We start from the raw sequence: 57,671 nt of genomic DNA, 5'->3' as shown, positions 1-57,671 counted from the left end.
GCTTCAATGGCGTAATCGCGATTCTGAACAGCGAGGCGCTGACCCACGCATCACTGTCCAACAGCGCCTATGTGAGCGCAGACGATCTGATCATTACCGCCGACCACCAGATGGGTAACTGGGCCGCGGCAGGTGCAGTGAACTGGACCTCTGGCGAGAGTGCCGTGGGTGTGGCAATCGCCGCGAATATCACCCAGGGCGACACCAAGGCGTTTATCGGCGACAACTCGAAAGAAGAAGAAAAAGTCAGCTTTAAAAATGGTTCGCAGCCGGACCCGTCTGCGCCCACCAATCCTTCCCAGCCAAGCTCGCCCGCGATCATTGCGCGCAACGTGGAAGTGCGTGGCAAGTCCAGCGGCTCTACCGGAAGCGTGGCCGTGGCCGGCGCACTGCTTACCGAGGACACGGGCGAACCCGGTATCGGGCAGAAATTTGAAAACTGGTACGGCTCCAAATTCGGTGGCTGGTCCGGGGATCTGGAAAGCAACACGGCCAGCTCCCAGAGTGAAGCCAACTCCGGTTCCAGCAGCAGTTCGGTGGACTCCGCCTCCCAGAGCGGCAGCAATGACAGCTCCAGTTCCAGCGATAATGGCACGGCCTCCGTGGATTCCAGCCAGACCAGTTTTGCCGGCGCTGGTAGCGTCAGCGTGAACGTGAATAATCTGGATGCGAAATCCATCATCGAAGGCGCGACCATCAAGGGCCACACCAGTGAAGAAGTGAACCTGGAGATTCAGGCGCTGGAGAAGATTGTTTCCGTGTCGGCGTCCGGCTCTGCGGCACTGAACCTGTCGAAATCGGCTTCCACGCCGACCTCCAGTGCCATGGCCGGTGCCATCGCCTATCAAATCACGTTTAACGACACCCTCGCATGGTTGATCGAGTCGGATGTTCGCAATCTCGATGACCTGTCGATCCAGGCACTGCACGGCGGCGAGCTCACCTCCGTCGGCCTGGCGCTGGCCATCGACAGCCCCAGTGCCGGTGGCAAATCCACCTCCGCCGGTTTGTCGGTGTCTGGCGCCCAGGTGCGCGACGGCACCTCTGCGCGCATGGAGGGCAGCACCGTCAGCGGCAGTGGCGACGGCGACAACGATTTCGAAGTAAGCGCTTACAACAATACCGATATCGGTGTCGGCGGCGGCACTCTGTACGGCGGCGGCAAAACCGGTTTCGGTCTCGCGATTACCTTTGCGGATATCGACGATCCGGGCAACCTGATCGGCGACTCCAATCCTGACGGCAACAACGTACTATCTTCCGCGTACGACGAAGACGTCTACAGCGGCAAGGCGGTGGAAGCGGTGGTTACCCACGCGGACGATGCTTTCTTTACCAACAGCAATATTTACAACTTCGACAATATTGCGATCAGCGCCCGGGGCCTGCAGCGCATTGGCATCGGTGCCGCTGGTGTCGGCTACAACAACAACGCCGAAAACTCTTTCGGCTTTATGGGCAGTTTTGCCATTGGTTCGATCAAGGGCGACACCAAGGCGCGGCTTGAGGACGTCACCATTACCGGTGCCGACACCGTTGCGGTGAATGTGGCGGGCACCAAAGTCGGCAGTCTCGATACCATCCTCGACTCACTCGGTTCCAGCTCGGTTAACGACGATTTCGATTTCACCGGCGCGGCGGCGTTCGATAACACCGAGATTCACACCAGTGACGATGGCACCGGTTCTGCTTACAGCTACGGCAGTGAAGGTGAGCGCATTATTGCGGTGGCCGGTGTACTGCAGGCGGGCGGTTCCAATCTCGGTCTTTCCTATGCCCACGCGGATGTGCAGACCGAAAAAACCGCGATCATCAAAAACGCCAACATCAACACCAGCAGTACCGCCGCCAGCAGCATCGACGTGTCTGCCCGCGATGAGGCGCTGCTGTATACCGTGGCCGCTGGTCTCGGCGTTGCCACCGGCAAGTACTCGGGTGTTGGTTCGGTGGCGGTCAACAGCCTGAACAATAATGTGCGCGCGGAACTGGGTGACTGGGACGGCTACAAAAACGGCACCGTGTACGCCGACGATGTATCGGTGATTGCGCAGAACGATATGGACCTGGTCAACGTGGCCGGCTCCGTGGCAATTTCTTCCGGTACCGGTTTTGCCGCCGGTCTCGCGGTCGCGCTGAACCTGATCGGTGACAGCGGCCACGAAACCCTCGCGCGCATCGGTAATGTGGACCTGGAAGCTTCCGGCGATGTTACCGTCAAGGCCGCCAGCGGCTCCGACGGCGACGCAAACCTGTCGGTGGGCAATGCCATCGGTATCGGCGCATCCACAGGCAGCTCCGGCCTGGCCTTTGCCGGTGCTCTCAGCGTTACCGATATGGACCAGACGGTGCAGGCTGCGATCAAGAATGTGGGTAGCAACTCACTGGGATCCGCGAGCAGCACCGGCGGCACTATTCGCGTGCAGTCCGCGGACTATACCGACAGTGTCTCCACTGCCTGGATGGGCGCGGGCTCTGCCAGCGGTTCCGCCGGCGGTATCGCCGCGGCGGTAAACCGTGTCGATAGTGATGTAACCAGTGAAATTCTCGGCGACGATAGTTCCGTTGGTAGCACCACGCTGAATGCCAAACACGTTTATGTGGAAGCGCTGCGCGACAACTGGCTGCTCACCATTGATGCCGGTGTAGCGGCCTCCAAGCAGGTTTCTGTTGCGCCATCCATTGGCACCGGTGTGGTCGATGGCAACGTCACCGCGCGCATTGCCCACAAGGCCAAAATCAATGCCTACGGTAACGTGGGAGTGGAAGCCCTGGCCAACACTGAAAACCTAGTGGGCAGTGGCGCCGTGGGCGTGGGCCTGAACGGTGGCGCCGGTGCTATCGCTATTTCCACCGCGGCGGAATACGGCAAGACCCAGGCTTATATCGAAGATGCGAACGTCAAGGCCCTGGGCCTAGCGGGTACCTTCAATATTCTCGACGGTGAGCTCTCTGGCATGACGGCATTGCCGGACCTTTCCGCCACGGATGAGGACAGCGATGGCAACTCCAGCGCGGTGGGTAACGGCGACGTTTCCATGGACGACCTCACTACCGCGTTTGGTTCGCAGAACCTGAAAGAAGGGACTGAGGCCATCACCGGCATTGGCGTCAATGCCACCAGCTTTGTGAAACAGCAGGCCATTACCGTGGGCGGTTCCGGTGGCAAGAACGTGGCGATCACCGCCAACGTGGCCACCAATGTGTTCGAGTCGAGCACCGATGCCTACATCAAGAATTCCACCATCAACAGCGGTGTTTCCAACCAGGACGGTGCCGATGTCACGGTGCGTGGCTCCAGCCATGACTATGGCCTAGGCGTTTCCGCCGGTATTGCCGTGTCGCTCGGTGGTTCCGGCGTGGGCGGCTTCTCCACCAACCTCATGGGCAAGTCCGCCAGCGCGGAGATTGACAATTCCACCATCAGTGCGGATGACCTGACCCTGGAAGCCAACTCCACCCAGCTGGCGCAGGCGGTGTCCGCCGGTGTCGCCGCGGGCGTCGGCGCTGAGGGCGGTATCGGTGGTACCGCGTCGGTCACCATCAACCTGATGAAAGGCGGTACCAAGGCGTGGCTGCACGACAGTACCGTTACCGCAGGCGACGTGGTGGTAAACGCGGAGCGCCGTCAGGATGTGAACTCCGCAGCCGGCTCTGCGGGTATCGGTACCAATGTGGGGGTGGGTATTGGCCTGGCGGTCAATATTCTCGGCGGCGACAGCACCGCACTGATCGGCAACGACCTGGACGATAACTCCGATGCCGACAGCACCCTGATCAAGGCCGACAACGTGACCCTGGACGCAGACCGCCTGGAGAGCGTCAACAGCTACTCCCTCGGCGCCGGTGTCAGTACCGGTGTCGGTGTGGCGGCGATGATCAACGTGACCGAAGTCAAAGGCGAGACCCGCGCGGCGGTGCACGGGCTGCTGCATGACAATGGCACAGCGTCCGACAGCACGGACGACTACTTCACCACCCAGATTGTCGGGCAGGACGGCAGCAGTGATGCCACCAGCGTGACCGTTAATGCGCAGGAAATTCTCGATGTCGACCAGGAGACCCTGGGTATCGGCGTCGGCAACAGCGTCGGGGTCGGCGCGGTGGCCAACGTGGTTCTCGGCCGCAGCCAGGTCTATTCGGAAGTGGTCGGTTCGGACATCGACACCGTGCTGCTGGATATGGACGCCACCGCCCAGCGCGAGGCGTGGATGATCTCCATCGCCGGTGGCGCGTCCACCAATGTGGGCGCAGCGTTGAGTATTGGTGTTGCACTGTTCGGCCAGGGCGACACCACCACCGAAGACGGCACCAATGCCGAGGACGAATTTGATCCCTCGCGCCAGTCCGCCAACAGCGTGATGGCGGAAGACACAGCGGCCTACAACCCGCACCTTTCCGCCGAAGATATCGCCGCGATCGAGGAAGAGAGCGGCTCCATCATCGAGAGCAGTTCTGCACCCAGTACCGCCACCAGCACCGAATCCGGCAACTCTCTGAAGCTGAGCGGCGAGAGCGTGGTGGCCGCGCGTATCTCCGGCGGCGACATCGATGCCGACACCCTGGATGTGGACGCGCAGACCCTGCTGCACACCTACCAGGGTCTGGGCGCGGCCTCCCTTGGCAGTATCGCCATTGGCGGTGCCGTAGGCGTCACCCGCCTTTACGACATGACCATTGCCACCGTGGACGCCGACCTCACCGCGAGTAACGTCACCGTGGACGCGCAGGTGATGGACGTTTCCGATGAAGATGCCGCGGGTGAAATGAAATCCTTCGTCATCAGCGGCGGCGGTACCGGCGTTGCAATCAGTTACAACGACATGCGCAGTGAATTGCGCACCGTGGCTGGCGTGACTTCAGCGGCGGGCGACGATACCGGAGACCTGTCGGTATCTGCGCGTGACACCACGGAATTACGTGTAGGCGACCTGGATGCGGGCAAGCCGGGTGATCCTACCGAGGGCTCGCTCAGCGTCAGCGTTGGCGCCGCGGCGATCGGTGTGTCAATTGGCTTTGCGGAAAAGAACAGCGACGTGGATGTCTGGCTCGGCGCAACCGGCCAGAGTGTCGACGGCTACAACAATATTGATCTCGACGCCTACAGTGCCGGTCTGGTGAAAACCAGTTCGTTCGCTCTGGCCGGCGGACTGCTCGCCGGCGTGCAGGGGGTCGTGACCGACGCCCGTGACGAATCCAACGTCAATGCCACGGTGTACGGCACCATTTCTGCCGGTAGTGGCGCGGTCAACATTGATGCCCAGGCGGTGCCGGAGGTCTACTCCCGCGCCTACGGTGTGACCGTGGCGGTGGGCGGCTCCATGGGCGGCTCCTTCTCCTATGCGATTGCTGACACCAAGGCAGAAGCTGAAGCGGCGGACGGTACCTATTTCACCGGTGAAGGTACTGTCACTATTCGTGCCGAGACCGGCGATGGCTCCGATGAAGATTATGTGAGTGCGGATGCCAATGCCTTTGCCGCATCCGGTGGCTTGCTTGCCGGTGTTGCCGGTAGTGAGGCGCTTGCGCGCAACAGCTCTCAGGCGGTAGCCACGGTGGGCGACGGTGTACGTATTCCCGACAATGACTTTGGCGTTTACGCGCGCAACACCGCGGTGCAGTACGCGGACGCGGATGGCTATTTCGTCGGTCTTTATGCGGGCGGCTTCAACTTCTCCACCGCGGAATCAAAAACCTCCGCGCGCGTGGAGTACGGCAGCAACCCGATTTCCAATGCGGTAACCCGCACCGGCGATTTCATTCTCGACGCCTACAACTACGACGAGAACCAGAGCTTCACCACCGCTGGTGGCGGCGGTTACTACGCCGGCTCCGCAGCGGTATCGAACGCCAACAGTTACAACAACTCCAGCGATAACAAGGCCGCCAGCGTTGAAATTGCCGACTGGGCTTCCGGCTACACCTCGGTTCCGCTGATGGGAGGCGAGGTGCGCCTGTCCGCCGCGCACGAGAGCCAGTTCTTTGCTGGCACCGACTCCACCACGGTATCCGTGGTAGGTGGTTCCGGCGCTGTGGCCAACTCGGATATCGACAACGATGCCGCGGTAAACCTCGGCCAGAACGTCAGCTTCGAAGCGCTGCAAATTGATATCGAGGCCGACAACACCGCGATGCAAATCCAGAGCCCGGCGGAATCCGGCTTTGAGACCAGCATCAACGCCGGTGCCGGTGGTGCCGCCAACGGTTCGGCGGCGATTTCCAACCAGGATCTCACCGGGATCGACGCCACCGTCTCCATTGGCCAGAACGCGGTGCTGGCCATCAGCGATCTGGCCTGGCTCGACAGCGAGTACGATCACGGCATCTTTATCGACGCCCATTCGCGCTTCAATGTGTACGACGCCTCGGTATTGAAAGTGGGCGGCGCCCTGCAGGGCGCGGGCTCCGAGTCCGATATTGACGCCTCCACCAGCAACACCGTGAACATCGGCAACAACGCGCTGATCTACAACCCGGTTGGCGAGATTGGCATCGGTACCTACACCACCGGCTCTGCCACAGCACAGGCCGAAACCACTGTGTGGGCGATCGCGGGCGTGGCCGGCGGCGTTTCCGATGTGGACGTTACCGTCACCAACAAAGTGGATATCGGCCAGGATGTCGTTATCAACGGCTACGGCGATATTGGTATCTACGCCGGGCGCGGCTCCAACTATCTGGCGGAAAACCAGCTGTCGGCCGACGCACGTACCAATGTGTACAACTGGACTGCGGTTCCCATTCCCGCGGGCAACTCCGCCAACGCGGATATCAATCTCACCAACGAGGTGATACTGGGTGACGATATTGATATCGGCAGTGACGGCTATGTGAATGTCGAGGCCAACGAAGGCTCACTGTACGCCAACGCCGAAGGCGTGGAGCGCAACCCCTACCTGGAGCTCTTCTCCACCGAGACCACTTTCGGCTCGAGCGACACCAGCGCCAATTCCACCCTGGTATTCGAGGGGTCCGGCAGCGTGATCGCAGGCCAGAACGCCTATCAGTGGGTGGATATCGACGACAGCGGCAATATCACTTCCCAGCTCGCCGGATACGGCGTGGCAGAGCAGCTTTCGGACAAATACTCCTCCCGCGCCAGCCTGCAGGCCTACATCGATGAGCTGCAGGCGCTGGTGGACGAATACGAGAACTGGACTGCCGACACCACCACCACCACCGGCACTGCCACCGACGGCACGGATGACAGCGGCACCGGCGGCAGCGGCAGCGTCGGCGGCACCAGTACCACCGGTGACAGCAGCGAAAATCCCTACCTGGATGAAATCAACGCGCTGAAGACCGAGATTGCCAACCTGAACGTGATCCTGAGCGATCTCTCCGAACAGGAAAACAATGTTATCTCGGTGACCGGTATCGCGGCGTCTGCGGGCAACGTGAGCCTGGTGGCGGATTCCATCGACCTGCAGGGTAGTTTTGGCAATACCCCCGTGATTACCGCCCGCGGCGATGCCTATATCGATATCAATAACCGCGACGACCAGCACCTGTTGGTGGGCAACCTGTATATCGCCAACCAGACCGGCGGCAATGTGTACGTCACTGGCGGTGCCAGCCTCGACAGCAGCTACATTACCGAGGAAAACAGCACGACCACCGGCGTCAGCTCCGGTATCCATATCACGCACAACCCGTCGGGTACGAATTACCTGAACTCCGATGTGATTGTCGATGGCAACATCACCAACCTGTTGTCGACAGTGGACATCACCCTGGAAGAGGGTGACCTGCTGCAGCAGGCGGCGGTTTCTGCCAATACCATCAATATCACCGTGGAGAACGGCTCGCTGGTGGTGAACGCCGGCAGCGCGGATATTTCCTATGGCCGCACTCCCAGTTCGCTGGTGAATTTCACCGACAAGTGGAAGCCCTCCACTGCCGACGACTTCGTGCATTACTGGATCAGCGACCGCTACGAAGCGGATATCGACGCAGTGGGCATCAACGAGTTCAACAACTGGTTCTATGCCTGTGCCACCGCCAACGAATGTCATATCGGTGGCACTGCCTACAACGACGAAATCAGCTATTTCAATAACCCTTCGGACGACAACGCCGACTACGACTGGATACACGTGTTCTTCAACTGGGGCTTTAGCGACTCCCAGGAATACGGCGGTAGTGATGCGGTGGATTTGAAGTTCAAGACCGACAGCTCCAGCCGCGGCGGACGCCACTGGAAATTCCAGCCGGTATACGACAAGACCGGCAACCTGGTCCGCAGTGCCAGCTATTCATCCGTGAAGAGCGATCTCGGTGCGCCGGGCGCCACGATTGTTGGCGAGAAAGTGGTGATCAACGCCAGGCGCGTGGATATCAACGGCACCATAGAAGTGGGCACCGAAAACAGCTGGTCGGTGTCCGTGGGCAGCGGCTTCGACTCGGCCATCGCCCAATACATCGCCGCTGCGGGCCTGTCCGACGGCGACCAGGTTTCACTGACCCCCGGCGGTCTGCTACGCGTGAACAACCCCGATTACATCAACAGCTTTATGACGCCGTTTGAAGCGCGTTATATCTACTTCGATCCACAGGTCAGCAAGATCAGCGGTGCCGAGGGCATCATGCTGACCTACGACGTGGCCAGCAAACAGCTGCTGGTAGACGATGTACCGGTATCAGGTGGCGGCTACCTGTCGATCAACGCCATGATTTCTTCCACCAGTGAAGATGGCAAAATCCTGGTACGCGATGGCCTAGGCCAGATCGATATCGACAACTACTCGAATACCGACCTGGTGATCAACAGCCTGGATGCGGGTGACGATGCCGTGGGTATCGTGCGTATCACCGACCACAACTTCACCAAAAACATGAACGACGGCGGTAGTACCCGCGACTACTACAGTCACTGGTATGTACACAGCCCCGGCGGCCAGATTCAGGAGTATGAAACCACTTCCTACGCCGCCAGTTGGGAAGATGGCACCTACCTGGGCGCCAGCGGTGGCGCCGGCACCACTTCCAGCACCACCTACAATCCGCTGGCCGGTCAGCTGCACTACATGCGCGAAGACGCGTCTGTCAGCCGCACGTACAACGACTTCCCCGATGGCTATCTGGCGAAATACCCCGACACCGTGGGCGACTGGCAGGGCACGGGCGCCAGCGGCGCGCTGGAGTGGAATCTGGGCGCCAGCTACTACACCAGCTGCGCGGCCAACCCGGGTGCCTGTACCAATGGCAGCGCCACAGGCTTTATCCAGCAGGAGCTGTCTGCCACCGGCATTAAAAAATACCAGTGGGGCATCGGTTACAGTTACTCGGATTACTACGGCTCCAACTGGACCAACACCGACCCGGGCACGTATATCCCGTACGAGCTCAGCATGTCCGCGCACACCTTCGTGAAGGGGGACAACACCATCGGTATCTCGTTTACCGGTGTGGGCACGGGCAGTATCGATATCGATTCCAATGCCGGCGTGATTATCAATGGCAACATCTACAACCCGCTTGGCACCACCGATATCAACACCAGCGCCAGCCTGACCACCGGCACCGGCGCCTCGTTCGATGCCGATATCCTGCGCCTGTATGCCGGGCAGGGTGATCTGGGTGCGCTGGAAGACCCGCTCAACATCAGCACCGATACCGTATCGCTGGACGCCAACGGCGGCTCCCTGTATTTCGATATCACCGGTAAATCCGGTCCGGTGAATCTGGAGCGTTTCGGTGCGCTGTACGACATCGTCGGTACTGTGGACAAAGGGTTGAACGGTGTCGGCAGCGGCATTCATATCCAGAGCGATACCCTGAACCTGGTGAGTTACTCCGGCAGCATTGGCAGCGTCGGCACCATCGGCGACAGTGCGACTTACGATTACATCAATGTGGATGTCAACGAAGTTACCCTGGAAGCCGCAGACGATATCGCGATTTATCAGGCCCAGGGCAACCTGGCGGTGAACACCATTTCTGCCAGTGAAGATGTGGTCATTGGCCTCGGTAATGGCGGCCTGTTGAACGGCATCGGCCAGAATGAGAAAACCAACGAGGAGCTGGCCTATCTGCAAACCGTGTGGGATCGCCTTGGCATCCAGGACGGCAGCGCGGGCGAAGTGGCGGTTACCGGTTACCAGAACCAGTTCACCGGGAACTACCACACTTACTGGTTGATCAAGCAGCGCCTGGACGACGACAGCGACGCCGGCTTTGCCATCAACGCGGCGTTTATGGAGAGCTTCAAAAATCGTTACGGTGTGTCCACCGATGCGGAAGCGACCGCCGCTGCGAAAGCGGAATTCTTCGGCCTCACGGACTGGTTTGACGATCAGGTCGCGGCACCGGATACCTATGCCGACGCCGCCGATGCTATCGGCGTGGAGCAGAAGGGCACGCTGGAGGGCTACAACTACGGCGACCTGTTTAGCGGCAGCTACGACAGCAGTTATGCGCTCGAGATTGACGATACCTCCAGCTGGTACGCCAATCTCACCGAGGGTTCCCAGTGGAGCCAGAGCCAGTTGGATATCAGCATCAACGCCGCAGCGCTGAATGCCGATGCCCAGGCCACACTGTCGAGCCGCGAGGCCAATATCGTGGCGCCAAACCTGCATATCGCGGTCAACGGCGGCAGTGTTGGCCAAGATCTCGCGGACCTGGTGTTCTCCATCGATCGCAGCAATCCGGTGATTACAGACGCGCAGAAGATCGCGCTGTTGGAAGCGGGCCCTGGCGATATCGAAACCACCGAAAACGGCGATCTGGTGACCTTCAGCGTGTCGCAGGTGGACCCGATCAAGATCGATACCACCGGCGAGCTGAATGTCAGTGCCACCGACGAAATTTATATTGAGTCTGCCAGCGGCCTTACCATTGGCAATATCACCTCCAGTACCAGTGATGTGCGCCTGGCGGTGAACGGTGCGATCAGCACAGCTTCTACCGGCATAAATATTGCTGCGCGGGATCTGTATATCGCCAATACCCAGGGCGATATCGGTGCGGGTAGCAGCAACCTCAAACTGCAACTTTCTGGTGTGTTGCGGCAGGCGGGCGCCGCCGATAGCCTCTACCTAACCCAGACCGGCGCCGATCTGGTTGTGGATGCGGTCAGTGCCGGTAATCGTGTGTGGATGGTCAGCAGTAACGATATTGTTGGTCTCGATAGCGAAAGCGTTATCTCTGGCAGTCTTCTCGGCCTATACACCGGCAACAACCTGGGCTCCTCTACGCAGGCCCTGAACCTGCGTATGACTGGCGGCGGCCAGTTGGGCTTTAATGCCGATAATGCCTGGCTGAATATTGCCGACACGTCGGAAGCGAAATTCAGCGGTGCTACTACGGGCGTAATGCATGTCGATGTCAGCGGTAATCTGGTGCTGGCCGGCGACGTGCGTGCAGATGCGCTTGACCTGTATGCCGCGGGCGACATTCTCGCTTCGGTTGCGGGCCTCGTTGAAGTCAATGGCCTAGCGAAACTCGAAGCGGACAACATCGAACTGGATACCCACGAGATCACCATCGGTAGCGGCGACTTTGACGCGACGGCCGGGGGCATGACGCTGGGTAACGTCACCACCACCGGCGATCTGGATCTGCTGACCACCGGCCACCTGCAATTCAACGGCGACGTGGATGTCGCCTACACCAATGCATCCATTGGTACTAACGCCCGTCTGCTGGCCGATGCTCAGAGTATGGCGATGGCAATGGGCACTGAACTGCGTTCCGAAACCGACATCACCCTGGTGGCTGTCGATAGCCTGGACCTGCAGACGCTGATTGCACGCGGTGATATCAACCTGAGCGCGTTGAATCTGATCGATGGAATCAGCGGCAGCATCAGCGCCGCGCAATTGACGGCCAGTAATGTGATGGCGGATGCCCAGGCGTCGCTGACACTGGACAGCGTCAATGCCGGCAATATCGATCTGGATGGCAATACCATTCTGGTTACCGGCAACCTGCTCGGCAGCGCGGTAACCCTCGATGCTGACAACGGGCTTGAAGTGCGGGGCGATATCGGTAGCACTGCCGCGCGCACTGCTTCCATTTCATTGAATGGTAGCAGTGGCAATGTGGCACTGGGAGGCAGCGCCTACAGCAGCGGCGCCTTCCTGGTGAGCAACGGCAACCTGTTTACTCTGGCCGATGGCAGTGTGGTAGACGCAAGCTCCATCAATGTGACCGCGGCAGGGTTGGCGGCAGATGCCAATAGCCAGCTGGTTTCCTCGAATGACGCAGGCTTTGATCTTGGTGCGAGCGGTACGGAATTCGGTGCGCTGAATATTACCGGCACCCTGCAGATCGATAGCGCAGGCGATGTAGTATTCCTCTCTGACGCCACCGTAGGTAGTGACCTTGCGCTGTATTCGGCCGGTGACGTGGCTGTATCTGATGCCGTGCTGGTGGATGTTGCTGGAAGCCTGCGCGGTATTGCCGGCGCCTCGGCCCAAGCCAACAGCTGGAGTATGGGCGCGGGCAGCCATCTGATGGTGGACGGCGATGTCGGGGTGGACACTCTGGCCGGCCAGGAATTTGCGGCGCTGACTGTCGGCGGCGCTATGACGCTCATCGCCGGGGACGATATTGCCTTTAACGACAGCGCGAATATCGGTGGCTTCCTCGATATTTCCGGTGCTGCCGATCTGGCGTTCAACGGCAACGTCGCTGTCGGTACCGCTGCGGCCAATTATCTGTCGATCGATGTGGATGGTGTGGTTTCCCAGGCTGCGGGCCAGCAACTCACCAGTTCCGATGTCGTGACGGTTCTGGCTGCCGGCTGGAATGCCGATACCACCAGCCTACTGCAAAGTGGTAGCTCGGCAGAGTTTACCCTGTCCGGCGACAGCAGCTTTGGCTTGCTGACCACCGCAGCGGATCTGACCTTGGATGCTGGTGCCGATCTCACCTTCCAGAACACCACAACCGTGGGCTCCGCGATGGCCGGGGCTGATATGTTGCTGGAAGCCGACGGCGCGGTGATGGTCGCCGACGACGTCCTGTTTGATCTTTACGGTGCGTTGCGTGGTATTGCGGGCACTACCGCAACCGTGGGCAGCTTCAATGCTGGCAGCGGTAGCCTGGTGCGCACGCGCGGCAAACTGCAAATGCAATCCGCCGACACCATCCGCTTCGCGCAGCTGACCGCCAGTGATGATGTCACGCTGAATGCTGGCGGTGACATGGCGTTCGATGAAGCCGGAACAATTGCCGGTGCGTTGCTGATCAGTGATGCCGGCGATGTTTCTTTCGTCGGGAATTTGACCGTTGGCAACGCGACCTCCCTTGGTGGTGTCGACCTGGCTGCCCGCGGAGCGGTCAACCAGTCCGCGGGGCAGTCTCTCGCAAGTTACGGTGACGTGATTGGCAGCGCCGGCAGCTGGACCATGGGTGCCGATGCTCTGCTGCAGTCCCTCTCGGGTTCCATACAGCTCGCCACTACCGGTGACATGACGTTGGAAAAAGTGGACGGCGTGACCGGGATTGCGCTCAACTCGGGTGGCGCCCTTACGTTCAACAATGCACTGACCACCAACGCTAACTTCAGTGTGGACGCGGCAAGTCTGGCCATGGACTCCGGGGCCAGCTTGCAAGTAGCGGGTGACTTCGACGCGACAACCACTGGCGATCAGCAATATGCACTACTGGATATCGCGGGCGCAGCGCTACTGACTGCCGGTGGCGATATTTATTTCAACGATACAGCGGATTTCGGCAGCGCACTGACCGTCGTCGATGGTGACAACCTGGCACTGGTCGGTGAGGTAAGCGCAGCGAGTGCTGACCTTACTCTGCGTGGCGACGTCAGCCAGTTTGCCAGCGAGCAGTTCTCCATCGGGAATGCACTAACGGCTTCCGCCAACAGCTGGAGCATGGGGGATGCTGCGCTGCTGCAGTCCGGCGGCAGCATGAACATCACCACCGCTGCAAGCATGGATCTGGCCCGGCTGGATAGCGGCACTCTGCTGGTTCTCGACAGCGGTGCCGGTGTTGCGTTGCGCGAACGTGTAAGCGCAGGGGGCTCGATCGGCATCACCGCAGTCGGTAATGTCGATCTTTATGCGAATCAGGAAATGTCCACAGCCGGAGACTTCACGCTGGACGCTTACCGATTTGTGATGGGGGATAGTTCACTGTTGAGTGTTGCTGGCGTGACCACCATTCGCACGCGGGACAGCCAGCAACTGTTTGCACTGGACTCCGCTGGCGATACTGAGATGGTAGCCGGTGGCGATTGGCAGCTGATGGATACGATGCAAATCGGTGGGGATTTGTCGTTGCAGAGTGGCGGAGCCATCGGTTTCGGTGGCGACAGTGACATTGCCGGCAATGCGCAAGTCGTTGCGGCGGACGCAGTGGGACTGGATGCAGGCCTGAGTCTGGTGGTCGGCGGCAGCCTGGATGCGACTGCGGCGAGCTGGAATATGGGCGCCGGCAGCCTGCTCGAGACCGGGGCGGAAGCGGCGATCGAGACCGAAGGCGCCATGGTGCTCGCCCAGGTGCAAGTCGGAGGGGATGCAGCGTTTAATAGTGGTGCCGGAATTCGCTTCGATGAGCGCGCCGAAATTGTCGGTAACCTGCAGCTGAACGCAGCGGCAGAACTGCTGCAGTCCGAAGGTCAGCACCTTGTCGTGCATGGAGATTTCACGGCGCGCGCGGCCAGCTGGCAAATGCTCGCTGACGCCCGATTTCAGGTGCTGGGCGAAGGCGATATTGTTCTCGATGGCGACGCTGCATTGCGACAGCTCAACGTCGGCGGGGATCTGTCGCTGCAAAGTGGTGGTGAGGTTGCGCTGCAACGCGATATTTACACCGGCGGAGATTTTGCTATCAACGCTGCCGGCAATCTCGATCTCGCCGCGGACGCGCTGGTGCGGTCTGGTGGTGCGGTAACGCTAGAGACCAATCGCTGGACCATGGGTGCGGAGAGCCGGGTCGAGGCGCTGGGGCCGATCGTCATCCGCAGCGATGAAAGCATGTTGCTGGCGGAGTTGAGCAGCAGCTGGAGCGGCGACTATGCGTTTGACCTGCAGTCCGGAGGCAGCATTTCCGGCCGCACCGATACAGAGCTACATCTGCAAGCCGAAAACGGCGGGCGTAGTTATCTGGCGGCGGCCACCGGCATCGGCGATCCGCTGGTCATGGATCTGCCCTGGTTTGCAGCGGTGGCTGACGACGGCGACATCAACCTGGTCCTGGTCAACGATGCCCATGCCGAACTGCTCTCTGCCCAGACTGGCGAAGTGCGCGTGCGCGCCTTCGGCGATGTAGAAATTGGTGAACTACTCGGCACACCGCATCTGTGGATCGACGGTTTCCTGCTCGTCCGCGAAATGACAGTGCCGCAGGGCACGTTTATCGCCGGCGAAGGATTGCAAGTGGATCAGGTCAACCTGACCTCCAGCGGTCCTCTCGTGGCGCAGGGCCCCCGAATCGATATCAACGTCGATGCACAGGGCAATGCCGAGGCGTTCATGACCCTGACCGGTGTCAATGGCGCGGCTGCCGACTGGGTGGGGGTGAATGTCGACAATACCCAGCGCCTGACGATAGACCGGCTGTTTACCGACTACGGCGCTATCGCAACTAGCGGTGACCTGCGCCTGGAGAGTGCCGAAGTTCAGTCGGAGTTGGCAATGGAAAGCGGTGGGCTGAGCCTGTCGCTTTCGAATGTCGATCTGACGCCGAAGGATGTTACCGGCCAGCTGGTGACGCCCTATGGTGAATTCTGGCTGGATACCACCGACAACCTGCTGTTCACCAATGCCCAGGTTACGCGTTACCGCAGCCCGCTGGTGTTGACCTACCAGGGCAAGAATGGTGGTTACTCTGAGGGTGAGCCGGGCTTCTCACGTCTGAGTATGGAGTACCAGCTGGAGAATACGGTACGGGGTGAGAAAGCAACCGGTTCCGACCTGTATCGCCACTGGTATCCGCGCCTCCTCGACTACCTGATCAGCCGTGGTTTGGACGGAATTCTCATCGAGCCGCTGGACCCGGATGAGTACAGCGATTTGGATGCGGACCTCGGTGACGATATTTACGCCGAAATTCAGCTGGAAGGTGATCTGGCCGCGCGGAACTAGTCCATATCGGCAAGCGATTAAAAAGCAGTAAATAGATAGAAGGGCGCAGTATTTCGCGCCCCGGTATAGGTGAATCAATTGGCTATGAATGTTTTTGGGGGGGCGCTGCGTGGGCGCATCGGTGTAGTTGGCGCGGCAGCGGTGTGCGGCCTGTCGCTAGCTTTCCCGCTCACTGCTGCAGCTCAGCTGGAGCAGCCGCTGCCACCGGATCTCGTTAAAGAGCTGCCGCGGCTCGATCCGGGCGCCGCAGAGCGCGAACAGCGCCGCCGCGCCGAGCGCTTGGAGCAGCGCAATGCGGCCCGGGGGGAGTCAGTGCTCGAAGAGGTTCAAGTGACCGGCGACCCGGCGGCACTGGACGGCCCCACGTTCGAACTGCGCAGCGTGCGCTTCAGTCGTTCCGAGCTTTTGACCCGGGAAGTGTTGCGGGAAATTGTCGCTCCCTATCTCGGCAAGCAGGTGTCGCACAGTGATCTGCTGAAGATTGTCGAAGGTGTGAACCGCCACTACCGGGAAATGCAGGTCTACACCGCGGTGGCGGTGTTGCCGCAGCAGGAGATCAAAGACGGTGTGGTGGTGGTGCGCCTGATCGAAGGCAAGCTCGGAGAGATCCGTTTTGAGGGCAACGAATATACCTCGGACGAATATCTCGGCCGCTGGATGGCCAATCACCAGGGGCTGGAAACTGTCGATCTGCCGGCGCTGGAGGCGGATATCCTGGAGTTCAACCGTATTAACGACGAGAGGCTCAAGGCGGAACTGCGCCGCGGTGAATCCTTCGGGCTCACGGATATTGTGGTTACTGTCGCTGAGCCGGAGCGGGGTTACTTCCAGGCGTTTGCCGACAACTACGGATTTGAAAGCTCCGGTGCCGAAGAGCTCGGCTTTATGTATCGACGTCAGCATCTGCTGAGCGATGGCGACAGGTCTATCGCGTACCTCGCTGCCAGCGAGGGCACCCAATCCCTGAGCATGAGCTATAACACGCCCATCAGCGCGAGCCGCTGGCGGGTTGGCGGCAGCGGTTCAATGACCCGCACAGATCTGACCGCTGGGGATTTCGTGATCTCCGATGTGCAGGGGGATTCCTATCGACTTGGTCTGGAAAGTAGCTGGCTGGCCTGGTCCGGCGAGCGGTTGTGGGCGTCTCTGATCGGCGGTGCCAGTTACACCCGCTCCGCAACGGAAGTTGCCGGTGTGACTATCAGTGATGACGCAATACAGCAGATACAAGTGGGCGCCAGCTTAAACTGGATTGGCAGCCAGTGGCAGGTATCGGGGCGGCAGATGGCTCTGGTGACGGACTTTGACGACAAGTCCGATGAGGGCAGTGCGCAACAGCGCGCCAGTGAAGTGTTGTACAACGGCGGTCTATCGGGCTATTACCGCTATCGCGATAGCGGCTTCTATGGTTTGGCACAGGCCGAGTGGCAATACGCCGATGGCGAAAACCTGCCCGGCTCTCTGTCATTTGCGCTCGGCGGGCCGACCAGTGTGCGCGGCTACGGATCCAGCGAAATCAGCGGCGATCGCGGCTGGTATGGACAGCTGGAGCTGCATTATGACCGCTGGCATTGGTTGAATACGGCCTTCGATCTCTTTGCATTTTATGATTACGGTGACGTCAAGTCCCTGAACCCACAGGAAACGCTCGCGGCGGCGGGGTTGGGGCTGAATCTTTCGGGGCGGCGCTGGGCGCTGAATATGAGTCTGGCCGAGGCATTGAAAGTGGCGCTACCTGAGCAGGACGATCGGGCCTTCTATGCCCGTTTCAGCTACCGCTATTGATGACCGGTGGGGGAGGCGGTTCAGGAGAGGTTTTCGGGCTCCGCCAGAATTTCAGGCGCCCCGTGGTCGTCGCGGCGGTGCTGGAGTGCAAACAGCATAAAAAAGGTAGCGGGTGCCATGCATAAGCATGTCAGTGCTGCGGCCGGCGCGGCGACGGGATGGGCCTGCACCAGTTTGGCGGCCGTGGCATTGATCTGCTGGAGATTGTCGTAGAGCCAAAAGAAACCACAGAACAAGGCAAACACCATGGCGGCGGTTGCCAGCAGGGCGAGCAGCATCAACAGGTTGTCGAAGTTTTCATTGTCTGACGGCTTGTAGGCCATATTGGTCCACCTTGTATCCCCGCGGGGGTGCTCTCAGATTATTATTGCGGACTGTCAGCGAGTATAGACCAGCCAGTTTCGTGGCGCTAATCACCCTTTTCGGCACTGGCGTTTTGGTGTCGGTTTAACGCTCTCTGGTGAGGCTCCAGTCCCTGGAGCGCCCTGTTCATTCCCTTAAGCTATTGATTTATGGCCAGTCTTTGCTCAGGTCGCAGCTACGACTGCCGGAAAACAGGCGCGTGAAGCGCGATCCGGCAATTTCCACCAGCTCCTCGTGGTCTCCGGCCTCGAAGTAGACGGTATCGCAGTGGCTCAGGCTGCTGTCCAGCAGTGTGGTGATGCCATAGGCCTGCCCAAGGGGGGGCAGGGCGCCCAGTTCGCAGTCGGGAAAGAGGCCGCCCAGTTCGCTCTCTGGCACCATTTCCAGGTGGTTTCGGCCCGTTTCATCGTGCACAGCACGTAAATCCAAGCTGCTGCTAGCTGGAATCACCGCCATTACATAGCCCTCATCGTCTTTCAGCAGTATGGCCTTGGCCACCTGGTCTTCGCGCACATTCGCTTTGTGGGCGCTCTCCCGGCTTGTATGGCTGTGTGGATGCTGGATCAACTGGTAGTCGACCGACTGGTCATGCAAATACTGACTCACTCTTGCTGCAATGGTCATGTCATCACCCTCGTTAGGCTGCCGATACCCAATTGTAGTTTGCAAAAGAGCAAATTTGCGCCGCTGGTCACCCCCTGAAAACTAAGGGGATAAGCCGGTTGACAGCTTCCTCCGCCGCCCGTAGAATTCGCGCTCCTTTTCGCCCGCCCTCGGGGCTGTGTAAAAGGACGTTCTTTAGTCTTATTAGTTGGAGTTTGATTCCATGCAGGGTCAACGCATCCGAATTCGCCTGAAGGCGTTTGATCACAAACTGATCGATACGTCTACCCAGGAGATTGTTGAGACGGCCAAGCGCACTGGTGCGCAGGTTCGCGGTCCCATTCCGCTGCCGACTCGCAAAGAGAAGTACACCGTGCTGATTTCTCCGCACGTCAACAAAGACGCGCGCGACCAGTACGAGATCCGTACCCACAAGCGTTTGCTGGACATTGTTGAGCCCACCGAAAAAACCGTTGACGCGCTGATGAAGCTCGATCTGGCGGCTGGTGTGGAAGTTCAGATCAGTCTCGGCTAACACTTTAAATTAACTACCGAATCCCGGGCGAAAACGGTCCGGGTAGTGTAACGCTCTGAAACTGGGCGGCCGCAGTGGGTTAAAGCCCCGTGCACTGAGAGGTTGAAACGATGACTATAGGTATTGTCGGCCGCAAGAGCGGCATGACTCGCATCTTCACTGAAGATGGCGCGTCCATTCCGGTTACCGTTATTGAGGTAGCTCCGAATCGCGTCACCCAGGTGAAAACTGTGGAAACTGATGGCTACACAGCAGTTCAGATAACTGTTGGTAACCGTAAGGCTTCCCGTGTCTCCAAGCCCCAAGCGGGCCACTTCGCCAAGGCCAATACTGAGGCCGGCACTCGTCTCTTCGAACTGCGTACTGACGGTTCTGATGAGGCTTTCGAAATCGGTTCCGAAATCACTGTCTCCGGCTTTGAAGCTGGTCAGAAGATCGACGTAACCGGCACTTCCAAAGGTAAGGGTTTTCAGGGCGGCGTTAAGCGCTGGAACTTCCGTACCCAGGACGCTACTCACGGTAACTCCCTGTCTCACCGCGCTCCCGGTTCTATCGGTCAGTGCCAGACTCCTGGTCGAGTGTGGAAAGGCAAGAAGATGGCCGGTCACATGGGTGCCGAGCGTGTAACCGTGCAGAACCTGGAAGTGGTTCGTGTCGACGCCGAACGCAATTTGCTGCTGGTTAAAGGTGCCGTTCCCGGCGCGCCCGGCGGTGATGTGATCGTTCGTCCGGCAGTTAAAGCCTAAGTCTGGGGGAAATAGATATGGAACTGAATATCGCTACTCCCGAAGGCGCTAAAGGCACTGTAGCTGTCTCTGAAGTGACTTTCGGACGTGAATTCAATCAAGACCTGGTGCACCAGGCGGTTGTGGCCTACATGGCCGGCTCCCGTCAGGGTACCAAGGCGCAGAAGAATCGCGCTGACGTTTCCGGTGGTGGTAAGAAGCCCTGGCGTCAGAAGGGTACTGGTCGCGCACGTGCCGGTACCATTCGCAGCCCGCTGTGGCGCACTGGTGGCGTAACTTTCGCGGCTGAGCCGCGTGATCACAGCGTCAAGCTGAACAAGAAGATGTACCGCGCTGCTCTGCGCTGCATCCTGTCCGAGCTGGCCCGTCAGGAGCGTCTGGTGGTGGTCGAGTCCTTTGATGTGGACGCGCCCAAGACCAAGCAGCTGGTGAGCAAGCTGGCTCAGTTCGATCTGGCGGATGCACTGATCGTGACCGAAGAGGTGAGCGAAAACCTCTACCTGGCCGCGCGCAACCTGCACAAGATCGATGTACGCGACGTGCAGGGTATCGATCCGGTAAGCCTGATTCGCTTTGACAAGGTCGTGGTTACCGTTTCTGCTCTCAAGAAAATTGAAGAGGTGCTGGGATGAACCAAGAGCGACTCTACAAAGTACTGCTGGGCCCGGTAATTTCCGAAAAGGCTGCTGTGTTGGCGGATGCCGCCAATCAGGTGGTTTTCAAGGTCACCACCGACGCCACTAAAGCCGATATCAAGGCCGCGGTAGAAAAGCTGTTCAACGTTTCTGTTGAGCAGATTCGCACCGTGAACGTAAAGGGCAAAACCAAGCGTACGCGTTATGGCATGGGCCAGCGCAACGACTGGAAAAAAGCCTACGTTCGCCTGGCCGAAGGCAGCGACATCAATTTTGAAGCTGCTGAGTAAAGGGGAAAGTTGCAATGCCGATTGTAAAGAGTAAACCGACCTCTGCCGGCCGTCGCCACCTGGTCAAGGTTGTTAACCCCGACCTGCACAAGGGTGCGCCTTACGCGCCTCTGGTAGAGAGCAAAAGCAAAAGCGGTGGTCGTAACAACGCTGGTCGTATCACTACCCGTCATATCGGTGGTGGTCACAAGCAGCACTACCGTGTTGTCGACTTCAAGCGCAACAAGGACGGTATTCCGGCCAAGGTTGAGCGTCTGGAGTACGATCCGAACCGCAGCGCGCACATCGCCCTGGTCTGCTACGCAGACGGCGAGCGTCGCTACATCATTGCACCGAAAGGCCTGAAAGCCGGTGCAACCGTACAGTCCGGTGATGCTGCGCCGATCAGCGTGGGTAACACCCTGCCGCTGCGTAACATTCCGGTTGGTGCCGTGATCCACGGTATCGAGCTGAAGCCGGGCAAAGGCGCCCAGCTGGCTCGCTCTGCCGGTGCCTCTGTACAGCTGGTGGCTCGCGAAGGTCAATATGCGACCATTCGCCTGCGCTCCGGTGAAATGCGTAAGGTTTTGTCCGAGTGCCGCGCCACCCTGGGTGAAGTGAGCAACTCTGAGCACAGCCTGCGCAAGCTGGGTAAAGCCGGTGCTAAACGCTGGCGCGGTGTTCGCCCGACCGTTCGCGGTGTGGCGATGAACCCGGTAGATCACCCGCATGGTGGTGGTGAAGGTCGTACCTCTGGTGGCCGTCACCCGGTAACTCCGTGGGGCGTACCTACCAAGGGTAAGAAAACGCGCAAGAACAAGCGCACCGATAAGATGATTGTACGTCGTCGCGGCAAGTAAGCCGCGCGTCGTCTGAGCAGCTAGAGAGGAATCGACAGTGCCACGCTCATTAAAGAAAGGTCCCTTTATTGATCTGCACCTGATCAAGAAGGTGGAGGCGGCGATCGCAGCCAATGATCGTCGACCGATTAAAACCTGGTCCCGCCGTTCCATGATTATGCCGGAAATGGTTGGACTGACGATTGCCGTGCACAACGGTCGTCAACACGTGCCCGTCCTGGTTAACGAAGAAATGGTTGGCCATAAACTGGGCGAGTTCGCCGCTACCCGCACTTACCGCGGCCATGCTGCGGACAAGAAAGCGAAGAAGCGCTAAGCCGAGGTTATTACGATGGAAGTAGCAGCAAAATTACGCGGCGCTCGTCTGTCGGCGCAAAAGGCGCGACTGGTAGCTGATCAGGTTCGCGGCAAAGGTGTCGAGGAAGCCCTGGATATCCTGGCTTTCAGCCAGAAGAAGGGCGCGGCGATCGTCAAGAAAGTTCTGGAGTCGGCCATTGCCAACGCCGAGCACAACGAAGGTGCCGACGTTGACGAGCTGAAAGTTTCCACAATTTTCGTGGATGAAGGTATGACCATGAAGCGCATTAAGCCGCGTGCAAAAGGTCGTGCTGATCGGATTCTTAAGCGTACTTGTCACATCACTGTGAAAGTGGCCGAGAAATAAGAGAGCAGGCGAGAAAACCATGGGACAAAAAGTAAATCCTACCGGCATTCGTCTGGGTATCGTTAAAAAGCATACCTCTGTTTGGTATGCCGGCAGCGACGAGTACGCAGACAAGCTGTACACGGATCTGAAGGTTCGCGAATACATTCGCAAAAAACTGGCTCACGCTTCCGTGAGCCGCATCGAGATCGAGCGTCCGGCGAATACCGCGCGTGTGACTATCCACACCGCCCGCCCGGGTATCGTGATCGGTAAGAAAGGTGAAGACGTTGAGCGTCTGCGCAATGAAGTCAGTGCGCAGATGGGCGTTCCGGTGCACATCGACATTGAAGAAGTGCGCAAGCCGGATCTGGATGCCGCTCTGGTAGGCCAGAACGTAGCCCAGCAGCTCGAGCGTCGTGTAATGTTCCGTCGCGCCATGAAGCGTGCGGTACAGAACGCCATGCGTCAGGGTGCCGAAGGCATCAAGATCCAGGTAAGTGGTCGTCTCGGTGGTGCGGAAATCGCCCGTACCGAGTGGTACCGCGAAGGTCGTGTGCCCCTGCATACCCTGCGTGCAAATATCGATTATGCCACTGCTGAAGCCAGCACGACTTACGGCATCATCGGTGTCAAAGTTTGGATCTTCAAAGGCGAAGTTATCGGTGACGAAATCCCCGATGAGAAGCCAACGAAGAGCCGTAAAAAAGCTGCTAAATAAGGGGTACGCAAATGCTGCAACCAAAGCGTACAAAATTCCGCAAGGTACAGAAAGGTCGCAACCGTGGTCTTTCTCAGCGCGGCTCCAAAGTGAGCTTTGGCGAGTTCGGCCTGAAGGCCATCGGTCGTGGGCGCATTACTGCGCGCCAGATCGAAGCGGCTCGTCGCGCAATGACTCGTCACGTAAAGCGTGGCGGTAAGATCTGGATTCGCGTGTTTCCGGACAAGCCCATTACCAACAAGCCCCTCGAAGTACGGATGGGTAAAGGTAAAGGTGGCGTTGAATACTGGGTGGCTCAGATCACACCCGGAAAAGTCCTCTACGAGATGGAAGGCGTTTCCGAAGATCTGGCTCGCGAGGCTTTCGAGCTCGCCGCAGCCAAGCTGCCTGTAAAGACAACTTTCGTTAAGCGTTCGGTGATGTAATGAAGACTGCAGATCTACGCGAAAAGTCAGTTGAAGAGTTGAACCAGGAATTGCTGAACCAACTCGAGGCTCAGTTTAAGCTTCGCATGCAAAAGTCCACAGGTCAGCTGACTCAGACCCATCTGCTGAAGCAGGCTCGTCGCGACATTGCTCGCATTAAGACTGTGTTGACCGAGAAGGCAGGTAACTAATCATGGCTGAAGCACAACTGAAGCGGACTCTGACCGGTAAGGTCGTGAGTGACAAGATGGATAAAACCATCACCGTTTTGATCGAGCGCCGTGTTAAGCACCCGATCTACGGCAAAATTGTGAGCAAGTCCACCAAGCTCAAGGCACATGACGAAAACAATGATTGCAGCATCGGTGATGTTGTAACCATCGAAGAATCTCGTCCGCTGTCCAAGAGCAAGTCCTGGGCTTTGCAGAAAATTGTAGAGCGTGCGGCGAAGGTTTAACCCCTAGCGCATTGAAGAGTTTCGGAGAGAGACGATGATTCAAGCGGAATCCTACTTAGAAGTAGCTGACAACAGTGGGGCTCGTCGCGTCATGTGCATCAAGGTGCTGGGCGGCTCCCATCGTCGTTATGCTGGCGTGGGCGACATTATCAAGGTGACCGTTAAGGAAGCCATTCCCCGCGGTAAAGTGAAGAAAGGTCAGGTGATGAACGCTGTTGTGGTTCGCACCAAGAAAGGTGTGCGTCGCCCAGACGGCTCCCTGATCAAATTTGACGATAACGCAGCGGTACTGCTGAACCAGCAACATGCGCCGGTTGGCACCCGTATTTTTGGCCCGGTAACTCGCGAGCTGCGCGGTGAGAAGTTCATGAAGATCATCTCGCTGGCACCGGAAGTTATCTAAGCCCAAAGCGGAGAATATAAAGTTATGCGCAAGATCAAGCGTGACGACGAAGTGATCGTTATCGCCGGTCGCGACAAGGGCAAGCGCGGCACCGTACGCAAGGTGCTGAACGATGGCCGTTTGATCGTATCTGGCATTCAGATGATCAAGAAACACCAGAAGCCGAACCCGCAGCTGGGCGTTGCCGGTGGAATCGTTGAGAAGGAGGCCGCTATTCAGGGCTCCAACGTGGCGATTTTCAATCCGTCAACCCAGAAAGCTGACCGTGTGGGCTTCAAAGTACTGGAAGACGGCACTAAGATTCGCGTCTTCAAATCCAGCGGCGAAGCCGTTGACGCTTAAGTAGATCAGGTAGATATCATGGCAAGGCTTAAAGAGCTCTACAGCAAAGAACTCGCGCCCAAGCTGAAAGAAGAGCTGGGGCTCGACAATGTGATGTCCGTGCCGCGCATCACCAAGATCACCGTCAACATGGGTGTCGGCGAAGCTGTTGGTGACAAGAAGGTACTGGATCACGCTGTCAGTGACATGACGGCAATTACTGGTCAAAAACCCATCGTGACCAATGCGCGCAAGTCAATTGCGGGCTTTAAGATCCGTGATGGTTGGCCAATCGGCTGCAAGGTAACTCTGCGCGGTGAGCGTATGTACGAGTTCCTGGAGCGTCTGGTTGACATCGCGATCCCGCGTATCCGCGACTTCCGTGGCATTAGCCCGAAGCAGTTCGACGGCCGCGGTAACTTCTCTATGGGTGTGACCGAACAAATCATCTTCCCGGAAGTGGACTACGACAAAGTAGACAAGCTCCGCGGTCTGGATATTTGTATCACAACTACAGCAGCTAACGACGACCAAGGTCGTGCACTGCTGAAAGCGTTTAACTTCCCTTTCAAGGGTTAAGAGGATTCCATGGCGAAGAAATCCATGATTGCGCGTGAGAACAAGCGCGCTCGAACCGCAGCTAAGTACGCCACGAAGCGTCAAGAGCTGAAGGCGATCATCGCCAGTACCACTGCTTCTGAAGAAGAGCAGTGGGAGGCTCAACTCAAGCTGCAGAAACTGCCGCGCGATGCAAGCCCGGTACGTCAGCAACGCCGCTGTCGTATCACTGGTCGCCCCCACGCTGTCTACCGCAAGTTCGGCCTGTGCCGTAACAAACTGCGCGAAGCAGCCATGCGTGGTGATGTTCCCGGCCTGGTTAAATCCAGCTGGTAAAAGGCAGACTTGAGGAGTCGTAACAAATGAGTATGCAAGATCCGTTGGCAGATATGCTGACTCGCATCCGCAACGCCCTGGGGCGCGGAAAAGCGGAAGTCACTCTGCCTTCATCCAAACTGAAAGTAGCTGTAGCCAAGGTCCTGAAAGACGAAGGTTACGTTATTGATTACGCCGTAAGTGAAGACGCCAAGCCGGAGCTGACCATTTCCCTGAAGTACTTCCAGGGCAAACCGGTCATCGCCGAACTGGCTCGCGTATCCCGTCCGGGTCTGCGCGCTTACACTGGTAAGAAAGCTCTGCCGACCGTACGCGGTGGTCTGGGTATCGCGATCGTTTCCACCTCTCAGGGTGTGATGACTGATCGCGCTGCGCGTCAGGCCGGTGTCGGTGGCGAAGTGCTCTGCACCGTATTCTAAGCGGGGGTTAGTATGTCTCGAGTAGCAAATGATCCAGTTAGTATCCCCGCCGGCGTAACTGTTGACCTGAAGGGTCAGGACATCGCCGTTAAGGGTGGCAATGGCAACCTCAGCATGGTTATCCACGGCGACGTGGAAGTAGCCGAAGCTGAAGGCAAGTTGACTTTCGTAGCCCGCAATGGTTCCAAGCAGGCAAAAGCCCTGTCTGGCACCACTCGCGCTCTGGTCAACAACATGGTTGTTGGCGTGAGCCAGGGTTTCGAGAAGAAACTGCAGCTGTTGGGTGTTGGTTACCGCGCGAAAGCGTCCGGTAAGACCGTAAACCTGACTCTGGGCTTCTCCCACCCGATCGATTATCAGTTGCCGGAGGGCGTAACCGCCGAAACCCCGAGCCAAACTGAAATCGTACTGAAGAGCAGCAACAAACAGCTGCTGGGCCAAGTGGCCGCCGAGATCCGCGCATTCCGTCCGCCGGAGCCCTACAAAGGTAAGGGTGTCCGTTACGCCGACGAGCGCGTGTATCGCAAAGAGGCCAAGAAGAAGTAGGTAGGGCATAGAAATGAACGTTAAGAAGCAATCTCGCTTGCGTCGTGCACGTCGTGCCCGCGCCAAGATCCGCGAGCTGGGCGCTGTTCGCCTGACCGTGAACCGCACGCCGCGTCACATTTACGCACAGATCCTGTCTGCCGAAGGCAACAAGGTACTGGCTTCCGCCTCTACCCTGGACAAGGACCTGCGCGCAGGTAAAACCGGTAACGTCGACGCCGCTACTGCGGTTGGCACCCTCATCGCCGAGCGCGCCAAGGCTGCCGGCGTTGAACAAGTTGCCTTCGATCGCAGCGGTTTCAAATACCACGGCCGCATCAAGGCTCTGGCTGACGCTGCCCGCGAAGCCGGTCTGAAATTCTAAGGGTTGAGTTATGGCTAGAGAGAAAGACAAAAGCAACGACGAAGGCCTGCAGGAGAAGCTGGTCCAGGTCAATCGCGTTGCCAAGACTGTTAAAGGCGGTCGTATCTTCGCCTTTACCGCACTGACTGTAGTGGGCGACGGCAATGGCCGCGTCGGCTTCGGCCGCGGCAAGGCTCGCGAAGTACCGGTTGCCATCCAAAAGGCAATGGAAGCTGCGCGTCGCAACATGATCCAGGTAGATCTGAACGGTGACACCATTCAGTACGCTACCAACGGTCGCCACGGCGGTTCCAAGGTTTACATGCAGCCCGCTTCCCAGGGTACCGGCGTAATCGCCGGCGGTGCGATGCGCTCCGTCCTGGAAATGGCTGGCGTACACAACGTACTGGCTAAGTGCTACGGCTCCACCAACCCGGTGAACGTCGTTCGCGCTACCTTCAGTGCGCTGGCTAGCATGTCCAGCCCGGAAGATGTTGCTGCGAAACGCGGTAAGTCAGTTGAAGAAATCCTGAACTGATAGCGGTTCGGACACAAGGTTATTAGTGGGTTAAGACCATGGCTAAGAAGACCATTAAAGTGACCCAGATCAAAAGCATCGCCGGACGCCTGAAAAATCATCAGGCGTGCGTTGCCGGTCTGGGCCTGCGTCGCATCGGTCACACTGTCGAAGTGGAAGACACTCCTTCAGTGCGCGGCATGATCAACAAAGTGAACTATCTGGTTAAGGTAGAGGGGGAATAACATGCGTTTGAACGAGTTGTCTCCCGCAGAGGGTCACAAGCACAGCGCCAAGCGCGTTGGTCGCGGTATTGGTAGCGGTCTGGGTAAAACCGGCGGCCGCGGCCACAAGGGCCAGAAGTCCCGTTCCGGCGGTTCTGTGCGTCCGGGTTTCGAAGGCGGTCAGATGCCGCTGCAGAAGCGCCTGCCGAAGTACGGTTTCACTGCACGCGTTACCCGCTACACCGCGGAAGTGCGTCTGGCGGAGCTGGCGAAGGTCGACGCTGACGTGATCGATTTGGCAGCGCTGAAGAATGCCGATATCATCGGCAGCCACATTAAACGCGCCAAAGTATTCCTGTCCGGTGAGCTGACCAAAGCGGTTAACGTTAAAGGTCTGGGTGTCACCAAGGGTGCGAAGGCGGCCATCGAAGCCGCTGGCGGTAAAGTAGAAGACTAATCGAGGCCCCAATGGCACGACCAGGATCCGGTGGTAATTCCCTGGGCAACAGCAAGGGATTAGGCGAGCTTTGGGCTCGCCTTCGTTTTCTGTTCCTCGCGATCATTGTTTATCGCGTAGGTACACACATTCCGGTGCCCGGTATTGACCCGGAAAAGCTGTCGAACCTGTTTAATCAGAACCAGGGCACGATCCTGGGTCTGTTTAACATGTTCTCCGGCGGTGCCTTGCAGCGTATGAGTATTCTCGCGCTGGGCATCATGCCGTACATCTCCGCGTCCATCATCATGCAGTTGATGAGCGCGGTGACGCCCTCTCTGGAAGCGTTGAAGAAAGAGGGGGACGCCGGTCGGCGCAAGATCAACCAGTACACCCGTTATCTGACGGTAGTATTGGCCCTGATCCAGGGTATCGGCATGACCTTCGGTCTCGCCGGTCAAAACCTGGCCTATTCGGCGGAACCGGCATTCGGGTTCTATTTCGTGGCAGTGATCTCGCTGGTTACCGGTGCGGTCTTCATGATGTGGCTGGGTGAGCAGATCACTGAGCGCGGTGTCGGTAACGGCATCTCCATGCTGATCTTCTCCGGTATCGTCGCGGGTCTGCCCAGTGCCATCGGTCAGGCTTTTGAACAGGCGCGTCAGGGCGAGCTGCATGTTCTGCTGCTGCTGGCGATCGGTTTTGTAGCGATTGCTGTGGTGTATTTCGTGGTTGTAATGGAACGCGGCCAGCGCCGTATCACCATCAACCACGCGCGTCGCCAGGCGGGTCGCTACTCCGCAGCCCCGGCCGCACAGTCGAGCCACCTGCCGTTGAAGGTCAATATGGCAGGCGTGATTCCGGTTATCTTCGCCAGCAGTATCCTGCTGTTCCCGGCCACACTGGCTCAGTGGTTTGGTCAGGGTGGCGAGGGCCTCGGTTCGCAGATCCTCCAGTGGATGGCGCTGCAACTGGGTCCGGGACAGCCGCTGAACATCATCCTGTTCGCGCTGTTGATCGGTTTCTTCTGTTTCTTCTATACGGCGTTGATGTTCAACCCGAACGAAGTGGCAGATAACCTGAAAAAATCCGGCGCCTACGTGCCCGGTATCCGTCCCGGTGAGCAGACGGCACGCTATATCGACAGCGTGTTGACTCGCCTCACCCTGGTCGGCGCCGTGTACATCGCGTTGGTGTCCTTGCTGCCGCAGTTCTTGGTAGTGGGATTGAACGTACCCTTCTATCTGGGTGGTACTTCACTGCTGATCGTTGTGGTCGTAGTGATGGACTTCATGGCGCAGGTGCAGTCGCATTTGCTGTCGCATCAGTACGAAGGTTTGATGAAAAAGGCGAACCTGCAAAGCTATGGTCGCCGCTGATTGCGGCCCGGGCAGCAAGTTGAGTGAATTGAGGTAAGGTCATGAAAGTACGCGCTTCTGTAAAAAAGATCTGCCGTAACTGCAAAATCGTGCGCCGCAAGGGCGTTCTGCGGGTAATCTGCAGCGCCGAGCCGCGTCACAAGCAGCGGCAGGGCTGAATCGCGGCTGTGCAGCTCCGCTGCACGCGCGAATTGGCGACCGGCCATGGATGGCCGGGATGACGTCCACACCAGGAAGGGGATTCGCGACGTCATTTGTAAGAACATGCCGGTGAATGCGGCCCCCGCATTGATCGGCGAAGCCACCGGCCCTCCCGGGCTAGTGGTTGAGACCGAAGAGTCAATACTGGTCGGTTTCAATTGGGGGCGCTGACTGTCGTCCACATCCTCTCTCATTGGGTTGGGGGAGGCGTGGGCTATTGCAATTTAGTGTCTGAAAGGCTATTCTTGCGCGCCTTTTTGGTGGCGCAGGCCGTTTTTTAGTCGCTGTCAGCGCCGAATTCAAAGCTGAGTCACATTCATTTGATGATGAGTGGCTCCCAATACGTGGAGTATGCCTCTATGGCACGTATTGCTGGTGTCAATGTACCAGACCACAAGCACGCCGTGATCTCCCTGACCCACATCTTCGGGGTCGGACGCACGACGGCAAAATCAATTTTGGCAGCGACTGGTATCGCTGAATCCACCAAAATCCGCGACCTGTCTGAAGAGCAGATCGAATCCATCCGCGGTGAAGTTGCAAAACTGACCGTAGAAGGTGATCTGCGTCGTGAAGTGTCCATGAACATCAAACGTCTGATGGATCTGGGTTGCTTCCGCGGTCTGCGCCATCGTCGCAGCCTGCCGCTGCGCGGCCAGCGCACCAAGACAAACGCTCGCACCCGTAAGGGTCCGCGTAAGCCGATTCGCAAGTAAGACGCGATATCGCGGTTTAACAAGCCCCTCTCTTCTTACCGGGTGGGGGATTTGATACAGGATTTAGGATACAGGTATGGCTAAGCCAAAAACTACTGTTCGCAAAAAGGTCAAAAAGACCGTTGTCGACGGTATTGCCCACGTCCACGCATCGTTCAACAATACGATCGTAACGATCACTGATCGTCAGGGTAATACCCTCAGCTGGGCCACTGCAGGTGGTTCCGGTTTCCGCGGCTCTCGTAAGAGCACGCCGTTTGCAGCCCAGGTTGCCGCTGAGCGCGCAGGTACTGCCGCCCAGGAATACGGCCTGAAAAACCTTGATGTCGAAGTTAAGGGCCCCGGCCCGGGTCGCGAATCTGCTGTTCGCGCTCTGAACAACTGCGGCTACAAGATCACCAATATCACCGACGTGACGCCAATCCCGCATAATGGTTGTCGTCCGCCCAAGAAACGTCGCGTGTAAGAGGGGGCTGACAAAATGGCACGTTATATTGGACCAAAATGTAAACTTTCCCGTCGGGAAGGTACCGATCTGCAGCTGAAAAGTGGCGTTCGCCCGCACGACTCCAAATGTCGCGCGGAATCCAAGCCCGGTCAGCACGGCGCCGGCCGCGGCCGTCTGTCTGACTACGGCGTACAGCTGCGTGAAAAACAGAAAGTTCGTCGTATCTACGGCGTACTGGAAAAGCAGTTCCGCAACTACTATAAGGAAGCGGCGCGCCTGAAAGGTGCAACAGGTGAAAACCTGCTGCAGCTGCTGGAAAAACGTCTGGACAATGTGGTTTACCGCATGGGCTTTGGTTCTACCCGTTCCGAAGCGCGTCAGCTGGTGTCCCACAAGGCGATTCTGGTAAACGGCAGCACTGTGAACATCCCGTCTTACCAAGTGAAAGAAGGCGATGTTATTTCTATACGCGAGAAAGCCAAGAAGCAGATGCGTATCCAGAATTCCGTTTCCCTCTCCGCCCAGCGTGGCGATGTCGAGTGGGTAGATGTCAACGCGAGCAAGCTGGAAGGCACTTTCAAGCGCGTTCCTGATCGCGTCGATCTGCCGGCAGAGATCAACGAAAACCTTATCGTGGAACTCTACTCCAAGTAAGGGATACAAACTGTAAACAGGTATGGCTATGCAGACTGCTGTCAACGAGTTTTTGACACCTCGTCGTATTGACGTCACCGAGTACAACCCGAACCACGCTAAAGTGGTTCTGGAGCCCCTGGAGCGTGGTTTCGGCCACACTCTGGGCAACGCACTGCGTCGCATCCTGCTGTCCTCCATGCCGGGCTGCGCCGTCACCGAAGTGGAAATCGACGGTGTCGAACACGAGTACAGTGCGATTGAGGGGGTGCAGGAAGATGTAATCGAAATCCTGCTCAACCTGAAAGAAATCGCCGTCGTGATGCACGGCAAGGATCAGGCCGTATTGAGCCTGAGCAAGAAGGGCCCGGGTGCTGTGACCGCTGGAGATATCCAGGTTGATCACGATATCGAGATCGTCAATCCCGATCACGTGATTGCCAATATCACCGGCGATGTGGAACTCAGCCTGCGTCTGACCGTCGCGCGCGGCCGTGGCTACCAGCCCGCCGATGCCCGTCGTGAGGACGAGGAAGAGACCCGTGCAATCGGCCGTCTGCAGCTGGACGCTTCCTACAGCCCGGTGCGCCGCGTTTCCTACAGCGTAGAGTCTGCGCGTGTAGAGCAGCGTACTGACCTGGACAAGCTGGTTCTGGACCTGGAGACCAATGGTACTCTGGATCCGGAAGAGGCGATTCGCCGTGCCGCGACTATCCTGCAGCAACAGCTGGCGGTATTCGTGGACCTGGAAGGCGAGAAGGACACCCAGCCGAAGGCTGAGGAGCCGGAAGTTGACCCGGTGCTGCTGCGCCCGGTAGACGATCTGGAGTTGACCGTACGCTCGGCCAACTGTCTGAAAGCAGAAAACATCTACTACATCGGTGATCTGATCCAGCGCACCGAAGTAGAGCTGCTGAAGACCCCGAACCTGGGTAAGAAGTCTCTGACCGAGATCAAGGACGTCCTGGCTTCCCGCGGTCTGTCCCTGGGTATGCGCCTCGAGAACTGGCCCCCGGCCAGCCTCAAAGGCGACAGCAAGCTGAGCCCCCTGTAAGCATTTGGTAGGCGCGACTCCGGTCGCGCGTAAAAGAAAGAACCCGAGCGGTGCCACGACATCTGGCGAGACACCGCTCCAGCACGACTTGCTGAGACAGCAATAAGGTCGTAAGGAATTGAGTCATGCGTCATCGCTATAGTGGCCGTAAATTCAGCCGTACCAGCGCTCACCGCAAGGCCATGTTCAAGAACATGACCGCTTCTCTGGTAGAGCACGAACTGATCAAAACCACACTGCCGAAGGCCAAGGAGCTGCGTCGCGTTGCCGAGCCGCTGATTACCCTGGCCAAGAAGGACAGTGTTGCCAACCGCCGTCTGGCTTTCGCCCGTATCCGCGACAAGGATGCAGTGCGCAAGCTGTTCGACGAACTGGGTCCGCGTTACGAAGCGCGTCCGGGCGGTTACATCCGTATCCTGAAGTGCGGCTTCCGTGCCGGCGATAAGGCCCCGATGGCCTACGTCGAGCTGGTAGACCGTCCGGTTGCGGACGAAGCGGCAGAAGCCGCCGAGGCGTAAGCACCGGCGTCCCGTACAAAAAAGCCGGTCTTACGACCGGCTTTTTTGTATCTGAACTACGAGGTATCGCTACCGTGTCTTTCGAGCAGTTGTTGAATAATCTCAATCCGCAAATCATCGCGAGCCTGAAGCGCGCCATTGAGCTGGGTAAATGGCCCAACGGTGTCAGCCTGACTCCGGAACAGCGTCAGCTGTGCGGCGAAGCAGTCGCGAACTGGGAGAATCAGCATGTTCCCGCTGAGTCCCGCGTGGGCTACGTGCCGCCGAAGAAGACCCCCTGCGCGGACAAGGGTGATGAGGAGCAGAAGCTCAACTGGGTATGATGCCCTTACATCAGTCCTCCCCAAGTAACTCCTTCCCGTAAGCTCAGCTAATCGGCACATTCCAGTGCCACCGCCGGCACCGGCGCATCAATCGACGCCTGTCTGACCTGCCGTATTTCCGCGTCACACACCCTGTGGTTAACTGGGCGTGAGCGCACAAATGCGGAACTAAATAATGTTAAAGAAACTTCGCGGAGCTGCCTGGATTGTGGTGCCGGCGCTCCTGTATGGCGGCATCCATATGCTGGGGGACTGGTGGAGCCGCGCGCCGGTGTTTGCTGATTCTTCAACCCTTGAAAGATCGGCCGCGCACCTCACCACGGAAATGGGGGCGGTCCAGGAAGCCTTGCCAGAAGGTGAGCTGCCTGAAGGGATGTCCGAAGAGGCGCTGGCTGCCTTGCTGGACAACCCGCGGGTACAGACCTATTTCGACCGCGAGCGGGAGAAGCAGGCGCTGGCAGATTATTTCAGCGGAGGTAATTCCGGACTTTCAGACGAGCAGGTCTGGCAGCTTATCGAGGGCATCGAGGGCGAGGGGCGGATACTCGCCTATGAGGCGCTGGCGCTCAAGCTCGAGTGGCTCGAGCGCAACAGTGATAGTCAGGCAGAGTTCGAGCAGGCTTCACAGGCGCTGGTTGAGGAATACCGCAGTCGCTCGCTGCAGAGCGCCCAGGCATACGATCCCTATGAGCAGGTGCCGGGCTTTGCTGCATACAAGGCCGAAGAGCAGCGCATCGTTGCCGAAGTGCAGAAGATGGATGCATTTCCGCAGGGCACGACTCGACAGGAGTATTTGCGGCAGCGCTTGCGGGAAGCGCGAGAGCGTCTGCTCCAATAACGCGGATTGCTGAAATGCGCGATCGGCAACCCGCGTCAGTGGTAAATTACAGCAGCCCGCCCACCAGATCGTAGAACCAGTTGTGATTGTTTTCGAAATCGGAAACCTGGTCGCTTTCATAGGCGCGGATCATTGCGCCGCCTTGGTAATTGACGATGTTATCGAGGAAGTCCCTGAGTACCAGACCGTGCTCGGCGATTTCCCCATATTCCAGATCGAGAATCGTCGTGCAGTGGCTCTCGTTGAAATCCCGGTACATCGGGAAGTAATAGCCCCAGTTGGCCGTCTGTTGCAGCTCAGGGATCAGGTTGGTAAAGGTGTCCTGCTGCCACTTCTGGCGCAATTTATTCAGTCGCGAATCCGCATCGGGATCATTATAGATATCCTCGTGAAAGCGTTCGTAGGAATAGGACGAGAAGTTACCATCGGCGAGGAAGTGCGTAACACCCAGCCGGTCGCCGGGGAATTTGTTCGACAGGGCGACGTAGAGAGAGGCGAGTTCGTTATTATCAAATCCCGGAGTGATTTGGGCGAGCATATTGATCGGGTTTACCGCATCCGGGTCGTCGTCGGGAGTGAAAGTCGTCCAGGAATCCAGCACCTCGTGATGTAGTGGCAGGGACGGGTAGGTGTCCTTGTCGGTGCTATCCAGTGGCGCGCGGTACAGCGGGCCCGAGTCGTCGATCAGGTAGCCGTAGTCGACATTCATATCCTGGCGCAGTTTCGAGTAATTCAGCAGTGCGCCGATACTGCCGGCACTGCACCCCGCCGCGACCATCTGCTTGGGTTTCTGCAGATTGTTCTTTACCCACGAGACCACCGCCTGCACGTTGCGTAGCCCGTTGTGGTGCCAGATCAGGTCCGGGTTCTGCCCGGTCGGGTCGGTGTAGACTTCCGTTTTGTCACCGACATAAATATCACCAGTGCAGTAGGGCACATAGACAAGATTCCACTCGCCGGTTTTAAACTGGTTGTAGGGATGATGGGTGTAGATCAGCGGCGACACTGCCGCGGTGGCCAGGTTGGAAGAGTTCTCGAAATCGAGCAGGTTGATGTTCTGTACATAGTCATCCGGAATGCCGTTCGGGTTGCGTGCACCGCGTATCCCGGCCTGCCCGGAGCAGCTTGCATAATCCCAGCAGGCGCCGCCGCCTTCGAAGTAGAAAATGGTGTTGCTGGTATCCGGCACGCGGTTGACGAAAAACTTGTAGGGTGAGCCATTTCCACACATGGCACCACTGCTCACGGGTACATCGACTTTCTGCCAGTTGTCGTAGTCCGCCGGATCGAAATTATCGTCGAAGCCGGGGTCGTCCATGGTCAGCGGGTACATGCCCTCGGTCTGCGCTTCGGTGACTTTCGCATTGGCTTTGTCGGGCGAAGCCAGGTTGACCAGCGTGGCCCAGAAACTGTAATCACCGGGTTCTGCGTACAGGTTGCTACTGAAGATTGCGGAACTGGCGACGAGCGCCAGCGATGTGGTGCGGAGCGTTCTTATCATTTTTAATCCCCTTGGATTAATCAGAGTATTTTCTCTCTGGACTGCGCCAAACCAGCGACGCCAAGCCGTACCGCAGGGGACAACGATACAAAACTTCCACCCTCTATCGACCGCGAGATTTGGACGCGTGTCCGATTCGCCTACTGGGTAAAACGCTCCGAGCGTAGTGAAGAAATTCCATCCGGTCTAGACAAATACGCACCAAAACCGGGTGGTCATCATAGACGTACCAGTCGTACAGTGAAAAAGATAATTGAATCACAGAATCGGGGAGATCGACGGGACAGATGCGACTGACCTCGGTATCCATTGGCAGATACTCGAATCTCATGGGCGGCAAGCTCGCGAAACTGAACGCGGATGTCTAGTACGCCGCGTACCCGTATTGGATGGAGGGGCATGGTCGCTTTGCCGCGCCTGCGGGTTCCTTTCTGCTGATCTCCTCGCTTAAGGGGAATTTTCAGTGACGCCTCTCACTACCACGGGCGATGTAAGGTAGTGTCCTTTACGGGGGATGATGAAAAAGCTGTTTAGCGCCCGTTCGCGGATAGTCACCGTTTGCTCGCTGAATTTGAGTGGTGAGCCGCTGAAAGACAGTTCTAGCTCCAGATCGCCCGTGGACACGGGCTGCGAGGGACTCCCGTGAAAATACTCGAGCGTCGAAGAAAGTTCATTCTTGCTTTCGTTCATCAGTTTTCCATGGAGACATGTGGTGCCTGGCATCAAGTTGATGATGCGGAATTGGCCCGTCTCTTTCTCCTCCACGAAAAAATCGTTGATAAGCAACATTTGTGGCAGGTAGCCATTGGATGTTCGCGCGATGCTACCTTCTACGAAGGTGTGCAACTTCTTGTTCAAAGTTTCCTTATTTAGTTCTGGTGCACCGCTCGCGATACCGGCAATGATCAGTGTATAGGCCTCCCCGCTGCCCAGGCCAAAAGTTTTTTCCAGAATGTCGTGGTCCCCAGCGGCCACCCGCATCCGGTAGCGGCCCGGCTTTAGTGCCTGGTAATCGGATAGTTTGCCGTAGCTGAGAGTGGCATTCTTCTGCTGCTCTGAGTCCCTGTAGAGAGCGATTTTTACCTGATCGGTTTCCCAAAGGAAGTTGCCCAGACGGAGTCGCGCGGGTTTTTGCTGGCCGGACTGGCCACAGGATGCCAGCGCGACAGTAACTGTGATGGCGAGAAGCAGCAGGCCGGCGCTGGCCGGTTTGGTTCCTCCGGTATAGACCATTTTATCTAGCTCCCGGTATGTTTTAGCAACTGGGGACGTCCCAGTAGGATCAGCAGGATCACGAGGACCAGGGCCCCAAGCGGTACCGGTTTAGAGACGGCGAGTCGGAAAAGCAGTGACAAAGCGGTGGTAACGGCGATAAATATTCCCACGGTCGGAATCCACTTGATACTCTCGCGCTCCTTCAGGCATAGCCAGTTGACGATGCCGAAAGTAGTGACAAACACGAGACTTGCAGCCTCCACCAGTGAGCTCAGGGAACCGATTACGGCGAGCAGGCCCGCCAGTGCCCCCAGTAAAATAATCGAGCGGTCGGGTATGTTGTTACTGTTGGTGTGTCGGAACCACTCGGGTAGCTCATTTTCATCGGCGATACGCTTCGACAGCTGCGCGGTTGAAAACAGAGTAGAGTTTATTGCTGCCGCAGTGGCAAAGCAGGCGGCCACGGTAATCACTATGACTCCGACGGTACCGAAGGCTTTCTTGGCGGCGATGGAAAGGGCAATTTCCTTGAAATCCACCAGTGAGGTTGCGCCTCCAAGAAAGCTCGCCCCGAGGGTTACGATGATGTAGAGGAGCACCACGAAGCAGGTGGCACTGATAAGGACCGGCATGAAGTATTTCTGCGGATCCTTGATTTTGTCGTACTCATAGCTCAATAGCTGGAAGCCCTCATAGGCCATGAATATCGCCGCGCCCCCAAAAAGGCCCGACCACAGTGGCCGTGGCTCTATACCGGAAACCAGTTTAGTGGAGTCCCATTGCCCGAGGCCGTAAACCCCCAGCGCCAGCAACATCAGAAGATTCGCGGAGACAATAGTGATCTCCACCTTGGTCATTTTGCCCACCCCGGCCAGATTGAGGGCAATCAGCGCCGCGACGATACCGCCGGCCAGTAGCCGTATCATCAATGGGTTGCCGTGGAAGGCAAACGACAGGTAGTGGCCGAACACGAAAGCATAGACCGAAATAGTGAGTACGTAGCCCAGGATCAGTGTCCACGCCAGGCTGCCCGCCAGGCCCTGAGCCACGGTTCTCTCCAGAAAGGCAAAGGCTCCGCCACTTTCCGCGAACTTGTTCGACAGGAAAACGTAACTGTAGGTGGAGGTAATGGCGAGAATTCCGATGTAGGCAAACGCCAGCCAGCTCCACTGGGCAGAAACCGCGATGACAACCCCTAGTACGGTGTAGATCCCGCCGCCTACCATGCCGCCAGCGGCGAGGGCCCAGACCGCTACGGGGTTGAGCTTATTCGACATGTTTGTTGTGTGCTTTCATTGCGGAAGTAGTCGCCGTTTCCGCCGGCCCGACAATGCCTGGCGGGTAGTTCTCCATGCTGGCTTTGGCGGCGGTCGGGAACATCAGATTGCAGCCAAGGGTGATGCTGCCTGCAGTCTAGTTTGTCTGATCGGGCCTTCCAGAGGCTGGCGCCAAAGAATGCTCTGCTCTCGTGTGGTCCGGGTGGGTATGCTCCGGGTATTGCTGTGCGGATTAAGGCCCGGAACACGATCGATCCGCCGCTGCGTCCTGTTAAGTAGTGGGCAAATTGTCCGGATTGAACGGTTTACCCAGTCGACCTGTTTGGAGACACTGGAGCCCAATAACGATAAAGAAGAGGGCCGAATGAAACAGACATCGCGGATCCTGACCGGGCTCCTGTTGTTGCTCGCCGGTGTATTTGGGATTGCCTACCTGGACTTACCCGCGCCAATGGCGACACAGTTGTCCGAGCGCGACTATGTTGCCGAGGCTCGCGCGTTCGACGTCGAAATTTTGCGGGACAACTGGGGTGTGCCACATATATACGGTGAAACTGATGCCGATGCTGCATTTGGGCTCGCCTATGCCCACGCAGAGGACGACTTTGCCACCATTCAGAGCGTGATTCTTGCCACTCGTGGCAGCCTTGCGGCGGAAAAGGGTTTGTCGGCCGCGAAGACGGATTACCTGGCGCTGTGGATGGGGATCTGGCCCGCGGTTTCCAGCGGTTATTCGCAACTGTCGCCGGAGGCGCGAGCCGTGGCTGAAGCCTATGCGGCGGGCCTCAACTTGTACGCCGCTCAGCACCCTGAAGCGGTATCGCGCTACCTGTTGCCGGTCGTCGGTGAGGATCTGGTGGCAGGTTTTACTTTCAAGACGCCGATGTTTTACGGCTTCGACAAGGTGCTGGGCGAATTGCTTGACCCGAAAGCACCTCATGAAGTTGCCAAGAATGGCGAGGACAGCCTGGCCTGGGTCCCGCAGCAGTCGCTGCCAACCGGCAGCCAGGGCATCGCTGTCGCACCAAGTCGCTCCAGCGATGGCGCTACCCGGTTGCTGGTCAACTCCCACCAGCCACTGACCGGTCCCGTGGCCTGGTACGAGGCACAGGTTCATTCCCTGCAAGGCTGGAATATGACCGGGGGCACATTCCCGGGGGCGCCGGTCATCATTCACGGCCACAACGAATACCTGGGGTGGGCCAATACCGTCAACAAGCCAGACCTGGTGGATATCTACCAGTTGACGATCAATCCGCAACACCCGGACCAATACCTGCTGGACGGGCAGTGGCATAACTTTGATAGGCGCGAGGCTAAAATCCGCGTGAAGCTGTTCGGCCCGCTGCACTGGACGTTTAACAAGGAGATCCTGATCGCTGAGCAGGGGCCGGTATTCCAGACCGAATACGGCAGCTACGCCGTGCGCTGGGCCGGCATGGGCGAAGTACGCACTCTGGACTTTATGCTGGCGCTGAACAAGGCCACGAACAAATCCGAATTCGAGGCCGCGCTGAAAATGCAGGCCATGCCCAGCATCAACTACGTTTACGCGGATCGGGAGGGCAATATCGGCCACTACTACAATGCGATGTTCCCTGCGCGCAGCGAGGGGTGGGACTGGAGTAAATACCTGCCCGGCGACCGCTCAGACGTAATCTGGCATGGTTATCGGGACTTCCGAAGGATGCCGAAAACCCTGAACCCGAAAAGCGGTCTGGTCTACAACGCCAACAACCCGCCGTTCCAGGCCACCGATGGCGACGACGATGCCTGGGCAGAAAACTTTCCTCCATCCATGGGCATTGAAAAAGTTGTCACTAATCGGGCGTTGCAGATTGAGGCGCTTTACGGCGCACGTGAGAAGATCTCGGCAGAGGACTTCATGCGATTGAAATTCGACAACCACTATAATCCGGCCTCCTACCAGGTGCGGCAGTTGCGTCAATGGCTGCGGGCAGAAAAACCAGCCCAATTCGGGCAGAGCAGATACCGCGACGCGCTGAAATTTCTGGCGGACTGGGACCTCTCCACCGACAAGGAGGATACGCACGCGGCGCTGGCGGTGTTAACCCTGGAGCCGATTCAGGAGGCGCACGGACAGAAAGCGGATTTCGCGGTAATTGACCGCGCCTTTAAAGAAACGGTCGACCAGCTCTACGAATTCTACGGCACTATCGAAGTCCCATTCGGTGAGATCAATCGTCATGTGCGCGGTGAACACAGCTGGCCGCTGAGCGGCGGTCCCGATACGTTGCGCGCCGTCTACGGTGGCCCACTGAATAACCTCAGGCAGTTTGAAAACAGGGCCGGCGACAGTTTTATCATGGTGGTGTCCTGGGATCGCAGCGGCAAGGTACACTCGCGAGCAATACACAATTTTGGCTCTGCCACACTCGATACAACCTCGCCGCATTATGCGGATCAGGCCGAACTCTTTGTCCGGGAGGAATTGCGGGATGTGTATTTAGAGCGGGCAGAGCTGTTAAAGCATCTGTCGAGGCGCTATCGGCCGAATGCAACCAATTGATCCGGCCTGTGTGGCTCTCAGGGTTGCTTTGCAAACACGCGCTCGAGAAAACGTACCCCGGTGACATTGCCGGAGGCGTCGAAAAGAAAGTGCGCGACACTGCCGCGGCCGGTCACCTCGATGCGAAATTCATTATCCGCGGCGTTATATATTTCGGCGGCAGAGTGTGCAATTCCCATGCGCACTTCCAGTCCCGTCTTGCGAAGGTGCCATACCATTGTGCCGAGTTCGGCGTTCTGGAAGGTGCCGGTATAGGTTTTTAATTGATGGGCAAGGGCGGAAGATCGCTGTTTGCGCTTCTGTAAATCAGTCTTATAGTGCTCCCGATAGGTCGCCAGCCGGCTTTCGAATTCCTTCAGCTTGCTGGCAAAACGCTCCGTCACCCCGTCCCGGTCAAGCAGTTGTGCATAGATATAGTTGGCCATCAGGTCGACTGCGGGCGTATTGGCGTTGGCAAGTACCACCACACCAATGGAGTGGTCCGGCATCAATGACATGTGAGCCCGGTAACCGGCGAAAGAACCGAAACGGTGTAGCAATCGCTCACCCTCATAGTCCCCGATGTCCCATCCGTAACCCCAGCCGGTGCGATGATAGTCGCCAAATTGCCGATCCTGCTGCGAGTGCTGGGTTTGTGTCAGCAGCAGCGGCCGTTCGGGTAAAAGGCGTTTTCCTTCGATAATGCCTCCGCTGATGTGTGCCGCGACAAAGCGGGCGAGGCTGGAGGCTGTGGAAAAATGTCCCCCTGCTGCGTGCAGGTTCGCATCTGCCTTGAGCAACGGAATACGACTGGCTGGGCTTGTGGCAATGGTATGGGGGAGGGCTACTCGCTGTTCCGGAAGCCCGGACAAATCCGCTGTGGTCTGCGACATCTGCAGCGGCACCAGGACTTCGCTTTCAACTGCCTGTTTCCAGCTGTTCTTTTCTTTTCGGCCGAGTATCAAGCCGAGCATGTTATAGCCGAGGTTGTTGTATTCGAAACTTTTGCCGCGTTCCGCAGGTTGGTAGTCCTTGAGTAGCTCTAGCAATTTGGCGCGGGTAAAGTCCCCACTGTAGGCTGTGCGGAAAACGACTGGCCAGCGGTCTTCCATTCCGTGGCGCATGGCCAGTAGGTCGTCCAGCGTCACCCGCTGTGAATCCCAGACGGTGCCTTTTAGTTCTGGCAAATAGTCGGTAATTGGTGCACTTAAATCGAGTTCGTCGCGTGCGGCTTTGAGGGCGGTGGCCGTCGCGGTCAGGGCTTTGGTGCTCGAAGCGATGTAAAAGTAAGTATCGTTATCCACCTTGCGGCCGGAATTTACATCCGCTATGCCAAAGCCGTGTCGATACACGACCTGGTCGCCCCGAATCACTGCCACACCCATGCCCGGTACCGCGCCTTGTGCCACCAGGCGATCACCGAAGTCGGTCACATCCCCGCGCCAATCGGCTGCCTGTGCGCATGCTCCCAGCAGGAAAATCATGAAAAAGCTAATGGCTCTTACTGGCATCATGTTGAAAAGTCCCTATTTCTGACCTGGTTATGTTGTCATTCAATCGTTGCCAATTCTAAGTGCGCTCGGGAGTGCTTTTCTTGTACAGATGAAACCCGATATAGCAGGTCTCGGATTGAGCTGGGTCTCGATCCCGTCAGGGCGCGGAGGTCGCGGCAGAAGTGGGCGTGGTCGGTATAGCCGCAGGCATGCGCAATTTCGCAGAGATTATTGCCTGAGCCGCTTAGGGTAGCTGCGGCAAGGCAAAAGCGCGCACGTTTGCGGTATTGGGTAATGGAGGTGCCGTAATAACGCCGGAAGGCGCGAGAAAGATAGACCGCATGCACACCGGCCTGGTCGGCAAGCTGGCGTACACTGAGTAAGGCCTGCGGGGTGTCGTCCAGCTGTTGTTTGATTGCGTGCAACCAGGTGGGTGCAGGTCCCGGTGCTGCGGCCTCGATGTCTGTAACTCCTGTAAGGAGATTAACGATCTCTTCTTCGGCGACGGTATTAGCAATACTGGAATTTGATAACAGCAGGGCGAGCAGGCTGACCATCTCTCTGAGAGCTGGACCTTTGTGCAGCCAGCGCCAGTCTTGGGGTGCGTCTATCGACGAATCAGGCCAGAGTTGGCAGTCTTCCTCGAACTTTACCTGAACGAGCCGTGCGCCCCTGGGGCCTACCCAATCGCAGTGTGACACTTCTGCCGGTTTGATTACCAGGCTAAAAGGCACCGCACTTTCTTCGGATCGGCGCACACGCTCGCGTATTCCCCCTGAAATCAGAAAGCTGATGCCGTGGTGGTTGTGGCTGTGCCATTTTTGTCGGTGACCAGCTGGGTATTCAGCTAGCTGCACTGAAAATCCATTGCCCGATATTTTACGGAGGATTCGCGGACCGAGCAGCTTATCTGTGGAGAGAGGCTCAGTTGTAGACATGAGCGTGACCTTTGGAGAATGACTTGTGGCACGAATCGTGACGCTAACAGGTTAGAGGTGGCAGGGCACGGATTTGGATGCACTGTAGCTATGCCGAAAGGGCCCCTATAAGGCGGCCATCCTGGATGCAAGCGCGCCGCGCCGCACTGCACGGGTCGGGCGGGACTTTTCGATAGCGAGCACAGGGGATCTGTACCTCGAGCGGGTGGATCTGCTCAAGCACTCGTCGCGGCGTTATCGGCAGAATGCCGCAAAGGGACAGGGGGAGTGATTAACGTGCAATTGCAGCCCGGGGCGGCCTCCGGGCCGGTGCTGGCTAGGCGTAGAGGTCCATTTCTGTCTCTGCCGGATCCAGGCTGACCTTGCGCTCGAATGCCAGACCCAGTTTCTTCAGGACATTGACCGAGCCGATGTTGTCCGGCTCGACTAGGCCGATAATCCGTTTCAGGCCCAGCACGTTGCGCCCGTATTCCATCACCGGTAGAGAGGACTCCGTGGCCAGACCGCGGCCCCAGAACTCGGGCAGGAAGCGGTAGCCGATATCAATTTCGTCGAGTTCCGCCAGGTATTTGAGGCCGCAGAAGCCGATCAGCCGGCCGCTACGCTTGTTGATACAGGCCAGGCGGCCGAATCCGTGAATCTGGTAGTCGCGCAGCGGTGCCGATTTCAGTACAGCAACCGCTTCGTCCACGGATGTGAACGGGGCCTGGCCGGTGTAGCGCACTACATCCGCGTTGGCATTCAGCTGGAAGTATTCCTCCGCGTCGTCGAGGGTGAACTTTCTCAGCAGCAGTCTTTCGGTTTCTAACATGGGTTTTCCTTGCTCAGTTCAGCCCGCCTGGGGCGGACCATGGGCTGTGCGCGCCGCGCAGGTCTGTGTGCGGGTTTTCTGCATCGCTTTACAGGTAGTGGGGCTTCAGGTGTCGCGCGGGCAGGACTTTGTCTCCGCGGGGACGCCGCCGGAGCCGGACCAGTAACACTCTCCCAGCAGCGAGCAATAGCAGGTTTTCACGCTGAAGCGAATGCGCTCGCGGTTGATTGTTTCCCACAGTTCCCGGCTGGTATTGCCGTAGGGCAGCGTCATGAAGTCGAGGCTCGACTGGCCCGGGATAATTGAATTGACAACGTTACTGGTGATCATTGCCCCATCGATCTCGCCCATGTGGCCGCCCACTTCACTGAAGTTATTGGTAGCCGCGCGCAGGGTCTCGCGGTATTTGTCGTAATTGCAGCAGGTGGAGAGCAGCGAGTTGATATCGCGATAGGTTTCGCCTTTGTATTCGATCTCAAATGCCTGCACCAGCGCGGGACCGATACCGCTGTTCTTCAGTGAGAAGGTAATTTGCGGGCTGCGGTTGCCGGAATCGAGGTTGCTGTTCTCGAAATTCACCAGCGGCAGGGTCATGGCGTGAACCTGTTTTTCCGCAGCGTTTGCCTGCAGGTAGGTTGCATAAAAGGACGCGCCGGAAATCAGCACGGCGCATATAGCGATAAGAAGGTTGAGCCTTTCCTGGGTGAAAAATTTCATGGCAGTTTCTTAATTTTTATTGCCTTTGCCGGTTGTCAGGAGGCTCCGCCACTTGGCGGAGCCTCCGGGATCAGCCGAGCATGGGTTTAAGGAAACGTCCGGTGTGCGAGCGCTCGTTGTCGGCCACGTCTTCCGGTGTGCCGGTAGCGATAATCTGCCCGCCACCGGAACCGCCCTCCGGCCCCAGATCGACAATCCAGTCCGCAGTCTTGATCACATCCAGGTTGTGTTCGATCACCACGATAGTGTTGCCGTGGTCGCGCAGCCGGTGCAGCACGTCGAGCAGCAGCTGGATATCGGCAAAGTGCAAGCCGGTGGTGGGTTCGTCGAGGATATACAGGGTCTGGCCGGTGTCCCGCTTGGACAGCTCGCGGGACAGCTTGACCCGCTGCGCCTCGCCGCCGGACAGGGTCGTGGCCGCCTGGCCCAGCTTGATGTACGACAGGCCCACGTCCATCAGCGTCTGCAGTTTCTTGGCGATTGCCGGCACCGGGTCGAAGAATTCGCGTGCGTCTTCGACAGTCATCTCCAGCACTTCGTGGATATTCTTGCCCTTGTAGTGCACTTCCAGCGTCTCGCGGTTGTAGCGTTTGCCCTTACACGTGTCGCAGGGCACGTAGATATCCGGCAGGAAGTGCATTTCCACCTTGATAACGCCGTCGCCCTGGCAGGCCTCGCAGCGGCCGCCCTTGACATTGAAACTGAAGCGGCCGGGTTTGTAGCCGCGCGAGCGCGCCTCCTGGGTGCCGGCAAACAGGTCGCGGATCGGCGTGAAGATGCCGGTATAGGTCGCCGGGTTGGAGCGCGGGGTGCGGCCGATGGGGCTCTGGTCGATGTCGACGCACTTGTCGAAATGTTCCAGGCCGTGCACCGCTTTGTGGGACGCTGCCTTCAGTGTGGTGGCCTTGTTCAGCGCCGTGGCCGCGAGCGGATACAGGGTGGCGTTGATCAGCGTGGACTTGCCGGAGCCAGATACGCCAGTGACGCAGGTGAACAGGCCCACCGGGATTTCCAGGTTGACGTCTTGCAGGTTGTTGCCGCTGGCGCCGTCGATACACAGCATGTAGTCCGGGTCGGCGACATAGCGCTCCTCCGGCACGGCAATTTTCTTCACGCCGGACAGGTACTGGCCGGTGAGCGAGCGCTCACACTGGGCCACCTCGTCCGCGGTGCCAGCCACGACCACTTCGCCGCCGTGCACGCCGGCACCGGGGCCGATATCCACCAGATAATCGGCACTGCGGATGGCGTCTTCATCGTGTTCGACCACGATGACTGTGTTGCCGATATCGCGCAGGTGCGTGAGGGTGGCCAGCAGGCGCTCGTTGTCGCGCTGGTGCAGGCCGATGGAGGGCTCATCGAGAATGTACATGACGCCGACGAGACCGGCGCCGATCTGGCTGGCGAGGCGGATACGCTGGGCCTCACCGCCGGACAGGGTCTCGGCACTGCGGTTCAGGGTCAGGTAATTCAGGCCCACGTCCACGAGAAAGCGGAAGCGGTCGCGCAGCTCCTTGAGAATCTTATCTGCAATTTCTTTCTGTGCGCCCTGGAACTGCAGCTGGTGATCGAAGTAATCAAACGCATCGCCCACCGGCAGCCCGGTGATCTGCGCCAGGGTGCGGTCGTCGACAAACACGTTGCGCGCCTCGCGGCGCAGGCGCGTGCCCTCGCAATCCGGACAGCTCTGGGTGCTGAGGAATTTCGCCAGCTCGTCGCGCACCGACTGGGATTCGGTATCGCGATAGCGGCGCTGGAAGTTGGGGATGATGCCCTCGAAGGTGTGCCGGCGCACGGTGACATCGCCACGGTCGTTCACATAGCTGAAATCGATCGGCGTATCGCCGCTGCCGTGCAGGATTACGTCGCGATCGCGCTTGCGCAGCTTCGTCCACGGCTTGTCCAGGTCGAAGCCGTAGTGCTCGGCCAGGGAGTCGAGCATGTGGTAGTAGTAGATGTTGCGCCGATCCCAGCCGCGGATGGCGCCCTCGGAGATGCTGCTCTCCGGGTCGAGGATCACCTTGTCTTCATCGAAGAACTGCTTGACCCCGAGACCGTCACAGCTGGGGCAGGCGCCGGCGGGGTTGTTGAACGAGAAGAGTCGCGGCTCCAGTTCATTGAGTGAGTAATCGCATACCGGGCAGGCATGTCGCGCGGAGAACAGGCGCTCGTCCTGCTTGCCTTCCATAAAGCTGATCGAGGCGATGCCGTCGGTCAGGTTGAGTGCGGTCTCAAAAGACTCGGCCAGGCGCAGCTGCAGGTCTTCGCGGACCTTGAAGCGGTCCACCACCACTTCGACCGTGTGCTTCTTGCGCTTGTCCAGCTTGGGGGTGTCGTCGAGGTCGCAGACCACGCCGTCGATTCGTGCGCGCACGAAACCGTCGCGGCGCAGCTGCTCGAATACGTGCAGGTGCTCACCTTTGCGGTCGCGCACGATCGGAGCCAGCAGCATAACCTTGGTGCCCTCCGGCAGCGCCAGCACCTGGTCCACCATCTGGCTGATGGTCTGGGCCTGCAGCGGTTCACCGTGATCCGGGCAGCGCGGCTCGCCGACGCGGGCGAACAGCAGGCGCAGGTAGTCGTAGATCTCGGTGATGGTGCCGACGGTGGAGCGGGGGTTGTGGGACGTGGACTTCTGCTCGATGGAGATCGCCGGGGACAGCCCCTCCACCGTATCCACATCGGGCTTTTCCATCATCGACAGGAACTGGCGCGCGTAAGTGGACAGCGATTCCACATAGCGCCGCTGTCCCTCGGCATAGAGGGTGTCGAACGCGAGGGAGGACTTGCCCGACCCGGACAGTCCGGTGATCACGATCAGCTTGTCGCGGGGAATATCCAGATCGATATTCTTCAGGTTGTGGGTGCGCGCACCCCGTACATAAATCGTGTCCACGCTCTACCTGCTAACGTTGGCCGGAAAAACCGGCAAGTATAAGCCAAAGTGCCGGGCCCCATCCAAAACCGTTGGTTGGCGGGAGGCGGATGGGCGTCCACACCTGCTCGCGTTGCACTGATACGATGGTTTCGTAGGACCGCGCGCCCGACTGTGCCAGAATTGGTCCCATTGCATAAAGTTAAATACAGATTCTCCGACATGATTCCAGTGATTCTCTGCGGCGGCACCGGCTCGCGCCTATGGCCGCTCTCCCGCGAAGCCTACCCGAAACAGTTCCTGCCGCTGGCCGGCAACGAGACGATGCTGCAGGCCACGGCGAAGCGCCTCGACGGTCTGCCCGATCTGCAGGCCCCGATTCTGGTGTGCAACGAGGCACACCGGTTCGCCGCAGCCGAACAGCTGCAGGAAATAGGCCGCGCGCCGCAGTCGATACTGCTGGAACCCTGTGCCCGCAACACCGCACCGGCCATTGCGCTGGCGGCTCTGGCTGCGCTGGAGGAGGGCGGGGATCCCCTGCTGCTCGTCCTTCCGGCAGACCACGCGGTGGCCGATGTATCGGCTTTCCAGCAGGCGGTGGCCCCGGCGGCGGAGCTGGCGCGGCAGGGCAATCTGGTGACCTTCGGCATAGTGCCGACCCGCGCCGAGACCGGCTACGGCTATATCCGTCGCGGCGAGGGACTGCAGGCGGACGCCTGGAGAGTGGCCGAGTTTGTCGAAAAGCCGGACGCGGAGACCGCGGAAGGCTATCTGGCCAGCGGTGAATACAGCTGGAACAGCGGTATGTTCCTGTTCCGCGCATCGCGCTATATCGAGGAGCTGGGCGAGCACCGGCCGGACATGCTCGAGGCCTGTCGCGCCGCCTATGCCGGCGCCGCGCGGGATCTGGATTTTACCCGTGTCGACGGCGACGCCTTTGCCGCCTGCCCCGATGACTCGGTGGATTACGCGGTGATGGAAAAGACCGAATCCGCCGCTATCGTGCCGATGGATGCCGGCTGGAGCGACGTGGGTTCCTGGTCTGCCCTGTGGGAACTGGCCGAGAAAGACGAAAACGACAACCTGCTGCACGGCGACGTGCTGGCGGAATCCTCCGACGGCTGTCTGGTCCGCGCCGACAACCGCCTGGTGAGCCTGCTGGGGGTCAGCGACCTGGTGGTCGTCGACACTGACGACGCGGTGCTGATCGCCGACAAGCATCGGGTCCAGGACGTGAAGAAGCTGGTGCAGCGCCTGAAGCTGGACCAGCGCAGCGAGGCCCAGAGCCACCGCAAGGTCTATCGCCCATGGGGTTACTACGATTCCATCGACGGGGGGCCGCGCTTCCAGGTGAAGCGCATCGTGGTAAAGCCGGGGCAGCAGCTGTCCCTGCAGATGCACCACCATCGCGCCGAGCACTGGATCGTCGTCCGCGGCACCGCCAAGGTGACCCGGGGTGAAGAAGAGCTGCTGATCAGCGAGAACCAGTCCACTTATATCCCGCTGGGGGTGGTACACCGACTCGAGAATCCGGGCACCATCCCGCTGGAACTGATCGAGGTGCAGTCGGGTAGCTATCTCGGTGAAGACGATATCGTGCGTTTCGACGACGATTACGGCAGATCCTAGCGCAATATCCGCATTCGCGTGGGCCCGAGCGGCGCTGATACAATGCGCGCCCGATAACGTTGTACTTGGGATCACCCTATGAATCCTACTGAACGTCGCGCCCTCGCGGGTCTCGCTTCTCTCTATGTCTTCCGCATGCTCGGCCTGTTTATGGTGCTGCCGGTGCTGACGGTATACGGTACCGGTTACCAGCACAGCACGCCGGCGCTGCTGGGCTTTGCCCTCGGCGCCTACGGTCTGAGCCAGGCCCTGCTGCAGATGCCGATGGGCACCCTGTCCGACCGGCTGGGGCGCAAGCCGGTGATCTACATCGGCCTGCTGCTGTTCGCCCTGGGCAGTGTGGTGGCCGCGCAGACGGACTCTGTCTACGGCCTGATAGCCGGGCGTGTGCTGCAGGGCTGTGGTGCCATCGCCGCGGCCACTATGGCCCTGGTGGCGGACCTGACCCGCGATGAGAACCGCGGCAAGGCCATGGCGGTAATCGGCGCCTCCATCGGCGTGGCGTTTATGCTGGCGGTGATTATTGGTCCGGCGCTGGCCGGCGCCGGTGGTTTGTCGGCGATATTCTGGGTCACCGCGGTAATGGCGCTTGTGGGAATACTGATCGTGTGGCGGTTGGTGCCGACACCCCCTCCGGGAGAGCGCCATATCGGTGTGCGTCGTGGCAATTTCCGCAAGCTACTGCAGAGCCCCGGGACCTGGAAGCTGGTCGGCGGGGTGTTCTTCTCCCACCTGTTGCTGACCTCGCTGTTCGTGCCGCTGCCGCTGCTGCTGGTGGATCGGCTCGGCCTACCCAGTGCCGAGCACTGGCGGCTGTACGGCCCGCTGATGGCGGGCGCCTTCCTGATAATGCTGCCGTTGATGCGCATGGCGGAGCGCAGTGGGCGCGTACCCCAGGCCCTGGGGCTGGGGCTGCTCGGCCTGGGCGCGGGTAGCCTGGCTCTGCTGCCCGGGTTCGGCGGTGCCGCCATGATTGCCCTGCTGGCAGTGTTCTTTATCGCCTTCAACCTGCTCGAGGCGCTGTTGCCGGCGCAGCTGACTCGCGCCGCGCCCCCCGAGGCCCGCGGCGCCGCCACCGGCCTCTACGCCACTCTGCAGTTCCTTGGTACTTTCGCCGGGGGCAGCCTCGGCGGTGACCTGTTTGGTCACGGCGGCGCCAGCGCAGTGGCGGTGATGGGCTTTGTCGTGCTGCTGTTGTGGGCACTGCTGTGGTGGCTGTTGCGGGACCACTCCCCCCAGACGCAAGCCGGTTAAACGGATTGCGGCGCACCGGTCAAATTGACGTCTTAATAAGCAGCGGCGTCTGTTGTATGCTGCTGGACAAAAATACACTGCCCGTTTCCCGGGCGGTGTTGTTCAACCCAGCATTTTTAACCCGCAGGCGGTCGCTTGCCGGGTTAATATTCAGCAGTTTTCAGATTATCGGCCCGGCTCAAAATCGGGCAGCAAGACACGACTAGGAGAAGGCCATGGCCCGGGGTATCAACAAAGTAATTCTGATCGGCAATCTGGGCGCAGACCCGGAAACCCGTTATATGCCGAGCGGCGGGGCGGTGACCAACGTCAACCTGGCGACCTCCGAGAGCTGGAAGGACAAGCAGACTGGCCAGCAGCAGGAACGCACTGAATGGCACCGCGTGGTGTTCTTCAATCGCCTGGCGGAGATCGCCGGCGAATACCTGCGCAAGGGCTCCAAAGTCTATATCGAGGGTTCCCTGCGCACTCGCAAATGGCAGGACAAGAATTCCGGCCAGGACCGCTACACCACCGAAATCGTCGCCAGCGAAATGCAGATGCTCGATGGTCGCGGTGAGCAGGGTGGCGGCTTTGGCGGCGGCCAGGGCGGTTACGACCAGCAGCAGGGTGGCGGTTACGGCCAGCAGGGTGGTGGCTACCAGCAGGGCGGTTCCGATTCCTTCAACCAGGGGCGCTCCGCTCCCTCGCCGATGGCGCCGTCCAACCAGCCCGCAAGCCAGCCGTCGAACCAGGCGCCTGCCGGTGGCTTCGACAACAGCTTTGACGACGACATTCCCTTCTAAGTCGCTCTATCACCGTGCCAGAGCATCACACCGGCTACCAGCCGGATTCGGTGGCCGTCATCGGCGCCGGCAGTGGGATTGACGGCGCGCTGCAGAAGCGCCTGCAGCGCGTTGGCTTTCGTGTGCAGTTGCTGGGTGTCGATCAGCTCGAAGAGCTGCGCCCCGGTGCGATTGTGATCAATGTCAGCGCCTGCGCCGGTGGCCAGGCCATGGGCGAGGCGCTGCGTGTATGCCGCGAGCTGGCCCAGAAAGACTGCTGCCTGCTGCACCTGTCCTCCTACCAGGTCTTTGCCGGCGGCGCGCGCAAGCGCTACGACGAGGAAGATGAGCCGGCGCCCAGTTCAGAAGCGGGGCTGCAGTGGCTCGCCTGCGAGCAGGCGCTGGTGGAATGCAGGACCCTGAGCATATTGCGCCTCGGCTGGATGATTGACCGCAACGAAGACGCGCTGCTCGGGCGCATATTGCGCGGTCTGGTGGCGCGCCAGCCGATTTCGCTGGATGACCAGAGTCGTGGCAGCCCGGTAACCGTCAACGACCTGACCCGGGTCGTGGTGGCGATGGCGCAGCAGCTCGCGAGCGGTGCGCCCACCGCGGGCATTTATCACTACGGCGCTTCCGATACCTGTACGGCTCTGGAGTTTGCCCGCGAAGTAGTCGAGCGGGCACAGTCTTTTTATGACGAAGATCTGGAGGTGCAGCTGAGCGCGCTGCCCGAGGAGGAGGATGCCAGTGTCGTCCTCGCCTGCGGCAAGGTGCGCGATGTGTTTGGCATCCAGCAGCGCAGTTGGCGCCAGGGACTCACCCGCCAAGTCGAGCTGTGGCTCGAGCGGCTGGACAACGATTCCTAGCGCGCGGTTAGCAGTTACTAAAGTCTCGCGGCAATAAAAAAGGCGAACCCTGTGCGGGTTCGCCTTTTTTGTGTTGGTCGGCGCTGTTTCTCCGACCGGTCCGCCTGGGTCGATCAGACCTTGTCGAAGATCAGGCAGGCATTGGTACCGCCAAAGCCGAAGCTGTTGGACATGGCACGCTTGACCTCGGCTTCGCGCAGTTCGGTGACCAAGTCCATGCCCGCGGCGGCTTCATCGCGATTTTCCACATTGGCGGAAGCGGCGATAAAGCCGTTTTGCATCATCAGCAGGCTGTAGATGGCTTCCTGTACGCCGGCGGCGCCGAGGGAGTGGCCGGTCAGGGATTTGGTGGAGGCAAACGCCGGTACCTTATCGCCGAAAACTTCACGTAGCGCCTTCAGTTCGGCCACGTCGCCCACCGGGGTCGAAGTTCCGTGGGTGTTGATATAGTCGACGGAGCCCTGCAGGCCATTGCCGTCGAGTCCCGCCAGGGCCTGTTGCATGCAGCGCACCGCTCCTTCACCGCTGGGGGCGACCATATCGTAGCCGTCTGAGGTTGCGCCGTAGCCGGTCAGTTCGGCATAGATGGTGGCACCGCGGGCTTTCGCGTGCTCCAGCTCCTCCAGTACTACGCAGCCGCCGCCGCCGGCGATCACGAATCCATCGCGATCGGCATCGTAGGGGCGCGAGGCCCGCTCCGGGGTGTCGTTGTACTTGGTGGACAGGGCGCCCATGGCGTCGAACAGGTGAGTCAGGCTCCAGGCCAGCTCCTCGCCACCGCCAGCGAAGACGATATCCTGTTTGCCCATCAGAATCTGCTCGGCGCCGTTGCCGATGCAGTGTGCACTGGTCGCGCAGGCGGAGGAAATGCTGTAGTTGACGCCCTTGATCTTGAACGGCGTCGCCAGGCAGGCGGAAACGGTGCTGCCCATGACCTGGGGCACGCGGAAGGCGCCCACGCGGCGGACGCCCTTCTCCTTGAGGGTCTGCGCGGCCTCAATGATCTCGCGCGTCGAGGTGCCACCGGAGCCCATGACGAGGCCGGTGCGGGGATTGGAGATGTCGCTCTCCTCGAGGCCGGACATGGCGATGGCTTCCTGCATCGAGATATACGCGTAGGCAGCGGAATCGCCCATAAAGCGCAGATGCTTGCGATCGATATGATCCTTGAAATCGATGTCCACCGGGCAGGCCACCTGGCTGCGCAGGCCCAGCTCCCGGTACTCCTCCTGAAAGCGGATGCCACTGCGGCCCGCCTTGAGGGATTCGGTCACCTCTTTGGTGTTGGTGCCGATGCAGGACGCAATGCCCATGCCGGTAACGACTACCCGTCGCATAGTGATCTCCAGTAAAGCTTTTCGACAGTGTACTTTGTTATTTTTGTTGGGACTGGTTCCGAACGGACTTATCTAAGTTACGCCAGCCCGGCGCGACTTAGAAATTGTCTGTACGGGTGAACAGGCCCACGCGCAGGTCTTTGGCGGTGTAGATCTCGCGACCATCCACAGAAACGGAGCCGTCGCCAATACCCATCACCAGCTTGCGCTCGACCAGCCGGCTCATCTGGATATGGTAGGTAACCTTCTTGGCAGTTGGCAGTATTTGACCGGTAAATTTCACTTCACCGCAGCCCAGAGCGCGGCCCCGGCCGGGATTGCCTTTCCATGCCAGGAAGTAGCCAAGCAGCTGCCACATGGCGTCGAGCCCCAAACAGCCGGGCATAACCGGGTCGCCGGGGAAATGGCACTCGAAAAACCACAGATCCGGGTGAATATCGAGCTCGGCGATCAGTTCGCCCTTGCCGTAGGCGCCGCCATCCTTGGAAACGTGGGTGATGCGGTCGAGCATCAACATGTTGGGGGCCGGCAGCTGGGCGTTACCCGGGCCGAACATCTCACCGCGTGAGCATTCCAGAAGCTCTTCTTTGGTGTAGCTGCTTTTTTGAACGAAATTACTCATTTTGTTCCCGTTTTTGGGTGTTCGCGCCACATGGTATGGGCGTTTTTGCAAGAGCGGGCATTCTAAAGACTGAGGATAGCTTGTCCAGTCGGTCATGGTGCTTTTTGTGACCCGCAACTGGAACAATAGTCTGGCTTTAACCTGTCCTATGTATTGGTTTTGATCATCTGGCACGCGAGTTGCTGACTTTTTATTGGGTTGGTGCACTGTTTTTGTCCGCTGGCGCCAGCTGTAAGGGCCTGTGAGTGAAGGCTGTAATCAAATTGTGGTAACTTGCTGAATCCGGCGCGGGGGAGCGCCGTCAAGAATTCTGTTGGGGATAAAAAATGTTGAAAAAATGTCTTTTCCCGGTGGCCGGTTACGGCACCCGCTTTCTGCCGGCCACCAAGGCCATGCCCAAGGAAATGCTGCCGCTGGTCAACAAGCCACTGGTGCAGTACGGCGTCGAGGAGGCCATTGAAGCCGGCCTGACGGAAATCGGTTTTGTGACCGGTCGCGGCAAGCGCGCCATTGAAGACCATTTCGACACCAACTTTGAACTTGAGCACCAGATTTCGGGTACAGGCAAAGAAAAGTACCTCGACAGCGTGCGCCGGGTAATCGACAAGGCGAGCTTCTCCTATACTCGCCAGGGCGAAATGCGCGGTCTCGGCGATGCAATCCTGCAGGGGCAGCGCCTCGTCGGCGACGAGCCTTTTGCCGTCGTGTTGGCGGACGACCTGTGCCTGAATGAGGAAATCGGTGTGCTGGCGCAGATGGTGCAGCTGTACAAGCAGTTCCGCTGCAGCATCGTTGCCGTTGAGGAGGTTCCGCAGGAGGATATCCACAAATTCGGCGTAATCGCCGGTAACGAAATCAAGCCGGGCCTGTACCAGGTCACCGACATGGTGGAAAAGCCGGCTGCGGAAGACGCGCCCAGCAATATGGCGATTATCGGCCGCTATATCCTGACGCCGGATATTTTTGACCTGATTCGCGAGACGCCCCCGGGCAAGAACGGCGAAGTGCAGATTACCGACGCATTGCTCGCCCAGGCCCAGCGCGGCTGCGTGCTTGCCTACAACTTTCAGGGGCGCCGCTTCGACTGCGGTTCCGTGGATGGTTTTATCGAGGCCACCAATCACGTTTACCAGAATGTCTACCTGCCGGCGCAGGCCGAGCTGGAAAACGCATAAATATTGTTGAAGTAACTACAAAAAAAGATGGAAGAGATGGCAGAACTGACCTGTTTCAAGGCCTACGACCTGCGTGGCCGCGTCCCCGATGAACTGAATACCGATGTGGCTTACCGCGTGGGCCGCGCCTTTGCCCAGTTTCTGGGAGCCCGCCGCGTGGTCGTCGGACACGATATTCGCCTGACCAGCGGCGAGTTGACCGATGCGCTGGTCAACGGCCTGCGCGATGCCGGTGCCGATGTGTTTCACATCGGTGAATGCGGTACCGAGGAGGTCTACTTCACCACTTTCCACAGCGACTTCGACGGCGGTATTTGTGTGACGGCCAGCCACAATCCGATGGATTACAACGGCATGAAATTCGTGCGCGCAGGCAGCCGCCCGATCAGCGGCGATACCGGCCTGCTCGACATCAAGCGTCTGGCGGAAGAGAACAATTTTGCGCCGGTGGAAAAGCGCGGTGAATTGCACACCTTCGCCCACCGCGACGATTTCGTGCAGCATTTGCTGGGCTATGTCGACGCCGCGACGTTGAAGCCGCTGAAGCTGGTAGTCAATGCCGGCAACGGTGGCGCTGGCGCTGTCGTCGATGCGCTGGCACCGCACCTGCCGTTCGAATTCGTGCGGGTGCACCACGAGCCGGACGGCAATTTCCCCAACGGTATCCCCAACCCGATCCTGCCGGAAAACCGCAGCGCTACCGCAGAGGCCGTCCGCGCGAGCGGTGCCGACTTCGGTATTGCCTGGGACGGTGATTTCGACCGCTGCTTCTTTTTCGACGAAAGTGGCGATTTTATCGAGGGTTATTATGTGGTCGGCCTGCTGGCCGAGGCATTCCTGCGCAAGCACCCGGGCAGCAAGGTAGTGCACGACCCGCGCCTAGTGTGGAATACCCAGGACATTGTCCGCGCCAATGGTGGTGAGCCGGTCGAGAGCAAGACCGGTCATGCCTTCATCAAGGAGCGCATGCGCAAGGAAGACGCCATCTACGGCGGCGAGATGAGCGCACATCATTACTTCCGCGACTTCGCCTACTGCGACAGCGGCATGATTCCCTGGCTGCTGGTGGCCGAACTGGTGAGCAGCAGCGGCAAGTCACTGTCGCAACTGGTGGGCGAGCGCATGGCCGCCTTCCCCTGCTCCGGTGAGATCAATTCGAAGGTAGCTGACGCGGCGGCACTGCTGAAGCAGGCGGAAGAAAAATACGCGCCGGATGCGGAGAGCGTCGAGCATGTGGACGGCCTCAGTGTCGCCTTTGCCGACTGGCGTTTCAATCTGCGTATGTCCAACACTGAACCGGTGGTGCGGCTGAATGTCGAGTCCCGCGGCGATGAGGCGCTGATGCAGGCCAAAACCGAAGAGCTGCTGCAGATGATTCGCGGCTGAAGCGAATTACTGAGCAAATCTTGAAGGGGCGAACCATTGAGTTCGCCCTTTGTATTTCTGGCGTTGGTGTCTGGTGTTTTGTCCTAACTCCGTCGCAGCATAGTCCTAGGTGGACCATACCAAAACCACAGTAAATGCATCTCCGGACCGAAAGCGCTCACTGCGCTCGCGGGGCCGCCACGGAACTATCCAAGGTGCACCTACAGAGCGCGTAGCGAAAAGGGCGGACACAGGGGCCGCCCCGCAGATCCAGACCTTGGCTCTTTACACCGTCCGCTCTACAGCAAAGCTCGCCAGTTGCTGCAAGGCCGCCTTCTGTTCGCTGTCGGCCAGGAACGCCAGCTGGTCCTTGGCATCGTTCACCGCCGCCCGCGCTCGCTCCATGGTGTAGTCGAGCGCGCCGCAGGCTTCGATGGCCTCGACAATCTCGGTCAGTTTGTCCGCGCTGCGCTTTTCGATGGCGTCGCGCACCAGGGCGGCCTGCGCTTCAGTGCCATTGGCCATGGTGTAGATCAGCGGCAGAGTGGGTTTGCCTTCGGCCAGGTCGTCGCCGACATTCTTACCCAGTTCCTCTGCATTGCCGCGGTAATCCAGCGCGTCGTCCACCAGCTGGAAGGCCAGCCCCAGGTGGCGGCCATAGAGTTTCAGTGCGGTGCGCTCTCCGGCGGCGCAGCCCGCCAGGACTGCAGCGGTTTCACAGGCGGCCTCGAACAGGGCGCCGGTCTTTTTGTGGATAACGGTGAGGTAGTTATCCTCGCTGACCTCTGGGTCGCCGGCATTGACCAGCTGCTGCACCTCGCCCTCGGCGATGGTGTTGGTGGTGTCGGACAGGATGGACATGACGTCCATGTCCCGCAGTGCCACCATCATCTGGAAGGCGCGGGAGTAGAGGAAGTCGCCCACCAGCACCGCCGGTGCGTTGCCCCATTTGGCGTTGGCGGTCAGGCGGCCGCGGCGCCGGTCCGAGGTGTCGACGACGTCGTCGTGCAGCA

At 58.9% G+C, this 57,671-nt stretch carries 52 protein-coding genes (2 of these 52 cut by a window edge); 39 read left to right on the top strand and 13 right to left on the bottom strand.

Going from position 1 to position 57,671, the window contains the following annotated elements; all coding sequences use genetic code 11:
* Both IG168_RS20135 and IG168_RS20130 read left to right on the top strand, forming a co-directional pair.
* On the top strand, positions 1 to 16,052 hold the 3' portion of the coding sequence (locus tag IG168_RS20135; protein WP_193166404.1) for a leukotoxin LktA family filamentous adhesin. The gene continues 4,579 nt to the left of window position 1, outside the view; only the last 16,052 of its 20,631 coding nucleotides appear in the window; the start codon falls outside the window, past its left edge; its stop codon occupies positions 16,050 to 16,052.
* An 84-nt stretch (positions 16,053 to 16,136) separates the two neighbouring features.
* Positions 16,137 to 17,837, top strand: coding sequence for a ShlB/FhaC/HecB family hemolysin secretion/activation protein (locus IG168_RS20130; RefSeq protein WP_193166403.1), 1,701 nt, complete (start codon positions 16,137 to 16,139; stop codon positions 17,835 to 17,837).
* Between the two features lie 20 nt (positions 17,838 to 17,857).
* Here IG168_RS20130 and IG168_RS20125 read toward each other — a convergent pair whose 3' ends face one another.
* Together IG168_RS20125 and IG168_RS20120 are read right to left on the bottom strand one after the other, a co-directional pair.
* A complete protein-coding gene (locus IG168_RS20125) occupies positions 17,858 to 18,160 on the bottom strand; it encodes a hypothetical protein (protein ID WP_193166402.1) in 303 nt (100 codons plus the stop codon).
* 187 nt (positions 18,161 to 18,347) lie between these two features.
* Positions 18,348 to 18,806 (bottom strand): aminoacyl-tRNA deacylase, encoded by a 459-nt coding sequence (locus IG168_RS20120; RefSeq protein WP_319024768.1) that lies wholly within the window; start codon positions 18,804 to 18,806, stop codon positions 18,348 to 18,350.
* Between the two features lie 220 nt (positions 18,807 to 19,026).
* Here IG168_RS20120 and rpsJ point away from each other — a divergent pair, with 220 nt between their 5' ends.
* The 30 genes from rpsJ to IG168_RS19970 all read left to right on the top strand — a co-directional run bounded on the left by rpsJ (position 19,027) and on the right by IG168_RS19970 (position 34,307).
* On the top strand, positions 19,027 to 19,338 hold the full coding sequence (rpsJ, locus tag IG168_RS20115) for a 30S ribosomal protein S10 (protein WP_066967210.1): 312 nt from the start codon (positions 19,027 to 19,029) through the stop codon (positions 19,336 to 19,338).
* A 110-nt stretch (positions 19,339 to 19,448) separates the two neighbouring features.
* On the top strand, positions 19,449 to 20,084 hold the full coding sequence (gene rplC / locus IG168_RS20110; RefSeq protein WP_193166400.1) for a 50S ribosomal protein L3: 636 nt from the start codon (positions 19,449 to 19,451) through the stop codon (positions 20,082 to 20,084).
* A gap of 17 nt (positions 20,085 to 20,101) precedes the next feature.
* Entirely contained in the window at positions 20,102 to 20,716 is a 615-nt protein-coding gene (gene rplD, locus IG168_RS20105) for a 50S ribosomal protein L4 (RefSeq protein ID WP_193166399.1), read from the top strand.
* Complete coding sequence (gene rplW / locus IG168_RS20100) at positions 20,713 to 21,009, top strand: 50S ribosomal protein L23 (RefSeq protein ID WP_193166398.1); 297 nt, start codon at positions 20,713 to 20,715, stop codon at positions 21,007 to 21,009. Before rplD ends, rplW begins: the two co-directional genes overlap by 4 nt.
* A 14-nt stretch (positions 21,010 to 21,023) precedes the next feature.
* Positions 21,024 to 21,848 carry a 50S ribosomal protein L2 gene (rplB, locus tag IG168_RS20095; RefSeq protein WP_193166397.1) on the top strand — a complete coding sequence of 275 codons (825 nt, stop codon included), beginning with the start codon at positions 21,024 to 21,026 and terminating at the stop codon, positions 21,846 to 21,848.
* Positions 21,849 to 21,885: 37 nt separating this feature from the next.
* The gene (gene rpsS / locus IG168_RS20090; RefSeq protein ID WP_069946924.1) at positions 21,886 to 22,164 is read left to right on the top strand and encodes a 30S ribosomal protein S19; all 279 of its coding nucleotides are present in this window, start codon (positions 21,886 to 21,888) and stop codon (positions 22,162 to 22,164) included.
* A gap of 15 nt (positions 22,165 to 22,179) precedes the next feature.
* Positions 22,180 to 22,512: a 50S ribosomal protein L22 gene (rplV, locus tag IG168_RS20085; protein ID WP_193166396.1), complete on the top strand. Its 333-nt coding sequence runs from the start codon at positions 22,180 to 22,182 to the stop codon at positions 22,510 to 22,512.
* Between the two features lie 19 nt (positions 22,513 to 22,531).
* Positions 22,532 to 23,212 (top strand): 30S ribosomal protein S3, encoded by a 681-nt coding sequence (gene rpsC, locus IG168_RS20080; RefSeq protein ID WP_193166395.1) that lies wholly within the window; start codon positions 22,532 to 22,534, stop codon positions 23,210 to 23,212.
* A gap of 11 nt (positions 23,213 to 23,223) precedes the next feature.
* The gene (gene rplP / locus IG168_RS20075) at positions 23,224 to 23,637 is read left to right on the top strand and encodes a 50S ribosomal protein L16 (protein ID WP_193166394.1); all 414 of its coding nucleotides are present in this window, start codon (positions 23,224 to 23,226) and stop codon (positions 23,635 to 23,637) included.
* Positions 23,637 to 23,828 carry a 50S ribosomal protein L29 gene (gene rpmC / locus IG168_RS20070; protein ID WP_193166393.1) on the top strand — a complete coding sequence of 64 codons (192 nt, stop codon included), beginning with the start codon at positions 23,637 to 23,639 and terminating at the stop codon, positions 23,826 to 23,828. The genes rplP and rpmC overlap by 1 nt, the downstream gene beginning before the upstream one ends.
* 2 nt (positions 23,829 to 23,830) lie before the next feature.
* A complete protein-coding gene (gene rpsQ, locus IG168_RS20065) occupies positions 23,831 to 24,094 on the top strand; it encodes a 30S ribosomal protein S17 (RefSeq protein WP_193166392.1) in 264 nt (87 codons plus the stop codon).
* A 34-nt stretch (positions 24,095 to 24,128) separates the two neighbouring features.
* Positions 24,129 to 24,497 carry a 50S ribosomal protein L14 gene (rplN, locus tag IG168_RS20060; protein ID WP_078084425.1) on the top strand — a complete coding sequence of 123 codons (369 nt, stop codon included), beginning with the start codon at positions 24,129 to 24,131 and terminating at the stop codon, positions 24,495 to 24,497.
* A gap of 24 nt (positions 24,498 to 24,521) precedes the next feature.
* Positions 24,522 to 24,839: a 50S ribosomal protein L24 gene (gene rplX, locus IG168_RS20055; protein ID WP_193166391.1), complete on the top strand. Its 318-nt coding sequence runs from the start codon at positions 24,522 to 24,524 to the stop codon at positions 24,837 to 24,839.
* A gap of 18 nt (positions 24,840 to 24,857) precedes the next feature.
* Entirely contained in the window at positions 24,858 to 25,397 is a 540-nt protein-coding gene (rplE, locus tag IG168_RS20050) for a 50S ribosomal protein L5 (protein WP_193166390.1), read from the top strand.
* A 9-nt stretch (positions 25,398 to 25,406) separates the two neighbouring features.
* Entirely contained in the window at positions 25,407 to 25,712 is a 306-nt protein-coding gene (gene rpsN / locus IG168_RS20045; RefSeq protein ID WP_193166389.1) for a 30S ribosomal protein S14, read from the top strand.
* Between the two features lie 26 nt (positions 25,713 to 25,738).
* Positions 25,739 to 26,131: a 30S ribosomal protein S8 gene (rpsH, locus tag IG168_RS20040; protein ID WP_193166388.1), complete on the top strand. Its 393-nt coding sequence runs from the start codon at positions 25,739 to 25,741 to the stop codon at positions 26,129 to 26,131.
* Between the two features lie 12 nt (positions 26,132 to 26,143).
* Positions 26,144 to 26,677, top strand: a complete 534-nt coding sequence (rplF, locus tag IG168_RS20035; protein ID WP_193166387.1) for a 50S ribosomal protein L6 — start codon at positions 26,144 to 26,146, stop codon at positions 26,675 to 26,677.
* A 13-nt stretch (positions 26,678 to 26,690) separates the two neighbouring features.
* Positions 26,691 to 27,041: a 50S ribosomal protein L18 gene (gene rplR, locus IG168_RS20030; protein ID WP_193166386.1), complete on the top strand. Its 351-nt coding sequence runs from the start codon at positions 26,691 to 26,693 to the stop codon at positions 27,039 to 27,041.
* 10 nt (positions 27,042 to 27,051) lie between these two features.
* Positions 27,052 to 27,558 carry a 30S ribosomal protein S5 gene (gene rpsE / locus IG168_RS20025; RefSeq protein WP_193166385.1) on the top strand — a complete coding sequence of 169 codons (507 nt, stop codon included), beginning with the start codon at positions 27,052 to 27,054 and terminating at the stop codon, positions 27,556 to 27,558.
* 38 nt (positions 27,559 to 27,596) lie between these two features.
* Positions 27,597 to 27,782 (top strand): 50S ribosomal protein L30, encoded by a 186-nt coding sequence (gene rpmD / locus IG168_RS20020; protein ID WP_193166384.1) that lies wholly within the window; start codon positions 27,597 to 27,599, stop codon positions 27,780 to 27,782.
* A gap of 1 nt (position 27,783) precedes the next feature.
* Positions 27,784 to 28,218 (top strand): 50S ribosomal protein L15, encoded by a 435-nt coding sequence (gene rplO, locus IG168_RS20015; protein WP_193166383.1) that lies wholly within the window; start codon positions 27,784 to 27,786, stop codon positions 28,216 to 28,218.
* 11 nt (positions 28,219 to 28,229) lie between these two features.
* A complete protein-coding gene (secY, locus tag IG168_RS20010; RefSeq protein WP_193166382.1) occupies positions 28,230 to 29,576 on the top strand; it encodes a preprotein translocase subunit SecY in 1,347 nt (448 codons plus the stop codon).
* Between the two features lie 41 nt (positions 29,577 to 29,617).
* A complete protein-coding gene (rpmJ, locus tag IG168_RS20005) occupies positions 29,618 to 29,734 on the top strand; it encodes a 50S ribosomal protein L36 (protein ID WP_010133825.1) in 117 nt (38 codons plus the stop codon).
* Positions 29,735 to 30,136: 402 nt separating this feature from the next.
* The gene (gene rpsM / locus IG168_RS20000; protein ID WP_193166381.1) at positions 30,137 to 30,493 is read left to right on the top strand and encodes a 30S ribosomal protein S13; all 357 of its coding nucleotides are present in this window, start codon (positions 30,137 to 30,139) and stop codon (positions 30,491 to 30,493) included.
* A 76-nt stretch (positions 30,494 to 30,569) separates the two neighbouring features.
* Complete coding sequence (rpsK, locus tag IG168_RS19995) at positions 30,570 to 30,959, top strand: 30S ribosomal protein S11 (RefSeq protein ID WP_193166380.1); 390 nt, start codon at positions 30,570 to 30,572, stop codon at positions 30,957 to 30,959.
* A gap of 15 nt (positions 30,960 to 30,974) precedes the next feature.
* Positions 30,975 to 31,595, top strand: a complete 621-nt coding sequence (gene rpsD / locus IG168_RS19990; RefSeq protein ID WP_193166379.1) for a 30S ribosomal protein S4 — start codon at positions 30,975 to 30,977, stop codon at positions 31,593 to 31,595.
* Between the two features lie 28 nt (positions 31,596 to 31,623).
* Complete coding sequence (locus tag IG168_RS19985; protein WP_193166378.1) at positions 31,624 to 32,628, top strand: DNA-directed RNA polymerase subunit alpha; 1,005 nt, start codon at positions 31,624 to 31,626, stop codon at positions 32,626 to 32,628.
* Positions 32,629 to 32,753: 125 nt separating this feature from the next.
* Positions 32,754 to 33,146, top strand: coding sequence for a 50S ribosomal protein L17 (gene rplQ, locus IG168_RS19980; RefSeq protein WP_193166377.1), 393 nt, complete (start codon positions 32,754 to 32,756; stop codon positions 33,144 to 33,146).
* A 74-nt stretch (positions 33,147 to 33,220) separates the two neighbouring features.
* Complete coding sequence (locus IG168_RS19975) at positions 33,221 to 33,469, top strand: YeaC family protein (protein WP_193166376.1); 249 nt, start codon at positions 33,221 to 33,223, stop codon at positions 33,467 to 33,469.
* A 175-nt stretch (positions 33,470 to 33,644) separates the two neighbouring features.
* Entirely contained in the window at positions 33,645 to 34,307 is a 663-nt protein-coding gene (locus IG168_RS19970; protein WP_193166375.1) for a hypothetical protein, read from the top strand.
* A gap of 46 nt (positions 34,308 to 34,353) precedes the next feature.
* Here the strand turns inward: IG168_RS19970 and IG168_RS19965 are convergent, their stop codons facing one another.
* The 3 genes from IG168_RS19965 to IG168_RS19955 form a co-directional block, all read right to left on the bottom strand.
* Positions 34,354 to 35,808, bottom strand: coding sequence for a pectin acetylesterase-family hydrolase (locus IG168_RS19965; RefSeq protein WP_193166374.1), 1,455 nt, complete (start codon positions 35,806 to 35,808; stop codon positions 34,354 to 34,356).
* 447 nt (positions 35,809 to 36,255) lie between these two features.
* Positions 36,256 to 37,041, bottom strand: coding sequence for a DUF4397 domain-containing protein (locus IG168_RS19960; protein ID WP_193166373.1), 786 nt, complete (start codon positions 37,039 to 37,041; stop codon positions 36,256 to 36,258).
* Positions 37,042 to 37,046: 5 nt separating this feature from the next.
* On the bottom strand, positions 37,047 to 38,300 hold the full coding sequence (locus tag IG168_RS19955; protein WP_193166372.1) for an APC family permease: 1,254 nt from the start codon (positions 38,298 to 38,300) through the stop codon (positions 37,047 to 37,049).
* Between the two features lie 364 nt (positions 38,301 to 38,664).
* Between IG168_RS19955 and IG168_RS19950 the strand changes: the two genes are divergently transcribed.
* Positions 38,665 to 40,830, top strand: a complete 2,166-nt coding sequence (locus tag IG168_RS19950; RefSeq protein ID WP_193166371.1) for a penicillin acylase family protein — start codon at positions 38,665 to 38,667, stop codon at positions 40,828 to 40,830.
* A gap of 17 nt (positions 40,831 to 40,847) precedes the next feature.
* On the opposite strand, the gene IG168_RS19945 is transcribed toward IG168_RS19950, so the two are convergent.
* From IG168_RS19945 to uvrA, 5 genes are all read right to left on the bottom strand, one after another.
* Positions 40,848 to 42,323, bottom strand: a complete 1,476-nt coding sequence (locus IG168_RS19945; RefSeq protein ID WP_193166370.1) for a serine hydrolase — start codon at positions 42,321 to 42,323, stop codon at positions 40,848 to 40,850.
* 35 nt (positions 42,324 to 42,358) lie between these two features.
* Positions 42,359 to 43,240, bottom strand: coding sequence for a helix-turn-helix domain-containing protein (locus IG168_RS19940; RefSeq protein WP_193166369.1), 882 nt, complete (start codon positions 43,238 to 43,240; stop codon positions 42,359 to 42,361).
* A gap of 316 nt (positions 43,241 to 43,556) precedes the next feature.
* The gene (locus tag IG168_RS19935; RefSeq protein ID WP_193166368.1) at positions 43,557 to 44,051 is read right to left on the bottom strand and encodes a GNAT family N-acetyltransferase; all 495 of its coding nucleotides are present in this window, start codon (positions 44,049 to 44,051) and stop codon (positions 43,557 to 43,559) included.
* Between the two features lie 105 nt (positions 44,052 to 44,156).
* Entirely contained in the window at positions 44,157 to 44,768 is a 612-nt protein-coding gene (locus tag IG168_RS19930; protein ID WP_193166367.1) for a hypothetical protein, read from the bottom strand.
* Between the two features lie 70 nt (positions 44,769 to 44,838).
* A complete protein-coding gene (uvrA, locus tag IG168_RS19925; protein ID WP_193166366.1) occupies positions 44,839 to 47,664 on the bottom strand; it encodes an excinuclease ABC subunit UvrA in 2,826 nt (941 codons plus the stop codon).
* A 201-nt stretch (positions 47,665 to 47,865) separates the two neighbouring features.
* Between uvrA and IG168_RS19920 the strand changes: the two genes are divergently transcribed.
* From IG168_RS19920 to IG168_RS19905, 4 genes are all read left to right on the top strand, one after another.
* On the top strand, positions 47,866 to 49,272 hold the full coding sequence (locus IG168_RS19920; RefSeq protein WP_193166365.1) for a mannose-1-phosphate guanylyltransferase/mannose-6-phosphate isomerase: 1,407 nt from the start codon (positions 47,866 to 47,868) through the stop codon (positions 49,270 to 49,272).
* A gap of 78 nt (positions 49,273 to 49,350) precedes the next feature.
* On the top strand, positions 49,351 to 50,526 hold the full coding sequence (locus IG168_RS19915) for an MFS transporter (RefSeq protein WP_193166364.1): 1,176 nt from the start codon (positions 49,351 to 49,353) through the stop codon (positions 50,524 to 50,526).
* Positions 50,527 to 50,741: 215 nt separating this feature from the next.
* Positions 50,742 to 51,311, top strand: coding sequence for a single-stranded DNA-binding protein (gene ssb / locus IG168_RS19910; RefSeq protein WP_193166363.1), 570 nt, complete (start codon positions 50,742 to 50,744; stop codon positions 51,309 to 51,311).
* 14 nt (positions 51,312 to 51,325) lie between these two features.
* On the top strand, positions 51,326 to 52,159 hold the full coding sequence (locus tag IG168_RS19905) for a sugar nucleotide-binding protein (RefSeq protein ID WP_193166362.1): 834 nt from the start codon (positions 51,326 to 51,328) through the stop codon (positions 52,157 to 52,159).
* Between the two features lie 113 nt (positions 52,160 to 52,272).
* Here IG168_RS19905 and fabB read toward each other — a convergent pair whose 3' ends face one another.
* A complete protein-coding gene (gene fabB / locus IG168_RS19900; protein ID WP_193166361.1) occupies positions 52,273 to 53,496 on the bottom strand; it encodes a beta-ketoacyl-ACP synthase I in 1,224 nt (407 codons plus the stop codon).
* Between the two features lie 97 nt (positions 53,497 to 53,593).
* Positions 53,594 to 54,118 (bottom strand): 3-hydroxyacyl-[acyl-carrier-protein] dehydratase FabA, encoded by a 525-nt coding sequence (gene fabA, locus IG168_RS19895; protein WP_193166360.1) that lies wholly within the window; start codon positions 54,116 to 54,118, stop codon positions 53,594 to 53,596.
* A gap of 326 nt (positions 54,119 to 54,444) precedes the next feature.
* Between fabA and galU the strand changes: the two genes are divergently transcribed.
* Positions 54,445 to 55,293 (top strand): UTP--glucose-1-phosphate uridylyltransferase GalU, encoded by an 849-nt coding sequence (gene galU / locus IG168_RS19890; RefSeq protein WP_193166359.1) that lies wholly within the window; start codon positions 54,445 to 54,447, stop codon positions 55,291 to 55,293.
* A gap of 36 nt (positions 55,294 to 55,329) precedes the next feature.
* On the top strand, positions 55,330 to 56,679 hold the full coding sequence (locus IG168_RS19885) for a phosphohexomutase domain-containing protein (RefSeq protein ID WP_193166358.1): 1,350 nt from the start codon (positions 55,330 to 55,332) through the stop codon (positions 56,677 to 56,679).
* A 264-nt stretch (positions 56,680 to 56,943) separates the two neighbouring features.
* Here IG168_RS19885 and IG168_RS19880 read toward each other — a convergent pair whose 3' ends face one another.
* Positions 56,944 to 57,671: the 3' portion of a polyprenyl synthetase family protein gene (locus IG168_RS19880; protein ID WP_193166357.1), read on the bottom strand. Its footprint extends 235 nt past the window's final position; only the last 728 of its 963 coding nucleotides appear in the window; the start codon falls outside the window, past its right edge; its stop codon occupies positions 56,944 to 56,946.

Source organism: Microbulbifer hainanensis, from assembly GCF_014904735.1.
In the GTDB taxonomy this organism is placed as follows: domain Bacteria; phylum Pseudomonadota; class Gammaproteobacteria; order Pseudomonadales; family Cellvibrionaceae; genus Microbulbifer; species Microbulbifer hainanensis.
This window is presented reverse-complemented; position numbering and strand designations above follow the sequence as displayed.

Excerpts from the sequence above, each read along its gene's own strand:
- rpsD (WP_193166379.1), top strand. The coding sequence starts at position 30,975 with ATGGCACGTTATATTGGACCAAAATGTAAACTTTCCCGTCGGGAAGGT.
- rplE (WP_193166390.1), top strand. The coding sequence starts at position 24,858 with ATGGCAAGGCTTAAAGAGCTCTACAGCAAAGAACTCGCGCCCAAGCTG.
- rpsN (WP_193166389.1), top strand. The coding sequence starts at position 25,407 with ATGGCGAAGAAATCCATGATTGCGCGTGAGAACAAGCGCGCTCGAACC.
- rplW (WP_193166398.1), top strand. The coding sequence starts at position 20,713 with ATGAACCAAGAGCGACTCTACAAAGTACTGCTGGGCCCGGTAATTTCC.
- rpsM (WP_193166381.1), top strand. The coding sequence starts at position 30,137 with ATGGCACGTATTGCTGGTGTCAATGTACCAGACCACAAGCACGCCGTG.
- rpmC (WP_193166393.1), top strand. The coding sequence starts at position 23,637 with ATGAAGACTGCAGATCTACGCGAAAAGTCAGTTGAAGAGTTGAACCAG.
- rplX (WP_193166391.1), top strand. The coding sequence starts at position 24,522 with ATGCGCAAGATCAAGCGTGACGACGAAGTGATCGTTATCGCCGGTCGC.
- rplP (WP_193166394.1), top strand. The coding sequence starts at position 23,224 with ATGCTGCAACCAAAGCGTACAAAATTCCGCAAGGTACAGAAAGGTCGC.
- IG168_RS19985 (WP_193166378.1), top strand. The coding sequence starts at position 31,624 with ATGCAGACTGCTGTCAACGAGTTTTTGACACCTCGTCGTATTGACGTC.
- IG168_RS19885 (WP_193166358.1), top strand. The coding sequence starts at position 55,330 with ATGGCAGAACTGACCTGTTTCAAGGCCTACGACCTGCGTGGCCGCGTC.
- rpsK (WP_193166380.1), top strand. The coding sequence starts at position 30,570 with ATGGCTAAGCCAAAAACTACTGTTCGCAAAAAGGTCAAAAAGACCGTT.
- IG168_RS19915 (WP_193166364.1), top strand. The coding sequence starts at position 49,351 with ATGAATCCTACTGAACGTCGCGCCCTCGCGGGTCTCGCTTCTCTCTAT.
- IG168_RS20130 (WP_193166403.1), top strand. The coding sequence starts at position 16,137 with ATGAATGTTTTTGGGGGGGCGCTGCGTGGGCGCATCGGTGTAGTTGGC.
- rpsE (WP_193166385.1), top strand. The coding sequence starts at position 27,052 with ATGGCTAGAGAGAAAGACAAAAGCAACGACGAAGGCCTGCAGGAGAAG.
- rpmD (WP_193166384.1), top strand. The coding sequence starts at position 27,597 with ATGGCTAAGAAGACCATTAAAGTGACCCAGATCAAAAGCATCGCCGGA.
- rplO (WP_193166383.1), top strand. The coding sequence starts at position 27,784 with ATGCGTTTGAACGAGTTGTCTCCCGCAGAGGGTCACAAGCACAGCGCC.
- galU (WP_193166359.1), top strand. The coding sequence starts at position 54,445 with ATGTTGAAAAAATGTCTTTTCCCGGTGGCCGGTTACGGCACCCGCTTT.
- rplQ (WP_193166377.1), top strand. The coding sequence starts at position 32,754 with ATGCGTCATCGCTATAGTGGCCGTAAATTCAGCCGTACCAGCGCTCAC.
- IG168_RS19955 (WP_193166372.1), bottom strand. The coding sequence starts at position 38,300 with ATGTCGAATAAGCTCAACCCCGTAGCGGTCTGGGCCCTCGCCGCTGGC.
- rpsJ (WP_066967210.1), top strand. The coding sequence starts at position 19,027 with ATGCAGGGTCAACGCATCCGAATTCGCCTGAAGGCGTTTGATCACAAA.
- IG168_RS19935 (WP_193166368.1), bottom strand. The coding sequence starts at position 44,051 with ATGTTAGAAACCGAAAGACTGCTGCTGAGAAAGTTCACCCTCGACGAC.
- rplN (WP_078084425.1), top strand. The coding sequence starts at position 24,129 with ATGATTCAAGCGGAATCCTACTTAGAAGTAGCTGACAACAGTGGGGCT.
- rplC (WP_193166400.1), top strand. The coding sequence starts at position 19,449 with ATGACTATAGGTATTGTCGGCCGCAAGAGCGGCATGACTCGCATCTTC.
- ssb (WP_193166363.1), top strand. The coding sequence starts at position 50,742 with ATGGCCCGGGGTATCAACAAAGTAATTCTGATCGGCAATCTGGGCGCA.
- IG168_RS19930 (WP_193166367.1), bottom strand. The coding sequence starts at position 44,768 with ATGAAATTTTTCACCCAGGAAAGGCTCAACCTTCTTATCGCTATATGC.
- rpsC (WP_193166395.1), top strand. The coding sequence starts at position 22,532 with ATGGGACAAAAAGTAAATCCTACCGGCATTCGTCTGGGTATCGTTAAA.
- IG168_RS19950 (WP_193166371.1), top strand. The coding sequence starts at position 38,665 with ATGAAACAGACATCGCGGATCCTGACCGGGCTCCTGTTGTTGCTCGCC.
- IG168_RS19945 (WP_193166370.1), bottom strand. The coding sequence starts at position 42,323 with ATGATGCCAGTAAGAGCCATTAGCTTTTTCATGATTTTCCTGCTGGGA.
- rplD (WP_193166399.1), top strand. The coding sequence starts at position 20,102 with ATGGAACTGAATATCGCTACTCCCGAAGGCGCTAAAGGCACTGTAGCT.
- rplF (WP_193166387.1), top strand. The coding sequence starts at position 26,144 with ATGTCTCGAGTAGCAAATGATCCAGTTAGTATCCCCGCCGGCGTAACT.
- rpmJ (WP_010133825.1), top strand. The coding sequence starts at position 29,618 with ATGAAAGTACGCGCTTCTGTAAAAAAGATCTGCCGTAACTGCAAAATC.
- secY (WP_193166382.1), top strand. The coding sequence starts at position 28,230 with ATGGCACGACCAGGATCCGGTGGTAATTCCCTGGGCAACAGCAAGGGA.
- fabA (WP_193166360.1), bottom strand. The coding sequence starts at position 54,118 with ATGAGTAATTTCGTTCAAAAAAGCAGCTACACCAAAGAAGAGCTTCTG.
- rpsQ (WP_193166392.1), top strand. The coding sequence starts at position 23,831 with ATGGCTGAAGCACAACTGAAGCGGACTCTGACCGGTAAGGTCGTGAGT.
- rplV (WP_193166396.1), top strand. The coding sequence starts at position 22,180 with ATGGAAGTAGCAGCAAAATTACGCGGCGCTCGTCTGTCGGCGCAAAAG.
- rpsH (WP_193166388.1), top strand. The coding sequence starts at position 25,739 with ATGAGTATGCAAGATCCGTTGGCAGATATGCTGACTCGCATCCGCAAC.
- IG168_RS19940 (WP_193166369.1), bottom strand. The coding sequence starts at position 43,240 with ATGTCTACAACTGAGCCTCTCTCCACAGATAAGCTGCTCGGTCCGCGA.
- IG168_RS20125 (WP_193166402.1), bottom strand. The coding sequence starts at position 18,160 with ATGGCCTACAAGCCGTCAGACAATGAAAACTTCGACAACCTGTTGATG.
- rplR (WP_193166386.1), top strand. The coding sequence starts at position 26,691 with ATGAACGTTAAGAAGCAATCTCGCTTGCGTCGTGCACGTCGTGCCCGC.
- fabB (WP_193166361.1), bottom strand. The coding sequence starts at position 53,496 with ATGCGACGGGTAGTCGTTACCGGCATGGGCATTGCGTCCTGCATCGGC.
- rplB (WP_193166397.1), top strand. The coding sequence starts at position 21,024 with ATGCCGATTGTAAAGAGTAAACCGACCTCTGCCGGCCGTCGCCACCTG.
- IG168_RS19965 (WP_193166374.1), bottom strand. The coding sequence starts at position 35,808 with ATGATAAGAACGCTCCGCACCACATCGCTGGCGCTCGTCGCCAGTTCC.
- IG168_RS19970 (WP_193166375.1), top strand. The coding sequence starts at position 33,645 with ATGTTAAAGAAACTTCGCGGAGCTGCCTGGATTGTGGTGCCGGCGCTC.
- IG168_RS19920 (WP_193166365.1), top strand. The coding sequence starts at position 47,866 with ATGATTCCAGTGATTCTCTGCGGCGGCACCGGCTCGCGCCTATGGCCG.
- IG168_RS19960 (WP_193166373.1), bottom strand. The coding sequence starts at position 37,041 with ATGGTCTATACCGGAGGAACCAAACCGGCCAGCGCCGGCCTGCTGCTT.